The organism is Pedobacter sp. GW460-11-11-14-TSB4, from assembly GCF_059423705.1.
This window is the reverse complement of sequence record NZ_JBWKYI010000008.1, coordinates 115,343-173,013: the sequence shown is the minus strand read 5'-3', so window position 1 is coordinate 173,013 and position 57,671 is coordinate 115,343. Positions and strand designations below refer to the sequence as shown.

Below are 57,671 nucleotides of genomic sequence, written 5' to 3'. Positions count from 1 at the left end.
ATATCGGCAACAGCTGGCGCCAACGAATAACCCGTTGTACCTTCATAGGTTGATTGTGAGGGCGCATCGGCACCTAATGCAGACCAGGTATAAGCGCCTGAAAGGTTCATATTATATCCTGTTGGTGCGGTATTCTGAAGTGTTCCTTCTGCACCCTCGTCCATTTTCCAAAAACCAATTAAGCTATTGTAATTAGGGTGTTTGGTAATATCTTTAAGATTTAAATTCGCCTGAATGGTTGGTCCATCCAGTGCAGTTTGAAAATAAGCTAAATTTGCTACATAATAATCCATTGGATCACCTGATCCACAATATTTAAATCCGATTCTTAATGGATCAGTTGATGTAAGCGTTTGGCCATTCCAATTGGCTTCGGTTGCAGCCTTAACTCCATCATAATAACAAATTGCTGTTCTGGTTGTCGCATTTACCCTTTTAACCGTCATGGTAAGCGTATGCCAGGCTACATCAGTTAGCCTACCCTGATCACCTTGAAACCATGTTCCACTATAATAAGGTCTCCACTGGCTTGCCCAGGTACCGAAAGTCCAGCCTGTACCTCCATTTGGGTTTTTTGCTGCATCCTTATATCCTGTTCCTTTTGAAAGAAACCCAACGTATCCTGTACCACCTTTGGTTATTTTAACCTGTGCCTGAACAGTGAAATCTTTATCGTTCCCAGCATTGTACAACCCATTATCCTGAGCAACCTGCGCAAATACGCTTGTGCCTGTAAACAAAACCGAGTTATAGCCTATTTTCTTTAATTCCTGTGATTTCAATGCCGGATTATTAATAACGAGGAAACCACTTGTGGGGTTATCACTGCTTCCGCCGTGGTTGGATGTAATAATAACCAGCCATTCTTCATTGGTGTATGTTTTGCGTGCTTTAATGGCTTTGATAATTTCATCTACATAACCATCGGCCTTTAGTATGGCATCTTTATATGCAGCGTTAGTGGCTACATAACCACCATTTGCACCCGCAGCTTCAGCTTCTCTAAAATTCACGATGGTAGCCCCTATTCCTTCGTACTTATTTAACAGTGCAATGGTAGAATCTTTAGCGGCTTGATCGGTATTTACCAGGGGCCTGTAATCAGCTACTTTTACATAATTCCGCAGGTTGGGCCAGGGAGTGATAAATGCCGTTTTAGTGCCTATTCCACTCATAATGTAATCCAAAATATTTCTTCTGATGGGCACGGCATCATGCTCTCCGGAATTTGGATCGGTTGTGGGCTGAAAATCATCTGTAGAAACCAGGTGTTTGGTATAAGGCACGCCAGTAAGCATTGAGGTCCAGGTGGCTGCATCAGTTGCCACCGCCGATTTAAATGTTGCGTAAGAGTATTTACTGGTAGGCAACAATGCCGTAATGGCTGGCGGTGCAATGGTTTTCAGTTCTGAGCCTGTAACACCATCTATACTAATTAAGATTACCCTTCTTGATGGGGCTACAGAATTATCAAGCTCCTCGTTAAAAGTTGGTGGGTTAGGATATTTCTTACAGCCAGCAAGCGTTACGACAGCTAATGATAGTGCCAGAAAAATCTGTTTTTTATTTAAAAAATAAATCATGTTAATATATTTTTAGCGCTTATTTAAATAGTGTCAGTTCTGATAAAGACATAAATGTTGTGCTTGCACCTGTTCTTACAATTACTTTTACATAACGGGTAGTGATTGTTCCTCCGGGAAATGCATAATTGTAACGGGTTTCGTTTTGAGGTACTGTTGTCGTGCCTGCAAGCGTATAGGTGACATTATCAGGACTGGTGTAAATCTCCACATTTCTCACATATCCATTAGACTGGCCAATTCTTTGCACAAAACTGATTCCTTTTACTGGTGCCGCAGTAGCTCCTGTGCTCACAACGATACTAATTGGAAGGCTTTCTGCCGGTGTAGGCGATGAATATTTAGAATGATAAATGGTAGCGGTATTGTTATCAACCAGATTTGCTAAAGCACCATCTTGTGCAGGTGAACTGGCCGACACTGCTGTTGTTGGTATTGTTGTTGCGACAACTGGTACGGGCCCATCGCCTCCTGTTCCTGTCATAATATTATAAGTCCATATTGCTTTTGCAAGTGGCGGATAATTTGCGGCTTTTATCTTACTTTGCGAAACGTTACTCACGGTAATACCCCATGCACCGAAGAACTGGATTAAATCGGTTTTGGTGTATTCGCAGGCCCACTCATAAAAATTATCCTTTTTGTCCTGATCGTTATTGGCTAAACGTGGTGCATGTCTTGCTTTGGTATAAATATAGGTTAACAAGCCGTAATCAAATTTTTCTAAGAGTTGTACAAAAGGAACCGTGCGTGCAAACGAACCGTTCTCTCTGCCACTATTTAAATCCACGTCGAAGTTTTTAGTGGCGCTTGGCGGCGTAGCAGCATAAGCAAGGGCCACATCATTCCACTCGTTAGGTGCATGCAGAATTTTGAAATCCTGTCCGTAAGCTTTTGCTACTTTGTATGAGAAAAGATTATTGGTCGATTCTCCCAAAGCAGACCAGTTCCAGGTGGTATTTTGCTGGCAATTGTGTCCAAATTCGTGGTAAGTACCCCAGTTTGGATGCGGCTGATTGGTGGTCAGCTGATTTAAACTTACCCAGGTTTGAAACCACTCGCTGCCATTATAGTTTAATAAACCCATAAAAGGAAAACCAGAGTGTCCGGCTGCCGTAGGGAAACCGCTAATCTGAATATCAACTGTACCTCTCCACGGTCCTTGTGGACTTCTGTCGCGCAAATCAGCTGCATTAGGTGATAAACCCATCCAGGCATTATAGTGTTCATCAAAAATCTCATTCCATTTGGTCATCAATGCCGTTGGATTGGTTAGCGGATCTCTTGATGAGGTAAACTTTTCTACAATCAGGTCTCTTGGCACCAGGTAGACTACACTTCTGCAGCGAAGTTCTAACCAGGGCACTTGTGAGGCTTTAACCTGAGCCATCCAGGCGGCATCGTTTGATTTGCCCAATTCGAAATCGGGAGTTACACATGCGCCTGAAATGCTAAATTCTATCGGATTGGGATAAGAAAAGGTCGCATTGATATAAATGTACCCTCCGTAAAGGTTGCGCACGTAATTTACACCGGCAAACAATTGTTTTTTAACCACAATAATCGGGTCTCTTAACAAAGGGCTTACACCCGTTAAATTATCAGTATGTCCGCCTACCTGTACACTTAATCCATCTGCACCTGCAGGCACCACAATTTTGATCAATTCGCCAGGCGGCGCATAATAACCAGTACCAAATTGTGGTTGTGGTGCAACAGAAATCCTTAACATATCGGCGGTTTGGGCGCTAAAGTTTAAGTTTAGCGTAAACTTTGCATCTGTTACTCTTGGTTCGCCATCGCCAACCAAACCAGGAAAAACCCTGGCTTTAGCAAAGGCAGAACGATCAACAAATAACCGGTTGGTATCTACAGTAATGCTTTTGTTGTTTCCTGAGTTATCATCATAACCATCTTCTACTTCGTAGCCGTATTTTTTACAGGCTGATAAAGTCACCACGCCTATCAATATCGTTAGCTTTAATATGCTTTTCATTTGAAATTTCATTTAATACAATCAAATTAGTTCGTTACCACATCAGTAAAAGTTGGAGGCCAGGCTTTGCCCGATAAGTTCCATTCGGTTCGTGGCAGAATGCCTAACCAGTTATAAATCTGGAAAGGTAAGTCTACATTGTTGGGCACTGTACGGTAGGCTGCTCCTACTATTTCCGGATTAATATTTGGCGACAAATCGTTAAATGTTCCCCAGGTAGCATTACTGGTTAAAATAAAATCGTTGTTTTTGCCCGAGCGGTCTTTCAGTAAAAATCCGGTGCCTTCTTTACAAGGCCACCAGCCTTCTAAACTCGAAAAATAAGGATGGTTGGGTGTTACTTCCCGTTTCATATAAGTAATAACATCCGCATCAGACATGGTGGTTTTGTATATGGCCAGATCCCTGATTAAAAAGTTGGTTACTTTTCCACTAGCTGCACCAATACGAAGAAAACCTGTGTTGGTAATATCTTTACCTGTTACATCTACCGGATAGTTGGTACCAACTGGTCGCTTAACGCCATCAGTAAACATGGTTAAATATCTTTTAGTGCCTTCCATATAAACTTTTACGGCAATGGTATGCCATGCACCATCTCTGATTACAGTAACATCAGGACGCAAGAAAGCACCTGCCGCATTGGTCGCATTTCCCCAGTCAAACTGGAAATAGGTGTTAGAAAAAGCAAATGTCCACGCATTTGCAGCAATGGCAAAATTCGATGATTTAGCCAGAAATGTAGGCCAGGTGGTGTTTACGCCTGCGTCATTTCTGATTTTTAACATCATGACATAATCACCGGTACTTCCAAAATTACCAACAGTAGCATTAGACAACAGGGCTGTTACCTGAGTGGTTTCGGTAGACTGGAACCTTGGTGCACTACCTGCATAAGGTACATCAGAGGTGTTTGGTTTACCGATTAACCTGGCTGCGAATTTTGGATTATACAAGGCCACATAAGTATTGCGCGCATCGTCGCCAAAAAGACTGAAATCGGTACGGGGATTAGTTGTTGCGCCACCTTTGTTTGAAGCAATTACCACCAGCCAATTCTCATCGCGAAAAGTAGCACGCGCTTTTAAAGTGGCTACCATTTCACCAATGTAAGTATCTAAGGTGCCAATAGCGGAATTATAAGCTGCGTTAGTTTCACTGTATCCACCTGCTGCACCAGCCGTTTCTGCACTATGAAACTGTGCAACAATTAAATCAGCATTACCATCTTTTAGCTTGGTTACGGCTGATGTTTTTACCTCAGCATCTGAAGTTAAAGTTTGCTTTTCAGATGCATCTCCGGCTAAATTTTGGGTAAAAGCACTGCTTGCAGCATAAGAAACCGTTGTAAATTTTGATTTTTCTTGTTTGATCCTGGTAAATAAACCAGGATAAGTTGTTAAATCGTTTCCGGTAAAACTATCGCCTGTTACTTTGTGGAATTTTGGATCTACCCCGGTGATTAAACTTGCCCAGGCACCCGCATTGCTTACCGGTAACTGCGTGCTATCCGTTAAGCCTACAAAAGAATAAATTGCATTTTTATTGATTTCTGTAATCTTTGGCGGCTTAATTGCGGCCACAGCCGAACCTTTCACCCCATCCAGAATAATGTAAAGCACTTTTGGCTTACCCGAACTTACCCCGGCAGTATCATTTTTAGTGTTGGCCGGAATTACATTATCAAAATTTTTGTTACAGGCACTACCCAGTAACACAAGGGCAAAAAAACAAACCGATATGCAGCCAGTGCCCAGATTTGAAAGTGATATTTTTCTATGTCCCATATTTGTGAGATTATGAATGTTTAATTAGTTAAGCAGTTCTACCCTTAATATATTTTTAACCGGAATGTTATCGAATCTGAAAATGTTTCCAACTAAAATGATTGCCGGATTTCCTGCTGTAGAAGTGGTTTCGATCATTTTTTCTATCGTACCCTGAAATACACCGGTATTGTTATAACCATTTGCCAAAGTACCATCGGCATTTAAAATCATAAATCCCTGGCGCAGCACGTTGCGGTATAAATTAAAGCTTCCTCCAACGATTACTTTTCCGTTATTCAACTGAGCGGCAAAATTCACTATGCCCCCGTTAAGGCTGGGAAAAGTAAAACTTGAGGTTAGGCTGCCATCAGCATCTAACATGGCTACTCCGGTACGGGACTGCCCGTTAAAATTCTTGAAAGTTCCGCCTACCAGTAATTTGTTTGTCGTTGCATTATAGGTAATGGATGTAATTTCATCATCAGCACCTGTTCCAATATTGAATGAATTATCTACAGATCCATCTAAATTTATTCTTACCACGCGGTTTCTGCTCACCCCATTAAAGGTGGTAAAAGTACCCACAAGCACCAGTTTACCGTCGGGCATTTGTATCGCATCGTTAATATTTCCATTTCCGGCATTAGGACTTTGTTTCGTTCCTGCATTGTAATGAAAGCTCTGATCCATTGAACCATCCATATTCATGCGCACCATTTGCCTCATCAGCACCCGGTCGAAAACTTTAGAATCGTAGGTAGACCTTTCGTAAAAAGCCCTTAAATAATAATCAAAATTGCCAATAGCATAAATCTGATCGTTGAAAGTAAAAATCTTCTTAATGGTACCCTGTACTCCACCATTAAAACTCGGCACGGTATCTCTGTTTTTTGACGGGTCGTTAGGTGTGGCATTTACCACATCAATAATGGTAGAATCTAAAGTGCCGTCTACATTTAAGCGTGTAATGCCGTTTATATTGGCCCTGTTTGGTCGCTTGGTATTAAAGGATGAAAAATTACCTGCAATTAGAAATTTGCCATTATCATTACCACTCGAAATCCTGGTTACTGCATTTACCAGATAGTTTGCGCCGATGCCAAACTTTAAGGCTGTTTCTACGGCACCCGCAGCATTTATCTGTGCAACATTACCTATCGGAAGATCCTTAGTCGCCCTGTTTTCATAATCGGTAAAGGCCCCTGTTAAAAAGTAGCCCCCGGCAGGCAAACGTAAAATATCGTAAATTGGATAATTAGAGCCATTAACCACCTGAAAACCAGCATCAAAACTTACCTTACCCGCAATTTGCATGGTTGGACCGAAAAACGTCTGATTATCAAGTGTAGGATCATTAACGGTAATCCAGATGCCACCTGTACTGGCATTTACCGGCACCTTAAACTTTAAGGTACTGTCGGTAAAATTTAATACTTCAGCCTCAATTTCGTTAACATACAGTTTAAACTTACCGGTATATTTTATCAGCCCCCTGATATTTACATCTACTTCGTCGCCGGAGGAAGCAATAGCAGGGCTAAGGGCTTTTGATTTAAATTGAATGCCCAATGGTTCTTTACCATTGGCATAAGGATCCTTCAGTTCTACTTCATTTTTTTTGCAGGCAAACAAAAGCATGGCCAGCAGAAAAAATCCGATTTGAAAAACCCTGGTTGTATATTTATTATAAAGAGATATCATCTTTTAAATCGCTAATCATTAAAAAAATTATTATTGTATTGGCGTTATGCCACTGGCCAGTACATCATTGATGAAAATGTTGTTCACAAATCCAAAATTATGCTTGTTAACCAGGGTACTCCCCGACAAGGTTGCCTGCCTTAATACGTGTATGATTCCGTTGGTTGGCGCAATATCTGAGGTGGCTACCGGGATATTAACCAAACTTTGCTGTGGTTTAGTGAAGTCTTTTATATAAGAAAGAAACAACTGCCTGTAACCTGCATATTTTATACTGGTAGCGCCACTCACCGCATCATTAAATATGACACCGATATTCATGATCCTGCCATTCTCATAAGAGGAAAAAGACTGTCCGGGGAATGCGGTATAAGCAAGTGTATCCAACTGCGGATAATCTTTCAAACGGTTAGTTCCTTTAAAAATGTACTGCGAAAGTGTTTTGCGCCAAACCTCACGTTTAATCTGCGACAATTCTTTAACCGTGTCTCTTCCGTTCTGTATCAGGTATGCATTTAAAGCCCGTACCGATTTATAAATGGAAGAACTTGTTGGTGCAAAAAAAGTAACATTCTCTTTGTCCAGTACATCATCCATTCCGGCAAGTGCAATTACCCTTACTGTCGTATCGAACATGGCTGGTTTCGATTTCAGGTATTGCAATATCGTTCCGTTATACGTTGGAGTGAGCACCCCAGAATCTACATAATACTCTTTATTGCAGGCAGTTACCAAAATCAATACGATAGCTGCGAATATTAAATTAATTTTTTTATTCTTCATCTCTTTAAGTTTATCTCCAGAAATTATTTAAAGTCATATTAGGATTGTTCGCCAGGGCTGATTCGCTGATGGGCCATGTCCAGGCACCTGCATTAAAATCAGCCACACCTATCGGGTGATCGGAATATTCAGAATCCAAAATTCGTTTGGTACGTACCAGGTCGTAGAAATACTGCCCCTCACAAAACAGTTCTCTTACACGTTCGTAATAGATATCGTCTTTTAACTGATCGCCAATAGAACTGAAAGGAATAGCCTGCGCCCTTGCCCTTACTTTATTTACAAAGGTTTGTGCGGTAGTATTATCATCTAAATTTGCCGCCGCTTCTGCGGTTAACAATAATGCATCTGGCAAACGGAAAATAATGCGGCTATCGTCATGCGAAATGGTGTTGTTTGTACCACTCGGATAGGTGTTGGAAAACTTTTTCAACTGAAAAGTATTGTTGCCTATATCGGCATTTTCGAACCACAGGTTTCTTCGTACATCACCATTTCCTGCAGGAAATACTTTCTGCATAAACTTTACGCTGTAATACATTTGTGAGGTAGTGGTGGTCACCGTTCCGCGGAATGGGTATTTAGAGAAGAAGACCGATGGGTTATCATACTGAGAAAGTACCTCTCCATAATTCGCATTCGAAACAATTTCGAAAAGGCTTTCTTTGGTATTGCCTTTGAAAATCTTTTTATTGTTATCTACTGTATAATCCAGCAGACCATAATCGGCATAACTGCTGAGTTCTTGTCCACATTTAACAACTTGTTCGTAATAAGCTGTTTTAATGCCATTATCAAATCCGGCAGCCCACATGTTCATGTGCATAATTAAGGCTAGTGCCGCACCACGCATGGCCCTTGTACCTACCTGGCTGGCATCAACATAGGTTACCGGTAAATCATCTTTAACTGCTGCCATATCAGCAATACAGTTTTTCATTACGGAAATCTGATTGGTTCTGCCTAAAGGCTGATCATTATAGGCATTAGTATAATACGGAACATCACCATACATTCTCACCAATAAGAAATAGCAAAGGTTTCGTAAGAAAATACCTTCAGCCATATATCTTTTCCTGCTTTCATCAGAAATGGCCGAGTTGGGCATTTCACTTACCTCTTTTACCATCAGGTTTGCACTGCCAATTACATCATAATAAGATTTCCACTCGGTTGCCGCTTTAAAATTATAGAAGTAATAATTGCCGTTTGTTGATGCAATAGCGCCCTTTAAATCATTATTGATGAAGTTGGTAAAACCAGCAATATTAGCAGAATTGATTACCGGTGCGCACCTGAGATCGGCAAAAGTATAAAATGTGCTCCCATTATTCAGTATTCTGCTTCTTAATTTAATATAGATGCCGTTTACAAATTTTTCTACATCGGCTTCATTTTGCCAATAATTATTACCTGAAAGGTTATCTATCGGTGTAACATTTAAAAACTTTTTACAGCTCAGCGCAGCAATGCTGATGATGGCTATAAATATTATATAGATAATTTTTTTCATATCGATTTTCCGGTTAAAATTCGAGGTTTAGACCTAGTACATATTGTTTACTCAAAGGATAACCCCCAGAGCTATCGCGACCAAGTGCCGTTACGGCCTCTGGATTAGGGCCAGAATAATTGGTTAAAAAGCCAAGGTTTTGTGCGGTAACATATACGTTAGCACGGTTGATTCCGAACTTGCTTGAAAAAGTCTTGTTTAAAGTATAATAAAGCTTAATGGAGTTCAGCTTAAAATAAGTTCCATCTTCCTGGAAGAGTGTTTGCCCGTAACGGAATGGATCGATAATGGAAGCCCTGGTATAATCAAGCGGATTCGGATAAGTTCCGTTATTGCCTGCCCCGGTCCAATAGCTGTATTGCGATAAGGGCACTAAATTTCCAAGCGTTGTAGGATTATTAAAGTTTCTGAACTGTGCTGCTAATGCATTGTTCAATATGTCCCTTACCAGGGTAAATGATCCGTTTACTTCAACACTCCAGTTTTTATAGTTTAATAATGCGCCTATACCACCGGTAATTTGTGGCTGGGAGTTACCTGCAACTACCCGATCATTCGCATCTAAAATATAATCTCCGTTTAAATCCGTGTAAATCGGATCGCCAGCCCTAAAATAGTTCCTGATGCCAGTACCACCCGTTCTGTAACGTTTACCAGTCATTGGGTCGAAAGGTACATCGGCAGTACTGTTATAAACCCCTTTGGTATTGTATAGGAAATTGGAAAGCGAGTTAATTCCCAGTCGGTAGTAAATGTCTTGCGCAAAATCCGGATCCAATGCAATCAATTGCCTTGCACCATCAGGTAGTGCTGCCAAAACTTCTTTATTGATGGCTAAGTTGGCATAAACATTAAGTTTGAAAAGACTACTTGGGTTTAAGGGTCTGGAGTTTACCTGAAACTCCCAGCCATAATTCACATTACTGGTTTCTACCGTAGTTACATTTGAGAAAGAGTTGATATTAGCAATTCCTTTTTCACGGAAAATGTTATCAACCTGTTTGTAATAGGTATCGAAACTGAAGTTTAATTTGTTTTTGAAAATGCTAAAATCAAGTCCGGCATTTAAAGTCGTATTTTTAGTTGGCTCTAAGCTCAGGTTGGGTAAACGGCTCAGATCTATCACCACCGATTGGTTATTGCTGTAGGTACCGCCACCAAAATATCTTCCGTACACATCATAAATACTTCCGTTAGGCTGGATGTTACTACCATAACTTAAACGGATATCGCCATAATCCAACCAGCGGTTTCCAGCTAAAAAGTTTTCTTTATCGAAATTCCATTTTACGGAAACAGATGGATTTTTTACATAACCGGCCAATGGCCCGTTGGTAGAAGTTCCATCCACACGGTAGTTGAAATCGATTACATATTTCTGTTTATAGTTATAAGAAAACTGACCTGCAAAACCTACTGATCTGAAATCGCTGAAATTATCTAACGTTCCCCCTAAAGTTTGGTTGTAAGCCGGATTGTGGGTAATTGGCCCGCGGATAAAGCTGTTTACGGTACGATCGTTTAAAATGGCATCTGCTTTAAAATTAGAGCTGTTGATTTCGGTAAAGGCAAAAACACTAAAATTGTGTGCAGGCTCATTGGCCTTATCATTTATGGTATACACATAACTCAAACTACTTCTGTTGTACAATTTGGTAGAACGGTCATTGTAGGAATAAAAATTAGCAAAACCGCCATTAAGCGAAGCTGGCACAAAATTATCCCTGGTACCGGTAATGTTTGTATAGTTGATTACGGTACTCGCTTTAAAATTCTTTAATATTTCATAATCCAGCTGTACTACAGCAAAGGTGTTTAAGGTCTTGTTATCGTTATCGCTTTCTGTAGCCCCCTGTACCTGGTTTACCGACGAGTACAAAGATGGTGGCGGTAATAAAGAAGATGAACTCCCTCCTGTGGCCACCCCGGTATTAAAAATACCATTACCACTTCCGGTTTGCTGTCGCTGCACCGAATTATTTAACTGACCTAAAATTTTAAACTTACGGCTGGGATTGTAAGTCATGGTGGTATTTAAAATATACCTCGAATAGCCTGTATTTTGTTGTACACCATCTTCATCGTATAAACCTAAAGCAACCTTATAGTTAAAGGCCACATCTCCACCGGAAATGGATAAGTTGTGATTCTGGTTATAGGTTGGGCGGTAGAAATACGATTGCCAGTTGGTAGAGTTGTTATAATAAGCGTTTAAGCTATCAGAAAGGAAATCTACCGCATTAATGGTACCCAATGCATGGTAGTAGGTAGAATCGTATTGCATAATCTGTCTTAACCTCATGTTACGTTCTTCTACCCCGCCAATTACCGCTCTTAACTGTGGTACAGTGCTTAAAAATGCAGAACCCTGATAGCGCACTACCGGCACTTTAGAACTACCTCTTTTAGTGGTGATTAAAATTACCCCATAAGCACCACGCGAACCATATAATGCGGTTGCCGCAGCATCTTTTAGTAACTGGATCTCTTCAATATCTTCAGCCGGAATCTGTGAGGCAGGCGAAGTACCCGGGCCCGCTTGCTGGAAACCGTAAGAGAATGTGGCGTTATCATCAACCGGCACCCCATCGATTACATACAAAGGAGATGTTGGCGTTAAGTATGCACTGTTACCCGATCCGCTAACGTTGATATTGGATAAACCACGTACCTGAACTGAGCCCCTGAAACCAGGTGCACCTGTATTATTCTGAATGTTTAAACCGGCTACCTTACCTTGTAGCAGCGAAATGGCATCGCCTGCTGGCTGGCCCTGAATTTCACTGCCAGAAATTTTCACGATTGATCCGGTAGATAATGTTCTGGTTTTGGTTACATAACCTGCAGAAACCACTTCAACTGTTTTTAAGGTACTGTTTAATGGCTCTAAAGTAATGTTGATATTGCGTCTGTTGTTTACTTTAACTGTAATGGGCGCCATCCCAACATAACTGAATTTCAGTTCGGCATTTCCGGCTACCGTTACCCTAAAATTTCCATCGTTATCGGTTTGTCCGATAACCTGGTTGCTAGCAACGAGTATAATGGTTACACCCGGAATTGTTTCTTTTTTTACTGAGCTGGCATCAATTACTTTACCAGTAACCGCAATTTTTTCCTGTGCGTGGACCTGGTTAAATAAACCCATCAGCAGCACCATTACGATTGCATAAAAATATCTCATCATGAATATATTTTGCTTAGTTTTTAATCCTGTCTCCATTAGTCGTTAACAAATTTTGGTTTCTCGGTTTTAAACCAGAAGATGATCTCCCAGTCGCCCTTTTCGTAAATATTATAGTTTAACCCTATGATTGATTTTTGTAATATATTGCCAAAACCAATGCGCTCGAACCTGAATAAAGAGCTCGCCTGTGCGCCCGAACTTGTGGTGTACCGGGTTGGATAATCGTTTAAAGGGATAGGATAAGCCACCTGATAGGTCACTTTCTCGGATGTTTTGACCATGTTAAAACCATGTACAACGTTTTCCCATTGTGTGGTGGCAAATTTATTGGGATCGATGGTACGGAAAAGTGTATCGACAAATTTGAAAGAAATGGTATTTCCAGGACCTCCTGTAACTTTATTAAACAATACCTGTACATCTGAGCTACCCAAAAAACGGTTGGTGCGCTCGCCACGGATATTGCTGATTACCGATGGATTAACAGAGGTTCTTACCTCCTGTCCGGTAACTGCATCAAAATTCGACGGCTCGTAAGGTCTTTCTCTGAAAGGTCTCAACCTCATTTTCTGAAAATATCTTTTACCGCCTGAATTAGACATTTCTACATCGAATACATAACCCGAATCTGGTTGCGATTTTACAAAATCTGATTTAGCAGCATCCCACATCAAAAACTGACCTGAATGTTCTCTGATTTCGAAAAGTTTATGGTTTTCTATCCCTCTTTTAGCTTCTATTTCTGCAAGTGATTTTTCATTACCATCATAAGCTTGTTTCCAGATTTTAACCGGAAAATAATCGTTCAGTTCAGGAGCAGATTCGCCGTTGAACCTCCTCATGTTCACAATTTTAAAATTTAAGGGTAAGGATGATGTGCCCGCGTTAAAGTTTCCGCTAAACAAATTATTACGGCCTAAAACCGGCTCGTATACCGTTTTGGTAAACTGCGTATCTTTACTGAGCGAGAGTGCATCATCTGGCAGGTTTTTTCTGCAGCCTGCTATCACTATTACCAACAGCAATAACAGATAAAATAACTTTGATTTATATATAACTAATTTCATTGCGTTATTTGTTTAATTTGGTGGTAAAATCGCCAAAGCCAAAAATGTGTGTTGGGCTTAAAATATTAATGATACCGTTACTGGTTTTGATATTTACAGCATTCGTTACGCTTCTTTGCCAGTTGGTTTTTACGGTCAGATTTTTCGGATCGGAGAAAGTAACCGTTACCGGACCGCCGCCCTGATAACCAGATGCATTTTGCTTTTGATATTGAATATGCATCTGATAGTTAAATTTGATTGAACTTGCATAAGAACCATCAAGGAAAGGCTTGTAAAAATCAGTCGTGTTCCTACCGGTGATGATATACTTATCCATCATGATCTCTAATTCGGTCAGATCAGCATTCTCTAAGGTTACCGGAGTTTTATTCTGTTCGGTTCTAAGCTGGTTAAGCTCATAAAGGGCAGCTGCAAAATTATCGTTGGTCGGTGCAAAAAGCGTCACCTTGCTCTCTGTAAGTGCTGTTTTTAAAGCAGTTGTTCTGTTCAATACCACCAACAGCGAACTAAATGTAGCGGGCTGGGTTTCGAGATATTGAATCACATTGCCATTAAACTCCGTTACCTCATTCTCATAATCGCGGTATGGCGAATCTTTTTTACACGACGACCAAATCAGGCAGGTCATCGCCACTATTAACAAGTGTTTTATTTTGATATTTAATTTCATTGATATGCTAGATTATTGCCAGAAATTATTTTGTGTAATGCCTGGGTTGGCATTGATTACATCCTGCGAAACCGGCCAGTAAATGGCACCTGCGCTTTCGGCCTGTGCAAAAGTTAAAGGCTGTCCGTTCTTGGTAATGAAAGTTCCATTGGTTCGCTTAATCCTGTTGTAACGGACTAAATCGTACCATCTCCAGCCCTCTCCCATCAGCTCTCTTCTTCTTTCAGCAAAAATTTCGTTAATTAAATCTTTAGTGGAACCATCAGGAAACGGAATGTAACCTCTTAATGCTGCAGCTTTGTTTAGCGCGACAATTGCATTATCTCTCTGGCCCATTACGGCTAGTGCTTCTGCTCTTAACAGAGTGATTTCTTCTAATCTTGTAAATAATACTGCTGAAGAAAATACGGCGTAATCGCTGGTATTCGCCACCGCCTCAATGATCTTCACTTTACTGAACATCGGGCGCTGCGTACCATACTGCGTAAAATAATTTTCTCTGTATAAGCCCGTTTGTGGATCAACACTAAACCTCAGATCTAATGGGTTTGTGAAAATTTTGCGAATACTATCTTTAGGGACATAAATCTCCGGTTGTGCCTTAGGTACAAATGGTGCAGCTAAGGTTAACTGCTCAATATGCCCGTTGGCCGATGAATAGCCATAGCCATACTCAAAAGAGTAACCAACTAACTGGGTGGCACGTTTATAGGCAAATGGATTAACCTGCTGCGTTTCATTGGTACGCACATTTAGCGTAAGTTCATTAATCGTCAGGTATCTGCAATTGTAATCGGTAACCCCTGGTTCTACCAGCTGTGTGTAATTATCCAATACAAACTTGGTATAGATATCTGTTTCCAGGTAATTTTGCTGCCAGGCGGTAACATGTGCCAACAAGCAATAAACCGAAATTCGGGTCATTAATGTACCATACCAATTTGGATCGGTGCTTACCGTTAGGCCATAGTAGGCACCCGGAAGAATTACGTCAGTACCGCCATATCTAAAAGGTACAACCTGTGCAGCAGCCAGTAATTCTGATTTACAAAACGATAATACTCTTTCTTTAGAAGCTCTCGGGGCTTTAATAAAATCACCATCATGAGTAGTGGTCAGCAATGGCACATCGCCCCAGATCCGTACCATATAGAAATAAGCAAAAGCACGTAAAGCTCTTGCCTGGGCAATATCTACATTGTTATTTGCCAGAGTGTATCTGTTGTCAGATTTCACAATTTGCGATGAACGCTCTATAAATATCGTTGTGGCATTTACTACGGCGTAAAATCTTCTCCAGTTGGTTAGGCTATTAATTACAGGATAAGAAGCGTTCAATCTCCCTTCTACAATGGCCTGCAAATCTGCACGGTTGGTTGATGCGAAATCGCCATTTCTTAAATCGCCCATTAACCAGTGGCCGTTATCTGAGGCCAATGCATTCCGCATTAAGGCATACATGCCGATTAAATTGGCCTTGGCATCATCAATGGTTTTCCACGAATCTGTTTCTTTCTGCAACCTGGTAGATTGTGTGTCATCAATCTTTTTGCATGCACCACCAAGCAATACCAGGATCAGCGTAAAAGCAATCACACTTTTGTGGTAAATGCTGTTATGTTTTAAATTAAATGTCATGATTTCTTACTATCGATTATAAATCAAGTTTAAAGCCCAATACAAATGTTTTAGGGATCGTGATATTTGCACCATCGTACATCCCGTTATAGTTTACCAGCTCCGGATCTACTCCCGAAAAATTGGTAAGGGTAAGCAGGTTTGTTCCGGTGGCATATAAGTAAGCCCGTTTAATTGTAGATTTCTTTTTAAGCATACCGCTAAAATCATAGCCAATGGTTACCGATCTCAGTTTAGCATAGGAGGCATTTTCTAAGAACAGGTCCTGATCTTCACGATAAGGCACTACAGAACTGAAAGGATTATAAATCGGGTAGCTTTTAGCATTATCGAATGATTGCCATGCGGTAATTTCTCTAACTGAATTAATGTTATTTGCAGACTCACGATTAATAAAATCGTAACGGGCGGCATCATACTGGTTTATTGCTTTTTGTCCAAGCGCAAAAAACACATTGAAATTAACATCGATTTTTTTGTAACTGAAAGTGTTGTTCCAGCCACCAATAACTTTTGGCAACCGATCACCGGTAATTACTTTATCATTTATATCAATGCGGTAATCATTATTATAATCAACCCATCTCGGATCACCTGCTTTTAAAGTAATACCGTTAAAGGTCATTTTCTGACCAGTTGCCGGATTGGTAGGCACCTCCGCATCGGTATTGTAGATGCCACTGTTGGTGTACAACCAATAGGCACTGGATGATGCCCCAACTTTTAACTTATTGTTCTGATAAATCAGCTCCTCTAAACCATTAGGTAATGCGCCAATTTTGTTTTTATTGTAATTGATGTTAAAACCTGTTGACCAGCTAAGGCCATTTTTATTTTGTACAGGTGTACCATTAATTAAGAGTTCGGCGCCACGGTTATTGATGGTTAAACCTGATTTATACTCGGTAATATAACCTAACTCCTGTGGTACCGGTAAGTTAATCACCTGCCTTTTATCATCACGGTTGTATACGCTGACAGCAGCACTTAACCTCCCTTTTAACATGGTAGCAGAAAGGGTAAGGTTGGTCCTGTCAGAAATTGGTAAAGGAATATTGTAACCTACATAACCTGTTCCATATGGACGGGCAACGCCGATAAAGGTACCGTAACCTGGCAAGGTAGGTTCATCTGCCCAGCCATTAACAGTTGTATATTGCGGACCTGCGGCAAAACGGTCATCAACAAACGGACGCACGGTACGACCCCATCCGGCATTCAGATCAAGGGCATTGAAGAAAGTGTTCTTTGATAAAAACTGATTTTTAATGCTCCAGGTACCACTAAATGAGGGTGCAAATAACCAGCGGCTATCTGGCTGTCCGTTCGATGAACCATCGCGGCGCAAAATGGCATCAAAACTAAAAAGGTTTTTATATTTATATTCTCCACTTGCATAAAGCGAGAACAAACTACTGCGCTCTTTGTCTAAAAACCTGAAAACATAAAAATCCCCGTAAGCATTTAAATAATCGCCTGCGTTTGAGTTACCGTTAACCTGAATAATTTTAATAAAATCATTTGGCCCATTATAACCTCTGGCGTAATTATATTTATAGGTATCAGATTGAAATGTTTGTCCAACATCAACCTTTAACTGATGATTAGTGCTGCCTAAATCGAATTGATAAGCAGCATGGTTATCGAGTATTAACCTTTGGTTGTAACCAAAATAATTAGATACATAACTGATTCCCGCCAATAGTGTTGAAGGTAAAAAAACATCTCTGATGCCTTCAGTATAGTCGCCAAGCAAGGAGGTTGTTAAGGTTAAGCGCTTAAGTTTTGCATTTAAAATAAGGTTACCATTTATCCCGGTGGTTCTATTCAGATCGGTACTGCCATCTACGATGTTCAGGTAAGCACCGTAGCTATCAGAATTAGGTGATAGCGGATTAGATAAATCGGGAATATACTGTGTTTCGGCAAAACGGTCGCGTAAACTGCGATTGCGGTTACGGTCTAACCTGATTGCGTTTATGGCACTCGATACCGTTAACCATTTAAATGGCGCCATATTGATCCCAACTGATAAATTATAACGGCCAAGTTTAGTATTATCGGCATTCCCGGCATCTTGAGTTGCCGCACCGTAAAACCTAAAATTAGCGCGTTCAGAACCACCGGTAATCCCCAGGTTAGCATTATAAGTGGGTGATGTTTGATAATATTGTTTGTCCCAGTTTGATGGCCCGAAATAATCCAGATTAGTAGAATCCCTTAAATAGCTGGCATAGGTATTGTAATTTGCTGTGCTCGCATATTTCTGATAGAAGGGCCTTCTGAAGTTATTATCATAAACACCATTGGTGGGTGCTATGGCCGGAGGGGTTACATAACCGTAATACGAATTAAAACTAATATCGCGGTTACCACTCCTTGCTCCTTTTGTGGTAATATAAATGGCACCATTTGCAGCATTCGGACCAAGTTTAGCCAATTCATATGGATCTTTAATCACCACAATCGACGTAATATTATCGATGTTAATCTGAGATAAAAGGTTATTCGCCGGGCCGATACGGGTATAATCATATTTTTGCACATCGTATGCAAAGGGATGATCCTGTGCAAGCGGCACACCATTTAAATAAACAGCTGGCTGTAATGCATACCTATCTTTTTTACTGAATAATAATGATGATGGTCCCTGAACGATCATACTTTGTTCGGTTCCGGGCTCACCAGATGTTTCCTGTACATAAACACCAGCCAAATTGCCCTTTACCATTTGTTGCAAGGAAAGGTTTGGAACATTTTTCGACCTCGCTACATCAAGGGTATCCTTTAGTTTATTGAACCTGAGGAGGGATTTCATCATCTCTCCTATGGTATCCAGTTGTTTGGTTTTCTTTGTGGTATCCTGCTGTTGAATCAGGTAACGATTACCCATAACAGTCTCCCTGGCTGGGCTGGCAAAAGCCATAGAAATTCCAAAAACAGATAAAAACAAGACACCTATAGTGCTTGTAGAAATTTTAACCATTTTAAATAAAATTTAGTATTAAAAATTTTGATTGTGTAGATTAAGACCGGCGGTTAATTGCCGGGATTTTGTAATGCCATAATCTCCCGTCTGTTTAATGTTTCACTAAGAAAGGCGCTCGTTTATCATTAATATCCGGCCTACAACTTTTGCATTGCTTAACTGAACATTTGTGAATGACATTTTGGAAAAGTAAATTTTAATCATAGTTTTTTTGTTATGGGTTTGTTTTGGTTGTTTGTTGGGATGTGTTGTCGGTTACAGCTGTGGCTCAAAAAAAAGAGGTGGTTCGGTTCTTACCGGCACTCTTAAATAGCAAATAAATACTAAACAAAGTTAATTTATACTAAACATAAAACCACTTAGTTATTAACTGATATTAACAGTATTTTAGCTGATCTAACTTTTGCTAATTGAGCAGCTTAATTTTTATTAGTTATTGTTGTTTAGCGTATTAGCGTTTTTAACATATGCCAAAAAGCGAATTTCTTTTTTGATAAAGTTATATGCAGTGAATCCCGAAAAACACAAATCAACAATACAAAGTGATTTCAAAAAGATGGACAGGTAAATATTTAAAAATCAGATTATTACAATTTTTAAAAATCTAAAATGAACAGATTTATTCCTTCAAAATTCTCCGGTATTAATTTTTTGTTAATGAAATAGCATTTTTTAAGAGCAGTTTATAAAGCAGAAAATCTTCAATCGAGTTGACTTTTACATTTTGAGTGCGTTTGTAATAAGGCTACTACAACATTTACGTGCTAATTTTTATTGTTCTGGGTGCTAGTCGGCTACAGCTGATGCAAAAGAGCTGAAAATTTTAGAGGTGTTATGGCCTTCAAATTATTAAATTGCCGTGAATATGGTTTTAATAATAGGTATCGCAGGAATAGATCGCTAGCCTAACAAGATCGTTAAGCATAGCTATTGAGCTTTTCAAGAGCAGATTTAGTTCTTTACAAATCATATGCTTGTATCATCTCAATGCTATTAAATTAAGCCATAGTTTAGAGATATTTTTTTCCGCTCTATGCCGCGGGGGCATGGTACTTTGGAGCGCCAAAGTACCCAAAGCGCTTTGTCAATCCAGCAATGTGGCTCCTCACCATCCACGCTCATCAAAAAAACAGCAGCACTTTGTTTTGTGTTCAATTCCCCTGAAAGCTTTAAATCAGCGATATGAACACAAAACCACTGCGTTTAAGGTTTGGTAGTACCATTTGTTCTAATCTGCAACTGTTTTTTTGATTTTTCTGCCACTTGGGATTGACGGCGTTCTTCGGTAACACCCTTACTTTATCAAAGTTGCTTAGCAAAATGCATAAAAACCCAAATTAAAACATGTGGCCAAATGATAGGACTCTTAGCAATAAAGCACACACTAATAGCGATCGTTGTAAGATGTTTAGTTGGTCTGAAAAAGCCTGTCATCTGATAATTATCGGATGATACCACTCAACCTATCGCTGCACCAAAAATTCGCTGTCATCTATCCTAACGCTCCATTTCATCTTCTCTGGCTAAGTATTCGCTGGGCATACACCCGTAATACTGTTTAAATGCAGTCGAAAAATAAGAAGGAGAATTAAATCCACACATATAGGTAATTTGCGCGATGGTGTATCGTTTGCTCTGCATCAGTTCAACTGCTTTACTAAATCTGATTCTTTTAATAAAATCGGTTGCCGATTCGCCGGTTATTGCTTTAAATTTAAGGTATAAATTGGAACGGCTCATACCAATTTCCCGGCTAAATTTATCTACTGAAAAATCAGAATCGGCCAGGTACTTTTCTACAATCGCTATGGCTTCTTTCAAAAACTCTTCATCTAATGTATTAAATGCTAAATTTTGAGGAACGACCTCTTTACTTCCGCCATAATATTCTTTTAACCGTTTGCGCGATTTTAACAGACTGGCAATTTTAGCGCCAAGCATCTCCACAGAAAATGGTTTGGTAATATAATCATCCGCACCCATTTCTAAACCCTTAATTTGCTGGTTTACTTCTGTTTTAGCGGTTAGCAGGATCACCGGAATATGGGAAGTATTAATATTTTGTTTCAGCCTTTTACAAAAATGCAGTCCATCCAGCTCGGGCATCATCACATCACTGACAATCAAATCAAACTGCTCGTTCTCTAAAATATCCAATGCCATTTTACCATCAAAAGCTATTGTAATTTCATAACTTTCTTTAAAATAATCTTGCAGGTAGTCTAAAATTTCTTTGTTATCATCAACCAAAAGCAGTTTACTTCTTTGTCCGTCGTTTTCATTAAGACCTATTGTTAAAGATTGATCGGCGTACATCAGGTTATTTTCGGCTATAGCCTCTTCTTCGGGTACGATCGAAAGCTCGTAACGCATATTTTCGGTTTTTACATCCTCCTGGTAAACGGCATCTGCCATCGGGATGGAAACTGTAAATTTACTGCCCCTGCCAAGTTCGCTTTCTGCTTTAATCGATCCGTGATGAAGTTCTATCAGTCTTTTGGTAAAGGCTAAACCCACGCCCGAACCTAAATTCATTTCCTGGTTATTCACCTGATAAAAGCGATCGAAAACCTTTGCAATATCATCTTCTGAAATACCCACGCCCGTATCGGTAACGGTGATAATGGCAAAATTATCCTGCGTAGATAGTTCAACACTGATTTTATTATGTGCACCGGTATATTTAAATGCGTTTGATAAGAGGTTGAACAATATTTTCTCCATTGCATCATTATCAAAATAGAAAGATAATTTTGCTTCGCTTGAATGGTAGGTATATTGTACCTGATTTTTATCCGATAGTGGTTTAAATGATTCGTAAACCTCATGGATAAAACTTACGATATCACTTTTGCTAACCTTTAGCTTTCTGGTACCGGTTTCTGTTTTTCTAAATTCGAATAACTGGTCAACAAGGTTGTACAAACGTTTAGCATTGATCAACATCATTTCATGCCGTTTCGTAATCACTTTATCCGTTGAAGGCTTTTTAATCAACTCTTCTAACGGCGCCAGGATAAGCGTAAGCGGCGTTCTTAACTCGTGCGATACATTGGTAAAAAAGTCCATTTTCACCTGGTTGATATAACGTACCTTTTCTTTATCAATCCGTTCTAGTTTAAGCTGGTGTAAGGCCTTAATTCTTTGATCAATAATCCTGTATGCAATATAACTGGCGCCTACGAGGTCGATAAAAACAAACAGATAAAACCAGGTAGCATTATACCATGGTGGTGATATGATGATTTTCAAGGTCCTTACTGCACTGGCTTCACCATTTGGCCCTACTGCTTTAATTAAAAAGTTATAGCTGCCTGCCCTCAGGTTGTTGTAGGTTATTTTTAAATCTTCGGTATGTTGCCAGTCTTTATCAAAACCATCTAATTTATACAGGTATTTGGTCCTGTTGGCCGAGATATAATTGAAGGTATTGAAATGGATGGTAAATTGTTTATACTCTGCCGCAAATTCGAGTTGAGTGCTTTGATCGATATGGTTCTCGAGTATTTTGGTTTCATCGCCACTGGTTACACTGTTATTAAACACCTCGAGGCCTGTAAAAGTTAATTTTAAAGGTAAGGGTTGTTGTTTAATACTCGATGGGTAGAAATAAGAAAGCCCTTTAATCCCGCCAAATAATAACATGCCATCACTGGCTTTACAAAAAGCATAATCGTTAAACTGGTTGTTCTGTAAGCCATCAGTTTCATCAAAGGCTTGCGAAGTTTTCGCTTCAGGGTTGTAACGGATGAGCCCCCTGTTGGTAGAAACCCAGATATTGCCTTCATTATCGGGCTGCAAACCATAAATGGTGCCTTTTATAAAGTCTTTCCGGTTTTTATAGGTCACAAACGATTGCTGGTTCTCATCATATAAAATCAGTCCTTCTCTCGATCCAATCCATATCCTCCCCTTCTTATCTTCTGTAATACAACTAATTACATCATCGCGAAGCTGATTATTGAGATCATTACCAAATAACATATTATCCGGATAAAATAGCGTAACGCCATTGGTGGTACCAATCCATATCCGATGTTTACTATCTTCAAAAAGGTAGGTAATATCATCTGAACTGGGCCTTTTCCCTGCCTTGTCTAAATGAATATGTGTAAAAGTCTGACTTTGGGGATTAAACTGATCTAAGCCCGAGCGTGTTCCGATCCAGATCCGGTTTTTATAATCTTTCAATATGCCATAAACCAGATCGCCTGCTATACTATTCGGATCATTTTCGCTATGGCGGTACCGCTTTACATTACCGGTATTCGGATTTAAGATATTTAATCCACCGTTGTGCATGCCCACCAAAAGGTTCTGATCATTATCAAAAGCGATGGCTTTGATGTTATTTGCACTTAAACTGTTGGCATTGTTCTCGTTATTGGAAAAATAACTAATGTTATTGGTGGCCCTGTTCCAATAATTCAGGCCCTTATCATTCGTCCCGATCCAGAAATTACCTTTCGAATCTTCTTTAATAGCACTTACTACTTCATCATTTAACGATAACCTACCTGTATTCTGGCTGAGCAGGTTAAATTTGATATCGTTTTTATGATAATAGTTAATCCCGCCGTAAAAAGTACCCAGCCAGATCCCGTTTTGTTTATCTTTAAAAAAACAGCGCACCGAATTCTGACTGATGGTATAAGGTTGAGAAATCTGGTGGTAATAATTCTCTAAAGTGTTGGTATTGAGGTCGAAAATAGTCAGTCCCTTAAAAGTACCCAGCCAGATATTTCCATCGGTATCTTTCCCAACACAGCGGATATTGTTATCGGCAATGCTCTTACCCCCCGGCGAGTGCATGAAAACTTTCTTTTCTCCGGTTTCGAAATGGTATTGAATCAGGCCATCCCCTTCGGTGGCTACCCAAAAAACATCTCCATCAATATATACATCGTTAATGGCGGGTTTATCGGTTCCCAGATCAATTTTTACCAGTTTATTTTTCGGACCGGTCATTTTAAAAAGGCCAACTTCGGTACCGATTAAAATGTTTTGTTTCCAGCTTCCAACATATACCACCCTTTTAATGCCTGTGTTAAAAGAGTCGTAATTAACCTGCTTAAACTGCGATTCGCCCGCAGTCAGCTTAAAAACACCCCCAACGACAGAGGTAGCCCAGATATTATGTTGTGGATCTTCAGTAATAGAGGAAACATACCATTCGCCTAAACTACGGGGCAGTTTGTAATTGGTAAAACTATCAGTAGCATAATTGTAACGGCTTACACCCTGATTGCCACCTACCCACAAACTTCCGGTATGATCGATAAAAAGGGTACGCGTATAATAAGACTGTACACTTTTCGGATCTGACTTAACGGGGCGGTAAACTTTAAAGCCTTTACTATCGTAGCGGTTAAGCCCGTCTTGTGTTCCTATCCATATGAAACCTAAAGTATCTTGTTTAATGGCAAATACCGTGCTTTGTGATAAACCTTTTTCGACAGAAATATTTCTAAAATGCCGGCCGTTTATTTGTGCATGAAGTTTAGAAAAAACACATAAAACAAGTATTGCGGTTAACAGATACCGGCCGAAACCCGGTAACCGTTTAGCTAACTTCCTACGATCTAAAATATCTCTCTGCAACATTGTACCTGGCCTTTTATTTGGATTTGGAGCCTCAAGTTAACAATTTCTTAATAAAACTTGAGTAGCGATAAAGCTAAATTGGTTAAAAAACAGACATTAATGCAAGTGATGCTGCCAGAGGCACCATACAACAACCTTAATTAATGCCAAATCAGCAATACATCCATAGGTATGATGTTGTTTAACTGGTTTTTACAAAAAAATAATACTACATAAAGTTTAGCTTAAGTAAACAGCTGCATCGGGTCATATTTTAGTGCATGTAGCTGTATTTTATTTTCATATTGAACTGTTATTTTGATTCGGGATCGAACTTAACCACATCCGGCAGTTCATCCACTACTTCTTGTTTGTTCATTTGAGCACCCTTCATTTCCAATAATAAACTGCTGTTCTTAATTTGAGTACGATAGGCTTTATTGCGATACACAACAGGCAGGTTTCCGTAATTAAACAAGGACGCTAATTGTTTATCAAAAACCTGCAGGGCAGCGGTTTTATTTCCATCCAGTTGTGCCTGTATATCCCAGTTGCCAACTTTTAAATGAGTCAGGCCATTCACAGCTGTAATGGTTTTAATTACCTCCGGTTTTCCGTCTTTAATTTGTATAATGGTTAAGTACCTGAATTTTTGGGCCGGTAAAGAGGTGATACCGGCATGCCATTGGTTCGTGTATTCAATCAATTTTCCATCAGCGTCAGTAAGTTTGTTCCAGTTTAAAGGCTGTTCGTAAAACTGATCGTGTACATTCATTTTTAAGGCGCTGTTGGCAAATATACTGGCCGTTACGTTGCCCACATCGTTTGTTACGGTAAAATTTTGCTGGTTGGCTTTGCCGCTTTGATCCGCCTTGATGGTATAATACGGGGTATGGAACTGTGTTGTCCATTTTACAGGCTTATCAGCTTCCAGCTCATCATAGAGCACAATATAACCGCCATCTAACTGCAACATATGCCTGCGGTATAAGGTTACACCACTTTCGCCGTAACCATTGGCTTTGCCTGGTTTGAGGTTGATTTGCTCAAACCGGTTTAACCAAAATTCGCTTTTAATATCGCCATAGGCATTGCTGGCATCGCCCAAAGCGTACTGAATGTGATGGCCGGAAATGGCACGGGGTATCCAGCCATAACCTTCTTCGCCCAGTTTTTGGTTCAGGCTATCGGCCAGAATGGTATTATAAGATTTTGTTGAACGGTAGTTAAGCAAATTATGCTTGTCGCTGAAATTGCTGTAATATCCGGCGCCGCCGAAAATAATTTTGCCCTTATAATTAATGGTAAAGGCATTTTGCGAGGCATGGCCGTGGCCTGAAGAACCAAAGGGATTGCTCAACAAAAAGCTGCTTAAACTTTTATCGGGATTTGCCAAATCCTGGTACATCGCGACCACGCCTACATCAGCAAATTTGCGGGTTTTGGGTAAATTTGCTGGCGAGGTTACCTGCAATTTCCGATCAGGCTTATAATTCAGCAATCGGTATAAAAGATATTCGTCAGTACCGGTAAAATATTTGGGATTGCGTTTCTTAGCTTCGTCAACATACCAGTTTAAATAAGGATTATCAATCTTGAAAGTTAGTGCATCGGTAAACCAGGCCTGCCCCCTGCCACCAGTTGGGTATTTCTCCCACATATCGCCGGTGGCCGTATTACCAGCCCCCACCGGATTGGTGTATAACATATAATAGGGCAGGTTTTGCATCCATGGCAGGTTAAAATAATTTACACCACTAAAATCGCCAAACATTTGCGACAGATAAATAATAGACCTGAAGTTTACCATAAAATAGCCATTAGCCTCATGCCAGCCCCCATCGGTAGTGCCTAAAACCGGAAATCTTGCTGTCCAAACTTCGTACAGGTAAGTTAACCATTCTTTGGCTTCGGGTACATCGTTTATTACGGCTACGGTAGCAATGGCGAGGTTGGCCATCGTAATTTGCCATACGTGGTTGTCACTTACATGAAGTTCGAAACGATTGGGCAAATGATCGTACACCAGTTTTGCACGTATGGTAATGGCCTTCTTAAACATTTCTTTTTCCTGTGGGCTTAAGAAATCATAACCCGCGTCGTAAAACCAGCCCAAAGCTTCCAGCACCACACCATTGTTAAAATCGCTACCCGTGGCCGGGGCATTGGGATCCATATTGATGATGTTCAAAGCCCTGCGTTTGGCATCCAGAATAAAACGTTTGTCTTTACTTAACTGATAAGCAATACACAGATTGCTGATCGGTTTACCTACAAAATCGCCAAAACCATGATACATGCGGGTTTCGAGTATTTTTTTCTCTATTGTACTTTTATCTGCAGTATCGATTACCCGCATTGGTTTTTCGGCAGGCAGCGGTGCATCCATCAGCCTTGTGGCAAAAACGATAAACTTTTTGGCCTCGGGATTCTGGAGGTTATTTTTATAAAAATCTTCACCTATGCGATGCATGCCCCACAGTAAGGGATGCTGGCCTTCATTGCGTTTTAAGACCTCAGTGATTGGCGGCGCCACCTTTTGATTGGCATATTTGGCATCAACCACAAAATGATAAACCGGCGACCAGATCCATTTATCACTTCCTTTTAAAGCATAGCTGTATTTCCAGAACCATTGACCAGGTTTTAAGGCCTGATGTAAAGGATAAACTGCCCAACGCTGCTCGGCACCGGTAATTACATTGTTTTTAAAATCTTTATCAGTGGCCAGCACAACTTTATAGCGCACATTGCCAATGGCTGGATCTTCGGGTACTTCACTCCCGCTCTCCATGGGGGTAACTATATTTTTGCCATTGGTGGCCGGCCACATCAAGGCAGGCGCATTGGTAGGAACGGTAATTCCGTTTACCGGATAAGGCCATTCTCGGACACGGGCGTGCAGTTTTTCTGCTGTTAATTTAATAACTGCAGGCCTCTGCTGAGCAAAAGAGCTTAGTGAAAATAGGGATAAGATGAGGATGATTATTTTTTTCATCAGTTCTGCTGCTGCGTTTAATGTTTTATTCTTTTTTATTTGGCGTGCCCCTGCGGGTCGGGCTATTCGCTGCAAGTCCTCGCTACGCTGTGGGCTTTCCGCTGCTATCCCTGCCCGACAACCTCCTTTACGTCCCATGCGTCAGGCGGCCTCACGCAAATCATTTACGGCAAAGTGCTGGTCATCAAAACGGAGAAAACCTATAAACCTGCCGTAAACTTATCACCGTTTGTTTTGCACCATTGTTTTAAATAGGCACGCATAGCCATTAATTTCTTTTTGTAAGCTGTATTTTTTACCAGGTTGCTCATTTCTCCGGGATCTTTGCTCAAATCAAACAACTGTTCTTTGATTTCGCCTTGATTATAAACGATGTACTTAAAATCTTTGGTGATTACCGCTCTGCCATTAATTCCCAAAAGCTGATCATTATCGGCAAAATCAGTTTCTATGACCAAAGTATCACGTAAATTCTTCTCAGGATTTGTTAATCGTTTACTGATATCTACACCTTTTAAATCAGCTGGTTTTTGCACACCGGTTAGGCCACAAATGGTCGGAATGATATCTGTACCGTTACACACCAACATATCGTCGGTACGGCTCTTTATAGAACCATCCATTTTGGCAATGATAAAAGGTATTTTAGCTGCTTCTTCGTATAAAATCTGTTTTTGGTTCCAGCTGTGGCCAGCATAACCATCGCCGTGGTCGGCGGTAAAAATGATGATCGTGTTTTTCTCTACGCCATATTTTTTAAGCGAAGCCATCACCATTTCAATGTATTTATCTACTTTTTCGACCAAACGGTTGTAGGCCCAGCGATACTGGCGCCATTTTTCCGGCGAATAATTTACCGAAGGATAGGTCCGCAGGCCGACCGTTTTTTGTAGTTCGCGGAGTACTTTCGGCTCATCATCCGGAATTTTCCAGTTGGCAGGTAGTTGCGGGCACTGATCAGGCGATGGAGCGTTTTCCAATACATCCATTTTCAATTCTTCATCCCTTGCCCATTCACAGATATCGTGTGGATTTAAAAACGAGGCTACCAGCAGAAATGGATTGTTTTTGTTTTCTTTGATAAAACTGGCGCAAAAGGAAGGCGTTGCAGCATCGTTGTAATCTAAAAAATTAGTATTCTGGATGTATTCGAAACCATGTTGTTTTATCTTTTTGGTAGGAATTGGCAGGTGCCACTTCCCTACGTAACCTGTTTTATAACCTCCGTTCTGAAAAATCTTACCCATGGTCAACAGGCTATCGGCCCATAAGCCGTCTTTTTCAGGCGAATTACCCACAAAACCTGTTTCGAAAGGCATTTTACCACTAAAAATAGCCGTGCGCGAAGGTGTACACAATGGCTGTGCGCAATAGGCTTTGGTAAAACGAACCCCGTTTTTTGCCAGTTTATCCATGGCTGGGGTATGCAGATCTTTATTACCGGCAATACTCATCGCATCAGCAGTTTGCTGATCGGTCATGATGATGAGGATATTGGGTTTACTGGTGCTTTGGGCGTTGGCTACTGCAGCTAAAAAAAACAACAGGCTAAGGATGTTATATTTCATTTCTCGAATCGTTTCTGATAACGAATTTAGCTATACCTGTGCAAAATGGGTTTAGAATATGGTTAAAATAAATGCAGTTTTGATGAAAAAGGCCAGTTGCCGATTGAAAAACAGGTTTAAAACCTTTAACAACCGGCCCCTTTCATATTTGTTACAAAGCTTTATAACACGATTAATTATCCCGGATACTGACCAAACAATTTAATCAGGTGTGCTTGCTGCACTTTGTAGGCTGGTTTATCAAATAGGTTTACCCTTTCTGCCGGATCTTCTGAAAGGTTATACAATTCATTCAGTTTCTTGCCGTCTTTTTCAGTTACCCTTAATTTCCATTCGCCATCTTTAACGCCCTCTAAAACACGGTTTACATAATAAATAGGTTGATGTGGCTTATTGTAATTTTTAATGCTTAATAAGTTTTTTACCGATTCGCCATCTAAAGTATAATTCGGCAATTTTGCACCTGTCCAATCGGCAATGGTTGGCAGCATATCAATATTAGATAATGGTGTTCTGATCACAGCGTTTGTCAAGGTATGGCCTTTATAATAAACGATAAAAGGTACACGATGTCCGGCTTCGTAAGAAATGCCTTTCGAACCTCTGAAGATACCTGCAGTGCCGATATGATAGGGCTGAGTAATTCCATCTTCGAACATTCTTTCCGGTGCATTTAGCCATGGTCCGTTATCGCTGGTAAAAATGAAAATGGTATGATTAGCCTGTCCGTTTTTTTCAAGCGTTTGCCAAAGTTTGGCCATCGACTCATCCATATCTTCTATTACGTTACCTAATGCCCCGCCGGCAGAATGCAAACCATTCTTTTTTGCTGCCAAACCCACCGGCAAATGCGGCATATTGTACGTAAGGTATAGAAAAAACGGTTTTTTTTGAGCGGCTGATTCGTTAACAAACCTGATGCTTTCTTTGGTGTATAATCCTGTTAACGTGGTATCTTCAGGTTTATAAATTTCTGGTCGTGTGTTTCTGAAAATTTTGATTACGGTATCTGTTTTTACATAGGGCGCACGGTAATCATGACTGTATAACATGCCGTAAAATAAATCAAAACCTTGTTGGTTAGGTAAATATTCACCATGATCGCCCATATGCCATTTCCCGATTACTGCCGTTTTATAACCTGCAGGTTTCAGCATTTCAGCAATAGTTACTTCTCCTGCCTTTAGTCCGGGCGCTTCACCTGGTCCTACCGGCCAAACCAAATTGGTACGGGTACAATATCTTCCGGTAATTAACGAAGCACGCGATGGTGAACAAGTAGGTGATGTGGTGACAAAATTGGTGGCTAAAACCCCTTTTTTTGCCATACCGTCCAAAAACGGTGTATTGATTAACGGGCTGCCATAACATGAAATGTCGCTATAGCCCATATCATCGGTCAGGACTATTATTACATTGGGTTTCTGCTGCGAATATGCAGATGAGCATACCAACAGAATACCTGCTACAAATGTTTTTCTAAGTATTTTAATTATTATCATTATTTAGTTTTATCTTTTCTTATTCGTTTTTTATTCAAATACCACTACTACTGCTGTGCGTGCGGGTACGTTAACTACAGTGGTATTAGCGCCTACGGCATACTGTTCTCCGGCACCAGCTGAAAAAGTACCACTGGCACTAACGGTAGCGCCTCCAAAAGTAATTCCTGTTTTTGCAGCAATTGAAGCTGCTGTAAGCCGATAGAGTGTCATTTGTGTTGCAGCGTTGCTAAGGTTTACTGTGTACGATAAATCAGATTGATCTCTGTTCACCATCGTAACATAAGTTTTTCCGTTTTTGGTACAGGCATATGCAGTACACAACTTGCCGTTAGCAGTTAGCGTAGCTGGCAATATTTGGCTTCCACTACCTCCGCCATATTTAAAGGCGAGCATGGCATAATAAGTTGGACGCGGTACTATGGCTCCATTTGTTCTTGCTATAGGTGTATAGTTTGATGTGGCGCTGCCGTGAAAATCAACTCCGCGTCCATTATTGACAGCAACCTGCCACATAAAATCCAAAGCCCATAATGCCGAACCAAAAGCATCGCTAATGCCTGCTACGCCACCTTTAGACACGCTGCCACATTCCGTAATACGGTAAGGAAGGCTGTATGAGGTGGCAAGTGTATTGATTTTACCCAATTGTACGGGCGTGGTTTTATAGGTTTTTATAGAAGTAATGGAATCAAAAACTGATTCGGGATCGGTTGCTACAATAGGTGAATAACCGTTGCCATAGTAATGGCCTGAAAGTAATTTGATATCTGCATGGAGATTATCGGCAAATGGCTTTGAAAAAACAGAGATACTATTGGTCATCTTGCTTACGTCAGGCCCTGCCAGCGGGGCAAGGGGTAAACGGTTGCGTACCGAATCGCGGTAAACGCTCCAGTCGGCCATATAACCATTTACATCATAACCTGGGGGGCGAAGACCGCTTTCACTGAGACTTGCCGGTTCATTGCCAAATTGTAATGCATATAAGTTTGTACCTAATGCGTTCGATACATATACTGCTTCTTTTGCATTAAGCGAAGGATTGTAATGCCCCATATTTAAGCCAAATATGAGCTTCCATCCACCGGTAGCACTGACAAATGCGGCCAATTGATTTATATCGGTTGTAGTGAGCGAATCGATACCTGTATTGCTATAGCGAGGGCCACTTGTCCATATGGTTTCGTCACTTGAGCCTCCGCCTATACGTATTACTCCGTTTGCCCCTAAGTTCTGAATCATCTGTAAAAGCACGGCATTATCTGCTCTTAAAAACGAGGGATCGCGGGCAATATAATTGGTTTCGTAACTCAGTCCGGCAAAATTATCAGCTATTGTAAAACCCGGCTGTGTCTGGTTAATGGATACTGATACCGCCTGACCATTGGCTACAGGAGGTGGTGGCAGCGTAGAAAGTATAGACTGCTGTACTCCAGCTAATTTTTCTGGTGCTAATTCAGGGCTTTTTTGACAAGCGGATAATGCAATTAGAACGATACCCAAATACAAAAAGATACCATTTGAAGGTTTAATCATGCTGTTCATAACTGATCATTTCAGGGATTAAAGATTTTCTACAGGATTGTCATTACTTTTTTTAGCGAAATACGACCGGTAATTTTACTGGAACTGGTAAGCCATCACCCTGTTGTGGTTAAACGTTGGAATATATAACATACCTGTTTGTTTATCATAACCTAAATCGGCAGTATTCATCTGACCTTGTACATCCAGCATTTTTTTTATCTCACCATTGGCTTTTACGTGGTAGATTAGTCCGGCCCAACAGGTAACCAAAAAATCGCCGTTTTTCAACTGTTCTAAACCATCACCTGCCTTTTCAAAACCTTTGGCTACAACAACTATTTTCTTTTGTTTATCAATTTTCCATAGCTCGGTATTGGCCAATACAAAAAGGTTTGAATTCACCCATTTTAAGCCATTGGCATTTGGTACATTTTGGAGATAAAGTTCAGCTCGCCCATTTTTTACACAATAGATTTTATTGGTGCGGGTATCTGAAACATATACCGTACCTTTTTCATCTACGGTTACATCATTAAGGAAAACGGCACTGTCGATTTCTAACTTATTAATGATTTTACCGCTGGTTATATCTATACTTACCAATGCCGTTAAATCGGCCACAAAAAGTGTGTTTCGATACCGGGCCAGGCCTTTGGGGGCGTTTAAATTTTCTACCCATTTCGCATTGATGATGGTGCCGTCGGTATGGAGCATAGCTACCCCGCCTTTACCATCCTTAACATTTCCTGCCCCATCAATCAGACTTACATAGAGCTTTTTCTCTTTTGCACTATAGAGTACAGATTCTGGCACGGCCAGTGGCTTACTTTCCCAAAGAGGTTTTGAAAGCTCCTGGGCTTTGACAGTTGTAATGCTAAGGGAAATCAGCACTAATGAGCGAAGCATATTTTTACGGGTCATATTCTGATAAAGTTTGATATCTGTTACTTATCTGCAACCATCATAGGGTAACGATCTATTGATTCCTGTAAACCATTTTTGTTTACCAATATGGTGCTCAACGAAAATTTACGACCCTGTGCTTTTGTCGCACCATTTGATCGGCCATACAATAAATATTCGCCGGTTGACTTGTTTTCGATCTCTAACCTGGCTTCCTGCTCCGGGTTTAGTTGCCCATTGATTACATAATCGCCAATTACAATATTTCCATTCGCATCTGGCTGTACTTTTTTGAACGATAAAGTATTACTTTCATCTATTTGTATCACGGCTAAAAAACGCATCTGCTTTGCTTTACCGGTGTTTTCTACCTTGTACTGAAATTGCTGTTTCTCAAATTTCTTAGCCGGCCGGCCTCTTTGGGGATTCAACCAATCGAAAGGTTTAACAAAAGAGCTATCTATCAAACTTTTTGCCATGGGCAGACTGCCAAAAACATTTACTGATGCATCGCCGTTATCAGTATGGGCAATTAAAGATTGGTCTTTAGGATTTAACGACATATTGGCCCGTTGCAAACCATTGAGCTGGAAAGCCCAGGTTACTGGTTTTTGTGCTGCTAAGTCGTCATAAACCACTACAATATTGGGACGTAAAAGCACCAGGTGCCTACGGAATTTGCTTACTTTAGGATCGTCATCATCGTTCATAATGAAGCCGTTTTCAGCCGTATAAGCATTGGCATTTTTAAGTACAGTAATCCAGTTCAGGGCTGTCGAATCCATCTTTTTATAGGCGTTAGTCGCATCGCCCATTACGTAACTTATGCTTTCACCATCTAAATATCGTGGTAACCAGCCATAATCGCTTTGCGCATAACCCTGTGTTTTGCCATCAACGGTAATGGTGTTGCGAGCGCGGCTATGTTTTTGTGCCAGCAGGTAATGTTTATCCTGCGTGGTAATGCGGTAACCCGTTGGATAAAACAGCGGTTTGCCTTTGTAAACGATATTAAAGCTATTTTGCTCGGCCATACCATGCGAGCCCACGCCAAAAGGTGAACTATAAAACGACAGGAACAAATTCTTTTTGGCGTTGAGCACATCGGTATTCATAACGGCGATACCACTTTGCGGAAAAATTGCCGACTGTGGAATATCTTTCCAGTTTAAGGGCGCTATTTTTTTAGGCTGATGTTGCAGGCGATATTCTGAGAAATCGGTATTCTTAAACTGATAAACACTATCTAACGACTGGTTGGAAATTTTATAGGCATAATTAATGGCAAAGGCATTGTTTTGCTCCTGCCCGAGGATGTAGGCAAATCCGGTTCGTAACCTGTTCAGCTGAGCCCATTCTTCACTTCCATCTGCAAAACCATCTCCGGCAGATTTAATGGGAACAGTATAAGCCAAAGCGTTGGCACAATTTACATAATAAGGATGGCTGAAAGTATTTACCTTGAACAAATCTTTGTATAATAAAAAACTGCCCACCATCGATTCCATATTCACATGCATATAGCCCATATTGCCGTTAGCCCAAACACCATCGGCCAGAAATCCGCCACCAGGTGATCGCGAAAGGCCAATATTGTACAACATATTGAACCAAACATCTGCTTCGGACAGATGATTTTTCATCACCATAGCCGTAATAAACACATCGTGAAAGATGTGCTGAAAAAAATGTTCAGCCACCAGGCCATCGGCAGCGCCGATATTTTCCCTTAAAGCCTCACCTATTATTAATTTGGCCACAGGGGTGATAAAATTTTCATATTGTTTTTTATCACCTGCCGGAATTTTGTCATTGGCGATATCATAGGCCATTGCCAGCGTAGCCATCGACATTGAAGCAGAGAAATCGGCCATTTCATACATTTCTACACCATTTAAAGAAACAATATGTTTTGCAAATAACAGTGCATGATTTAAATATTTATCACTGTGCGTAACCTCATAAGCCATCAACAAATTTTGGATATCGGCACATATGCCTTCCACTTCATAACGTAAACGGAATCTTAAAATCTGTTCTTTTTCTTCAGGTTTAGCTGTGGCCGGAATTTCCTCTCCCTTTACCTTATATGAGGCTATGTTTTTAGCCAAAGTCGCGTCAGCTTTGCTGATGTATTGTGCCATCAGCTGGCCTTGATCAGCAGTTGGGTTTTTGAGGTTTAAAGGCTTAAAAATACGTGGGTGTTGTGCAGGAATCATTTGCATGGCTACATCTTCTTTCGGCGATTCGAATTTTGGTACGCCGGGCAAAATATCAATTTCATAAACCGGCGACCATTGTTTACCCGCTACACGATAACGCCAATACCAGGTTCCGGGTGCCAGCGCTTTGTGGTTATTGTAAAATGGCATCCGCAAGCCATTTGCCGTAATGGTTTCTTTGCCAGATAAATTTTTGCTTTGCCCCAATTGAAAATCGTAGCGCAGATATTCATCTAATTTTTTGTCGCTTGGCGGAGGGGGGAAAACCTTGTACTGCTCATAATCGCCCATTGGCCAGGTAAATACCGGCGGATTGGCAATTAAGGTATGTCCTTTTGTAGGATAAGGAAATTCCCTGTTGCCTTGTTGCCGAATGGCATTCAGGCCTAATGTTTTAATACCAGTGCCAGTACCGGTTTCATTCTTTTTTACTTTGTAGGCATCGGCAAATTGGTAGAAACCTTTAAAAAGTTGTGCTACGCCATTTTGTGCAAAAGCAGTTTGCACCGATAAAAATAACGCCATTAATAAGGCAAATTTCATTGTTACTTTCTGTGCAGAACGATGATATGATTTAAACATTGCTTGTGGGATATGGTTAATTGTAATGCAATTTAGGCAGATGGATTTCGGGAATGTTTAGGATATGTTTAAACTAGTTTTAAGTTTGATGAAATATGGCAGTAGCAGACCTGTTGGAAGATGTTTGGTCATTTCACTTTGATAAGCCGACAAATTTCACGAGATTTTGGGTGTTTCAGTCTTCAATAACAGGTAGTTTGCTAATCAATTGCATAAATTTTCAAATTCCTGATTTCCTGTCTGGATTGCAAACTCCTGAAACCAAAATATCCTGATGTGAGTGGCGCCGGGTCCGTATAATTAAAAAATAACTCGCCATTTACCCAAAAGCTCGAAGTGCCGTTTTTTACAATCGTTTTAATGTGATACACTTTTTCGGCCTCCAGCAAGTGTCCCAGATCAGTATATTCTTTTATAACCGGTTTTGAGCCAGCCAGGTATTTCCTGAAACGGGTTGTGGTATTGTTCCATCCACCCATCCCCACATAATATAAAGAGAGGTTGTCATATTCGTCAAATTTGCCACGGCGGGTAAATAGGGTATCATTTTTAGGATCAGTAGCCATCCAAAACTGGTTCAGATCGCTCACGCGGTCGTTACAGCCCTTTTCCATACGCAGCACCCGATCATACTCTATTTGCAGGTTACCACTTAGTTTTTTGTTGAGCCAAACCGTTACGCCTCCCCAGGTATCTAAAACCATCGCATTTTTGTAAGTGTAAACCGTAGAGGTATGGCCCGGAATATTATCTATTTCAGCAATCCAGGTGTTACAATCTAATGGTTTGGAAAAATCAGACTGGAAGATGAGTTTCTTTTTCACCTGGGCATTAACAGTAGTTGAAGCAGCCAATAACAAGGACAGTATGATGAGGTGTATTTTTTTTATCATTTGCATTTCTAAAATCGATATTATCTGTATTCAAAATGTTTCAGGCATTAAGCAAGCAAACGATCATTCATTATGGAAGATCGTAAACCTTTATATTATCGTATTCGGCAATGGCGCAAGGCATTAACCTGAATCCCCAGGCTCCACCTCCCAATGGTTCATGATCTGTGTAGGTAAAAACAATTTTTCCATCAACGATATAGCTGATTTCTCCACCTGTTTTTTTTATTTCGCAGTGATAAGTTTTATCTGGATTTTTAGAAATTACATCTTCTCCCTCGTACAATAGTTTGCGGCCCGGAGCCTTGCGGAGGTTCGCCGTTTTGCGGTTAGGCTCGAAGAAAGACAAACGATAATTATTCATTTGTCCGGCCATCATTTCGGTAGACAATCCGTATCGCCGGGGAAATGTTTTATCGAAAATGCTTTTCCCGTTTGTACCTAAAGTAGAAAAAACAACCATATGTAATGGTACCGGGTACAAAGCTTTAAAATCGAATTCAATTGAAAAGTTTTTACCGGTTGGAAATTTTTTATTCCAGAAATTAAAACTTCCTCCTAAAAACTGTGGCTGGTTGCCGGCAGTACCTTCTTTCTCATTAACGGTAGCATAATAGCGTGAAATTTCATCACCATACTGCTGCTTCATGGCATTTTCTACAACCTGCTGGTATTCCTTTGCATCATTCTTTTTTGAGATTTTACCTTCATCCATTAATTTTTTAAGCAAAGGGAAATAAGTGGGTTCAAGGATTAGTTTTCCGTCCCTGATGTATCCCTTGCCTTCGCCTTCTGTAACCCAGTCTTTTAATTCTGCTTTGTTGCTAAAATTGTAACTGCAGCGCAAAGTTTTTTCTTTCGGACTTTGCGCAAAAGAAAGTGATGGAATAATAAAGCTGGCAATAAGCAGTATGTTTTTCATTTAAATTATATTTTGTTTCGGCGGATGGAGATACCACCGATGGAACAATGCTGTTTTTTTTGGTATTTTGCTTGCGTGAGGGATAGTAGTGGAAATCCTTTTGGTGAGGTACGAACAAAAAGATTGCAGCGAATAGCCCGACCCTTGCGTAGCTTGGGGCACGCCCAAATCTTTTTGATTACCAATATCCCTCCACCGCTATCCGGTTTATTTCTTAATTATTTCTGTAAAACCACAATGCTCTACGGTAAAACCACCTTTAAAGGGTTTGTAAATTCCGTATTTAAAGTACGGCCCCAACTCATCATTTTTGCCAATGTTCACGTTTTTGATATCGCAAAGCACTTTATCGTCCATCCACATTTTGATGTATCCTTTTTCTAAAATCTGATCTGCTGTTTTACTGTATTTACTATATTTTATTTCCATTTTAAAATGAACCCATTGATTAATGGGCACCGAACTGGTCGGTTCAGAAAAGGCCAAAAACCCGGTTTTACCCTTCTCGCCAATTTCCTTTCCCACCGCTACCTTGCCAGGATATGGCCTTGTTCTGGTTTCGCTGTCTGATACACGCTCCGCGCTACCTCTGGCCATTAAATATAAATATGGCGGACGATAGCTCATTTCGGCAATCGGACCTCCTGCAGCGGCATCAACCCGCCATCCGTTTGGCTTTTTTGTGGCTTTACTTTTACCGATGTGCAAATCGAAATACATGGTATCTAACATCGCCCTCATTTCTTTGATACTCACCTTAATTTGCTCACCTTTCGGGTTTACCAATAGTGTTCTGTCCGGACGACCATGGATTTGGGCGATAATTCCCCCCTTATCCTTCGCTTCTGCTTCAGGAAATCTGGTATACCAATCGTATACGACAACATCGCCGTAATTGCCATGAAACGAATTGATATAGGCTTCACCAATTTCCGACAATTCTTTGATGTCATCATCTGAATAATCCTTTAGGTTTTCCTTAGTGCCAAAGGTGGAAGATAGTTCGATCCTATTGGCCTCGCCGGTACAACTAAATTTATAAACGACATTGCCTTTGTACAGGTTTTTACGATCTTCTGTAATACTGCCATTGGGTTCTTTATCACCAATGGGGATGAATTTATGGTCCAAAATCTGATTTGGGGTAGGAATACTTTTTTGTTCGCTTAATCTCCAATCTATTTTCCGAATACCATCCGTATTATTGGTTTGTGCATAGCCACTTATTACACAAAGTGTACTGCACAAGGTTAGTGAAAAATTTTTTATCAGGTTCATATGTTCTGGTTATGTTGATTTTAATTTCTGCAGGTCTACTTCTATTTATTTTCAAATTTTTTCTTTAGCTGCTGATACTTCAAAAGGGCTTCTAAAAAATAGTAATCGGCATAAATAAGTCCTGCATCTAATTCAGAGTTTTTTAAATAATTTCCGGTAGCATGGTTTAATAGAAAAATGCCTTTTTTGCTTTCATTTAAATAAGCCGCACTGGCCAAACTGGTTAAGATCTTTTCTCCCGCTTTAAAATATTTTTCTGCGTTTTCTGGTGATACGTCTGCTAATTTCATCAAACCCGATGCCAGTAAAGCACCTGCCGAAGCATCGCGCATGGCTGGATATTTTGGCGCACGATAATCCCAGTAAGGCACCATATCTTTTGGCATATTTTTGTTATTCAAAATGTAAGACGCAATACCATCGGCTTGGTTTAAATACTCTTTTTTACCGGTTAACTGGTACATAAAGCTAAAGCCATACAATCCCCAGCTTTGTCCACGGCTCCACGATGCAGTGGCAGGATCGTTATTGCCATTGTTCCAGTCGCGTTTACGCATTTTTCCGGTTTGAGGATCGTAATCTACCACATGTGAGCAACTAAAATCTGCCCGGTACTGGTTCTTCATCGTCGTGTTAGCGTGGTTGATGGCCACCTGATAATAAACACTGTCGCCTGTAAACTCGGTGCCTTTTAACAGCAGTTCGAGGTTCATCATGTTATCAATAATTACCGGGAATTTCCAATCTTTGGCTGGATCCGGATTCCATGACATTAGCGATTTTACTGTTGAGTTGTACCGTTTAATTGCTGTTTTGGATGCTTCGATAATTACCGCCTTGTATTTCGGATTTTTAGTTAAGCGATAACCGTTGCCATAACTGCAATAAATCATAAAACCGATGTCGTGATCGCCATCAAAATATTTATTGTTTTCAACCAGTGCAGTAGCATATTCAGCTTTTTTAAGGATATCTTGATCCTTTGTAAACGCATAGGTTAACCACAAATTACCAGGATAAAAACCACTTGTCCAATCGCCAATGGGCTGAAAACCTTTTTGGGTAGAGCGTGGCAATTTTCCGGTTTGCTGTACCGTTTTAAAAGCATTGTTCAAATACACTTTTTCAAGTGCAAATATCGACGCAATTTTTTTGTCGCTTAACTGGGCACTAACATTTAGTGCCGCGAACATGGCAACTGCGCCAATTGTTATTTTTTTTAAATATGTTTTAGTATTCATTTTTACTATTTGCTGCATTAAATCAAACTTCTCCGTAAGATGTTATTTATCAATTTCTATACTTATCGGTGCTCCGTTATATAATTCGGCCTGATAATTATAAAAAGCTTCATCTCTTTTATCAGCAAGTTCAGCTACAATTTTACTTCCGTTTCCTTCGTTGGTAACCGTTACAAACTCCCCTTTGCGTGGATAAATACCGCCGTAAGAAAAATCGTATTTACCTGCTTTTAGCTGTTGTGAAGTATGAAATATCAACTGCTGTTTATCAATAGTCGGAGCCGGATTGCTCACCGTCAGTTTCCATTTGGCGCCTTGATCTTTCAGGATCATTAAAGCAGGCGACTCGGCTTTTACGGTTAAAGTACCAAGGGTAATGCTTGCGGGTTTAAAAAAGGCCAGCTCCCAGGTTTTTTCACTTGCCACGTATACGCCATGCGCATCGTTATCTTTTTTATAAACAATGTCTTTGGTGTACTTTTCTAATACAGCGCTCATTTCATCGGCAGTAACATTGGGCACTAAACAATAGAAATAGCCTTTGCTAGCATCTGGATTTAAGCCATGGTTAATGGATATGATAAAATTGGGTACTTTACTGGCTATGCTTGGGTCGGTAATATTGATGGCTGTACCTGTTTTAATGTTTAACTGTTCTTTTCCTTCAGGGAAAATGATATAGCCCTTATCTCCGCTGTGCAGCCACATTGGACCGTTGATATCATATTTCAGATTAACCACTTCGCCAGGCTGGATGACCTCTTTATTCCCATCACGAAAAATGGTTAAGGGATTGATTAATGAAGATTGATCTACTGTGGTTACAATATCTTTTTGCTGACCCGGGCGCAATCTTTTAATGTTATTGCCTAAGGCAATGATTTTATCGCCCACAAAATAATAGCTTTTAAAAGCAGTAGCCGAACTGTACTTTTCGCCGGTTAAATGATGATAGATCCCAACACCTTCTTTTCCATCTGCTGTAACTCCTGCCACCTCATTAATGCCGGGCAAAGAAGCCTGGGCATGTCCACCCGGAATGGCATCAGTGCGCCATTCTTCGGTTAAACCTGGTAAGGCGTGCCAATCCATATTGGCCAAAACTTTTTCTGAATATTCGTCACCCTTTATTTTTAAAGGTAAAATCCCATAACCTGCATACCAGGCCTTACGCACTTTTCCAAAATCTTCGGCACCTACGGTGCGTTTCGATTTCAATTTTAGCGACACATAAAAAGGCTTTTCGGCCTCGCCACGGCGATGTATTAAAAACTCATTTACCCAATAAGCATCGGTTCCAGAATATTCGTGTGTATTGCTTTTAATTTTATTGTAAATATCATCCAGTGCAGGTTGGTTACTGATTTTTGTATTTTCACTTTCAGCTGTTTTCAAATCTTCAATGGCTTCGAGGTAAGTTTGGGTAACGAATTTTTTCAAATCTTCTCCGTAAGATCTTCCGCTAATTAAAAAATCGAACCTGTTTTTATAAATTATTTTAGGGTATACCCTTTCCAATCGATCTGCCGGAAACTGATAAGCGCTATTAGGTAATTTAAAATCGGTGTTTTTAAACTGGTTAAAACCTACAAAAGCATCGGTTAACCATTCGAAACCATAGGCAACCATCGCTGCATCAGTCGCATTGGCAATATGATGTGATACCGTACCATCGGGCTGAAAACCTGATTGAATATATTGGTGGGCCGGCACCTTATACTTTGTCATCCAATGGGCTACATCAGCGACCACACCATTCGGACTCCACCCCGGCGAGAAGCTCATTCCCTTAAAAGGTTGATCTTTATAATAATCGCTATACCAGTATTGCACGTAGGTCATTGGGCGGTTATAATCTGCCCACATAATGGGCAATGCCAGCATCATCCGGCTACGGTGGCCCAGGTTGGCATCGGCCCAGGCGCCTGATGACCGTAAAGTATCGGTAATTTTCCCCCAACGCTCCGTTGGGTCGTTTACCGCCCTTCTGTTTGCTACTTCTGCCATGGCAGTTTGGTAAAAACGTACCAAATCGTAATATACACGCTCAGCTTGCTTATCGCCCTGCTTCATTTCGGCCATTATTTTAGGCATTAAATGCACTACCGGGGCAATCAGGGCATCAGAAATTACCCATTGGTGGGTTACTACCTGTTCTTCAAGAAGGTTGTGCAGTTTTAAGTTCGAAAATCCATCACCCGTGCAATTTCCTATTGGTTTTCCATCAATAATTACATCTTTTCCTTCTACCGGCACCGCTTCGGTATAGGCCATCAGGGCAAGATAAATTGCTTTTTTTAACTTTTCCCGATCAGCAGGATTTCCTTCAGGACCATATTTCTTTGAGGTAGCGTAGGCATAGCCCAAACCTCCAATATTGTTGGAAACCGCTTCCCAATCGTATTCTATGCTTTTGCCTACAGGTTTATAAACTGCAGGATTTTTATGGTAAAAGCCATATTGGGTAAATTCGCCCTTAGTGGCTTCTAAATTTTCAATTGTTTTTTCTACCTCGGCATCTGTTGGTTTTTTTCGCCCGAACATTCTTCCGTTTGCCGTAGTTATCGTTTTATCTTTATAACGGTTAAACAAGGTTTGCCATAAGGTTTCTTTAACCACTTTTACCGTCACCGGAAAAGAATTAAGCTGTTTAGCACCGTCTTTTAAAACCACAGTCAGCTGCTGGTTGCCCAAAAACTTTCCATCGAGGTTTTGTTTGGTGCTAAGTATGCCCATAATTCTTCCGGCTGGATCGAAGCGCGTGCTGATAGCGAACAGATTATCTTTTTGGCTGCTAATGGCGAACTGATAACTTTTTGGAATGGGATTGCTGAGCACATCTTTGTTTCGCTCTAAATGGATGCGTCCGATGACTTCTGTATTTTTCGGACTGTTTACCTCAATATCGAAATAATTGGCAAATACTTTTTCCTGTGCAAAAGCCTGATTAATGAACAATATTGCCAAAACTGCAAGTGTGGTTATCTTTTTCATCTAATGTTTTTAATTTTTCTTTTAATTTTTTGAGTGCCCCCCAGGCGTTGCAAGGGATTGAGTTGTACACTTATTTCCTTGTTTCGTAGCACTTAGCCAAACGGATACTGTCTGGTCATGGTTTTAACAGGCTACCTGCCTCACAAATGAACTATTGAACCAATGAACTAACTCAATCTATCGAACCTGTTTTCATTTTACCGGCCGGCGTAAATTTCTTCTGAGCAAATCCATCTAGTTTTACCGCAATAACACTGGCTATTTTATCGGGTGCATTTTTAGGCAAACCATTAATCTCCAGGCTGCCGTCTTCGCTTTGCGTTAATGTTAATTTAGCAAAATCGCCTAAAAGCTGCACCGTTAAAGCCTTTTTGGTTAATCCAGCCAGTTTAAGTTTGCCATTATCTGGCCAGTTAAATACCGATAAGTAAAGTGTAGTACCTTTTTTATCGTCTTTAGCGGTAATGCGGCCCCAATCTACATCGGCTACCGGGTTAGCATGGCTACCATAAACAGCAACACCATATTTTTTAGTCCATTCGCCCATTTCTTTTAAACGGTCTACACTCTCTTGCGGAAAAGTACCATCGGGCTTTGGACCAATGTTTAATAAAAAGTTACCACCTTTTGAGGCAATATCTATCAACTGATGCAACAATACCGCTGTGCTCTTCCATTTATGGTCGTCGGTTCTGTATCCCCAGGTATCATTCATCGTCATATTAGTTTCCCAATCTTTTCCGTCAAGTTCTGCAAGGGATGGAATTTTCTTTTCAGGAGTTTTATAATCGCCATATTGGGGCTTTCTGATCAACCTGTCATTGGTTATCACATCTGGATTATATTGTTTAACCATTTTCATCATCTGTTCGGCCTGTTCTGGTTTCATTAAATTTGGTGTATCCCAAAAAATTACTGATATCGTACCATAATTCGTCATCAGCTCCTTCATCTGTGGGAAAGAAACTTCGTTAAAATATTCGTCGAAGGTTTTGGTTTGTTGCGCTGGATCCCAGCTACCTCTATGTGCTTTAACATAGGCGTCAATTCTGGCGCTATCAGGATTTGCCCAGCCTTGTTTCATAGGCCGAGGTCCGGTTGCCCCGCCAGGATTAACCCAATCCTGATCCTGTGAATAATAAATACCAAAACGCAAACCTTGCTTTTTACAGGCATCGGCCAGTGGTTTAATCATATCTTTACCATAGGCCGAGTGTTCTACAATATTCCATTTGCTGGCTTTTGTTTTGAACAATGCAAAACCATCATGGTGTTTGGCTGTTATCACGATGTATTTCATTCCGGCATTTTTGGCCATCCGTACCCATTCATTCGCATCGAATTTTTTAGGATTGAAATATTTAGCGGTATCCTTATATTCTTGTACCGGCACTTTCATGCGATTCATCAGCCATTCACCATTATTTACTTTTTGTGGGTGTCCCTGATAGAAACCACCAAACTGGGCGTATACGCCGAAGTGGATGAACATTCCGAAACGGGCATCACGCCACCACTCCATTTTGGTATCTTGTGGGATGGCTTTGGTGTCGCTTTGTGCAAAAATGGTTTGGGTAGCGATGAATAAGATAAAGAGGATCAGGGATGATTTTTTCATTACAATTTGTTTATTGCTATTGGTTAGTTTGATAAACGAATATAGCTGCTTATTGCCGGGAGCAGTTTTAATGATGTTTTAAATGCTTTTAATTTTGATGAAATACCCCGTTATATAACCAATTGAGGGCAATTTTGGAAGTAATGGGATGTTTTTTTTCATCACAGATAAGCAAAATGTTTAGTTACAGGCTCAGGATATTATTTTTGACACGGAAACACAGAAACACGTCAGGCAAACTTAATTAATGCCTGGCCTGATTTTATAATTCGGTTTTTCTGTGAGTGAAATTCATGATTTTTCCCATTAACTGATTAAACAAAAAATGCAGGAAAAATAAAATCCCTGCATTAAATACAATTAACTTATCGTAGCTTATTAATTCTAAATATGTTATTGTGGGTTGTCTCGGTGTTAAAATTTTATTGCTTTGCAGCCGCTTTTTTAGCTTCAGCTTCAGCTTTTTCCTTTGCTTTTGCTTCTTTGTAAGTTTTAAATTGTTCTGGCGTAAGAATAGCCGCAACCTTAGCTTCGTAATCCTTATACCATTGTTTCATGCTTGCTTTTTGTTCATCCGTTGCATTTTCGCCCAATGCTTTCATTTCGCCTCTGCGTGTCTGGCGATCGAGCTCCAGTGCTGCTAATTTAGGCTTTTGGTCTTCTGTTATTTTAACTATTGCATCTAATTTAGCCACTTCAGCTGCTACAACTTTATCATATTTACCGGGTGCAGTTTGTGCATAGCTTGCCGTAAATCCAATTACCACAAAAATTAATGTGTAAAATAGTTTCTTCATTTTTTAGTTTTTTATTCTGTTTATTAATCAATTAATTATAGCAAAAGCTAAAGCCTGTGTTTTTTTACCTGATAAATCTTTAGGCAGCGATACCACAACTTCTTCGCCCTCCATTTTCCAGTCTACATTTTTACTGCTTGAAAGCAATCTGATTTGTCCACCTTTTGCGGGCGCATTGCCTTTCCATTTTAGCGTGGCCGGAATTGTCTCTCCTTCTTTAATGCAGCAGATTGCATATTTCGTTTTGTTATCTTTTGAGCGGGTAAACCAGGTTAGTCCATCATGATAGTTACCGGTAATTCGGGTCGCGTAAATGGCTTCGCCATTGGCTTTCATCCAGGCGCCCACTTCTTTCAAGGGCGCCTCCACTTCTTTCGGAAATTCGCCTTCGGGCGTTGGGCCCCAGCTTAACAGCAAGTTGCCCCCTTTGGCTACAATTTCGGCCAAGGTATGGATGACCCAGGCAGAAGATTTTACTTGTTCTTCAGCAGATTTACGGTAACTCCAGCTTTTGGTTAAAGTTACGCAGGTTTCCCAGGGCGTATTCATCTGTTCTTTGGGGATCTGTTGTTCCGGGGTGCGGTAATTTTCGTAAGGACCATGTACCGTTCTGTCTACCACTAATATGCCGGGTTGTTTTTCTCTAGCCATTTTGGCAATGCGCGGCATATCCACCTCCTGGTTAAAGTTAGGATAGTTTGACCTGCCTCTTTCGTTCAGGCCCCATTCTTTACGTTCCAGTTCACTTTTTAATGCCGGACGGATCCAGCCGCCATCGAGCCACAAAACATCTACCTTGCCATAATTGCCTAAAATCTCGCCAATCTGGTTATAGGTAAAATCCTTAAATCTTTTCCACCTATCGGGATATTTGGTTAAATCATAATTGATATTACGTGTTGGCGTAGGAAAACGATCCCACCAGAAATCCTGTGAGTGCCAGTCTGGCTTAGAAAAATAGGCACCAATCATCATCCCCTCTTTGCGGTAAGCATCAAAAATATATTTCAGTACATCTGCTTTCGGATTGCCTTTGAAAGGACCATTAGTGATTTTATAATCGCTTTGTTTGGTATCGAACATGCTGAAACCATCGTGATGTTTAGTTGTAAAAACCACATATTTTATTCCGGCATTTTTAGAGCTCTCGGCCCATTTCTCAGGATTAAATTTGGTCGGATTAAAATCCTTAGCCAGGCCCCAGTACCATTTTTTATAATCTTCGTAGTTTAAAGTGGTATCGCGTTTAGGCCATGGTTCACCACATATTACCCAGGATTCGGGTATACCGGCCTGCGTATATACCCCCCAGTGTAACATCACTCCAAATTTCTGATCCTGCCATTTCTCCAGCTTGGCTTTCACCAATGGATCGCTCGGGTATTCATATTCTTTAGAAGGATCGTAAATGTCTTCTTGCTGGGCAATGGCTAAAGCAGGTGTTAGGGCAAGTAATAATAATACAAGTTTTTTAAACATTTTTTTTCTATAATTAACTAGTAACCAGGATTTTGCTTGATATTTTTATTCACATCAATTTCACTTAATGGAATAGGAAATAACTCATGTTTTCCGGTTATAAAATTTGCAGGGGCAGGATAATTGTAATTAGACCTGATGGCTTTTACTTTTGTATTGGTATCATCAATGGATTGTTTTAAAGCATTCCAACGGATTAAATCAGCTCTTCTTAAACCTTCGTAACTTAACTCCCAGGCACGTTCCTGCTGCACAGCTTTAAAAAAGGCATCTTTGCTTAAACCCGACTGCAGATCGGCATTGGTGCTTGTAGGTTTAGGCAATAATGTAGCTACAGCGGTGGCTCCACTGCCTTTTCCATCGGTAGGTACGATGCTCACCGTAGGTACAGAGGTATAGCCTGTTCCGGCATTCATCATGGCAATGGTTGCTACGCCTTTTGTTGCATTAACGCTAACAGCTCCAACGGCAGCATCGCTCCCGCCACCACCGGTAATTTGAAATTTTATAGATGAGAAAGTTGTGTAGCCAGTGCCCGGTGCGGTTAGGCTTACTGAAATTCCACTTCCAGGTACGTCAATCCCATAAGCACGTCTTCTTACCTGGTTAATGGCTTCATAAGCAAGTGTATTTGGACCGTTGTTTAATTCATTTTCTACTTCTGCACGCATTAATAATAAATCAGCATAACGCATCACTACGTAATTAATCCGTGTTCCCCCTCTTTCAATTAATTCTTGCTTTTGGTATTCCCTGCTCCATTTAGCAGCCCTCCATGATTCATCTGCTCTTGCTAAAGTCTGTGGTTGTTTATTTCCCAAGGCATCGATGGTGTAGTTGGCGATAGAAAAATCCCTTCTGGCATCGCCGGTAGCAAAGCTATCGTAAAAAGGCCTAACCGCCAGGGTCCTGCCATTTGTGGAAAAATAAACACCCAAAGCAGTAACCGGAGTTCCGTATATTACACCTAAGGCATTACCTGAGGTGGTGTTATTGTCTGAATTAAAAAAAGCGATCTGAAAAATATTTTCTGTCGGTTCTAAAACACCCTGACACTGGTTTTTGAAAACCTGCGAGTAGCTGGGATTTAGCTTGTATTGGTTTTGTGCAATCACATCATCAATCTGCTGCTTGGCTAGAGTATAATATTCCCTGTAATTTGCCGGGCGCTCCATTTGTTTGCTGGTACGGCTTAGCGAATAACCACCGGCATAGAGGGCTACCCTGGCTAACATTGCTTTTGCAGCCCATTTGTTAATGCGCTCATCGGTCGGTAATGCAGTGGGTAAAGCATCTGCCGCCTCCTGCATTTCTTTAAGGATGAATTTATAAATTTCGTAACGATCGGTAACTGGCAGTTTAAAATCATCACCTGTTTGTGAAGGTGTGGTTTTAAAAGGCACGTCGCCCCAATAGTGTACCAGTTCTGAATAGTAGAATGCCCTCAAAAATTTGGCTTCAGCCATATTTCTATTTAAAGCATCTTTTTGGGCCTGTGTACCACTACTGTAAATCCCCATTTGTGGGATGCGGGCTAATACCACATTTGCCCGGTCAATACCTTTGTAAAAGGCCGTCCATGTATCCAGAAAGGCTGCGCGTTCCGGTGTACCGTTATAGTGTGGAATTACCCGATAATCATCGGCTAAATTAGATCCTTCGGTTTGGCCTATATCGGTATCGTTATCATAAACCAAAGGGATGTTGAAGCCATAGGTACTGCGATCAGACATGATATCGTACACACCCAAAGTTGCTGAATAGGCCTCTGTTTCGTTTGAAAAGAAATTATCAGAAGTAAAGAATGAATAAGGTTCTGTTTCTACCGCCTTTTTACACGAAACAATTGCGGTGGCCCCAAAAATTAAGCCTGCCAATAATATTTTATTGTTAAATTTCATATTGCTTTTCATCTCTCTTGATTTAAAATGATAGATTAAGACCTGCCAGGAATGATTTTGCTCTTGGATAAGCACTGGCATCGATGCCTGGAGTTAAAGGATTGTTTACGACACTCACTTCAGGATCATAACCTTTATATTTTGTAAATACATATAAGTTATAAGCAGTAAAATAAACACGCGCATTGGCAATTTTTACTGCACTTAACCATTTTTTAGGAAAAGTATAACCCAGGCTAACATTATTGATCCGCAGGAAAGAACCATCTTCAATAATTTCATCATACAAACGGGAGCTACCTCCACCATTGTAAGATGGTATTGTTTTACCCTGGTTTAGCGCAGCGAGTTCTACCGGACTGGTAACCCTTGCTCCCGAAGTGTTGATGGTGGTCCAGCGATCGGCAAATGAGGCAAAAGTGTTTACGTAATCTAAAGTCAGATCAGAATTGGTTAATCTATTGGCATTATATACTTTATTGCCTAGAGAGAAGTTTACGAATACACTCAAATCGAAGCCTTTATAGCTAAAGTTGTTTCCCAAACCACCTGAAAATTTAGGCTTGGCGTTTCCTAAGGGCACCCTGTCGAAGTTGTTGATGATACCATCAGGCACACCATCGGGTCCGCTAATATCTTTAAACTTAATAAAGCCAGGCTGCACGGTAACAGCATCTCTAACCACGCCTGGTTTTAAAGTATAAGCATTGGTTGTTGGATTATAGTTAAAATCGCTTACCTGATATAAACCTTCTTTTACATAACCATACATTACACCCACCGGGCTACCTACCTGCAAAATATAATCGCTGGCAATATTACCATCGGCCAACCTGCTCGTTTCACCATCGCTTAAGCTTAATACTTTTGTGTTGGTAAAAGCTACGTTTAAGTTGGTTGTCCAGTTAAAATTGGTTGTTCTGATGTTTGTGCTGTTCAAGGTCATTTCAAGTCCTCGGCTCGATGTGGTACCTATGTTCTGAAACTGGGTATTAAAACCTGAACTGGCTGGTATACGCGTATTAAACAACAAATCTTTAGAGCGGTTATCATAATATTCGGTGGTTAAGGTGATGCGTTGTTTTAATAAACCAATATCCAAACCAATGTTTAATGCTTTTAACGATTCCCATTTTAATGAAGGATTAGCCAGGTTTTCCTGAAAAGATGCAGATATCAACTGATCGTTTAACGGGTAAACCCCGGCATTATAAATACCTAATGCGGCATAGTTTGCAATACGGTTATTACCTGCAACACCATAACTTAAACGCAGCTTTAAATCAGAGAATATATGCTGTTGTTTCATAAATTTCTCTTCTATAGCACGCCAGCTTACGGCAGCCGATGGGAAGTATCCCCAGGTATTGTTGGCACCAAATTTCGAAGAACCATCAGCACGCAGGGTTGCGGTTAATAAATACTTTCCTTTGTAAGAATAGTTGGCCCTGCTGAAGAACGACAATAGTTTGCTATCTTCTGCTGCTGTAACCGGGAAGGACGTTACCGTACCCAGTTGAAGTTTATCCCAACCTAAATTAATTGAAGGAAAGTTTGTTGAAGCGGTCAGTAAACTTTGATTGTAATTGTAGATATATTCCTGACCCACAGAAACATCGAGTTTATGGTCTTTGTTAAATACGTTGGCGTATGTTAATGTGTTATTGTAATTAAACTGCTGCGCAGTAGAATAACCCACCCCACCAGTAGCTCCGCCCGAACGTTGTGCAAATAATGATCTGGCATCGTTAAAAATCCTGGCTGAGTTATTATTATCGGTAAAGTTTACCAAACCGCGATAAGTAAAGTGTTTATCAAAAAAGTATGACGCTGTTGCATTCATGTTCAACGATTTTAACCTTGATTCACGGTGCTGAGTCTCCAGCGTAACGATCGGGCTTTGATAAAGCACAGAACTAGGATTCGGATCTAAAGGATCTATATCCAAATCGATTAGCGAAAAATCATCATTACCAATACCCACAACCGGTCTGTAGCGCAAAATGGTATTCAGCAGACTTAATCTCCCCTCGCCCGTACCTAAGCCGGTTATTTTCTGGTTGGCATAATTGACAATAGCACTTAAATTAAATTTTTGACTTACGTTGTGTGAAAGACTCACTTTAGCGATATCTTTTGCCGATGCGGTGTTGAGCAAAATCCCATTGTCATCATTGCGCGAGTAAAATACATTAAAGCGGGTTTCTCTGCCCCCACCGTTAATACTGATCTTATGCGCCTGGTTAACAACGGCATCGCCAAACGATTCTTTTTGCCAATCTACCCCTGGCCTGTTGCCATAGCGGATCTGCAGCGAATCGAAGCTGCCATAGTTTTTCAGAAATGAGGCTAAACGTGCCGGATCGGTTGCGCTCACTTCATAACGCAGCAAAGTATATTGCAAAGGATTCATCATCGGTAAAAAGGTAGTCACCTTTTTTACACCTACGTAACCATCATAGTTGATGGATACTTTACCTTCCTTTATTTTTTTGGTGGTAACCAATACGACGCCGTTAGCACCACGGGCTCCGTAAATAGAGGTTGCCGATACATCTTTCAGTACGTCTACAGATTCGATATCCATCGGATCTAAAAAAGACAATCCATCTGTTTGCGGCACACCGTCTACTACATATAAAGGCTCGTTGCTTTGAGTAATCGAAGTTCCACCCCTGATTACAATTGATGGTGCTGCTCCCGGTGTACCATCAGCCATTGATACCTGAACACCTGCTAAACGGCCTTGTAGTGCCTGTCCAACATTCTGTACCGGAACCTTGGCCAGTTCTTCACCTTTTATAGATGATATTGCACCCGTTAAATCTTTACGGGCTACGGTTTGTCCATAACCGGTAACCACAACTTCGTTCAGGTTATTGGCATCATCGATCAGTTTTGCGTTGATGGTTGTTCTTCCGTTAACCCCCTGCTCTGAAGTTTTTGTACCTAAATAAGAGAATACCAAACGGGCGTTTGATTTTACCTTAATGGTGTATCCGCCATCGTTACCGGTTATGGTGGTATTGGTGGTACCTTTTTCGTTTACAGTTGCACCAGGTAAAGGCTGGTTTGTCTCATCTTTCACTATCCCTTTTACGGTAATAACCTCTTGTGCAAAAAGAAAGTTATAACTGGTAAGCAATAGGAATAAAATTATAATTCGTTTCATGTGATTTCCCTTGTCGGTGAATTAATGGTTTAATTAGATTAGCTGAAACCCGGTTTTAATAAACAGGTTAGCGGCCGTTTTAACTGTTGCAGTTAACAGGTATTCATCAAAAGCTTCTGAAGCAGATCCTGCCGTTAAATCTACATTTCCGGCGATACCCAGCAGCTCTATTCCTGCCTGAGCGGTTTTGGTTTCCCTGTTGAGCAATCCGGCATCAATATCATATACCGGATTTAGTGCACCAATCATCGAATCGTTTCCGGTAATCGGGAGTAAATCGCTTCCATCGGCATCGTTTCTTCTGATACTTACCCATGGACGTAAATATTTGAGTGTGGCAATCTGTAGTTTATTGACCATCTGGCGCAATTGGGCTGAATGACGAGCTTCTACGGTTTGTATCCGGGCGGCAGTGGCCAAAGCTGGTGTTCCCATTAATGTAATCAGTTGTCCTTTATAAGCACGTTCACTTAAATCTTCCAGCACCACAGCGGTTCTTAAAAATGTACCATAATTGGTAGCCACATTCGCATTCACTTTGGTATAATCGAAACTGGTATAAGGCATTAAGGGCCTTGGCGTACCACCCAGATCGGTAACGGCTTTGGTGATTACATTAATATGTGCCTGCTCCTGGTCGCGTAAGGTGGTAATAATGGGCTTATCGGCCACCAGTATTAAAGTTGGTGTAGCGGTTAATGCATTATTATAAAACTGAAACTGCATATAACCTAAAACCAAAACCAGGTTTAGCGAATCTATTGTAGCCGCATTTGTAGTCGTTTGGCTATACGCTTTTTGAAACATGCTGCCAAATGTTAAAGGTAAAGCGGCTAAGGAAACTTTCTTGCCCACGTTTAAAAGGTGCTGCAATGCCTTACGCCTTGGACTCAATTCATTATAAACCTCGCCCTCTACTTTTTCTATTTCCTCAATGATATTTAAAATATTCATACTGTTTTGGTTTATAGATTGATTACATTCAATTTTGTTTTGATATATTTTGATGCTTGTTCCAGCACTTTACCTGGCGCGAGGGTAACATCGAGTGCGTTAGCGGCATCGGCACCTAAAGGAGCCAGTTCGGTAAGATCGGCAAAGCTTAGGGCACTTACCTGGCTACGTACATAGGCTGCATGGCGTGCTTCTACGGTTGCGATCTGACTTAAAATAATCAGGTTATAATCGTTTTTACATTTCACTACCGCATCGTTATAAGCGGCAACCCCCAAATCTTCGAATGTTTTGGCTGCATTGAATACGGCTGTAGCATCGGCAAAATCGATAGATGAAAAATCAAATTCAAGTACACCCAAGCCAGCTGCACCTAAAAATTTCTTAAAAAATTCGCGGTGGGCAATTTCATGGAGCCTGATATCATTGAACAACATTTTTTGCGGAGCGGTAAAAGTTGCCGGAAAACTTGCTGCAGCCTTGATGTAAAACGCAGCCTCTAATTGTTCTAAAGCATAAATATAATTAAGCAAACCTGCATCATCTTTAAAATCGATTGTATTATCGGTATTGTTATAAGGAGTAGATGCAGGTGTTTCTTCCTTTTTACAACCGATTAATCCCATTGTTAAAGCCGCTGATGCCCCTGCAAATTGCAAAAACTGCCTTCGCTGCATGTTGCTGATCGAAAAAGAATCTTTTTCAGCTATCGCTTCAGAATTATTTTTAGTCATTTTGTTAGTTGGTTTATAAAGTTCAGTATTGCAATCGGTATCCGGTTCGGTTATTAACTGTATACCTTATCTGTATTATTTGGTTAAATGTTTTAAACCTTTTCAGGTTTGCTTAGTCTGTAAGCCTGTTAGGAAAATGATATGTGGAGATTATTTTCCACAGGTCGGTTGCCATTCATCTTACTGTAACGAATTTAGCATTAGGGATAGAAAAAGAGTTTCAAATTTGTTTAAAATACTATCAAATTTGGCTAAACATGCCTTAAATGACTTATTTCGGCCTTCCCTGGGGTTATTTGGAGCAGAAATGTTGACAAAACAGCTGAGATAAATGGTAAAAAATTTAACCGATTTATATTTTCCTGTAAGCGATATCCTACATTATTCGACAGAAAAAAAAGGATATTCTAAATTTTAGAATATCCTCTCTGTTTAAATTCAATAATTTTTATTCTGACCGATTCCCAGAAAAGGATACAGATTTAGCTGAACTCCTGTTATTTTTCTGAAGAATTATTTTACGACATAATCAAATGCCTTAAATTTTTGAAAAACATTTGCTGCACAACCAAGCAACCCTGCCTTGTTGCCCAACCTGGCCGCAACCACCAGCTCATTACCAGGTGCAATAGGTACCGCTAAAGTTTTTATTCTTCTTTCTATCTCCCGAACATAAAAAGCGCCCGACTCGCTTATGCCTCCACCAATTACAATTTTTTGTGGACTAAACACATTTACAAAACTAATAATGCCCGTAGCCAGATAATCGAAATGTGATTCCATCGCTTCAACGGCATATTCTTCTCTGGCGAGGTATTTTTCTACCATATATTTACCATCAATCTCTTCTGGTGGATTAGGATGAATAGACTGGTAATGGTTAAGCAGGGCCGTTACCGATGCATAAGCCTCTAAACAACCACGACCTCCGCAAGCGCAGGCAAGTCCGTTATGTTGTACAACAATATGTCCCAGTTCTGTACCTCTATTTCTAAATCCGCCGTAAAGTTTATTATCAATCATCACTGCGCCACCTATCCCTGTGCCCACGGTAAGAAAAACCACATCACTACAATCTTTGGCTGCGCCGTAAGTCATTTCTCCAAGGCCCATTAAATTGGCATCATTATCCATTACAATATTATAACGGGTTACTTCCTGCAGGATTTCGCCTAAAGCCAATTGTTTAAACCCAGGTAAATTATCGGCACCGGCAATAATCTTGTTGTTGTAAATAATTCCCGGAAAACCTATACCTACCCCAAGAATGGGGTTTTTAAATTTTTTAGCACAGGTATGGATCGCCTCTACAATCAGCGCAATAATGGCACCTTGTGTTTTCGCATTTTTTAGCGATACAATAATGGAATATAAAATTTCGCCATTTTGGTTTACTACCCCACATTTGAGTGAAGACCCACCAACATCAATTCCGATAGCATACGATTGTTCCATGTTGAAATTATTTAAAGTAATCATATACCGAACCTAGTTTAAATCTTTTTTGCATTGCTTTAATGGATATGTTTTTGTCGTTTCAATTTAGCATTTAAATATAGGCTAAAAATAGAATTCATGATAAGCCTATACATTAAATTTCAGATCAAAATCTTTAAAAATTGATTAATCCATTAAGAAATAGGTTAACAAACAGCCTTAATTACAAATACAAGGTGTATAGCCCTAAAAAATTTGTGCCTTAACCAATTTCAAAATATTTATGATAATAATCAAAAGTGATTCTGTTTGCGCTGTCTTAATTTCACTTCACAAAACAATTATAATTAAGACCAAATTTCTACACTATGAAAAAAGCTTTTTGCTTGGTAGTGGTAGCCGCCACACTGGTATTAAACTGCTGTGCTGCTCCTGTACAAAATGATCCTCCCTTAAATTGGTTAAAGAAAACCACTGACGTGATTGCATTTCAGTTAAATAAAGCTGCACAAACCTATAAACCTGGCAAAAACCCACGCTCCGTTAATCCGAACGGAACCATCAGGATTGCTGGCATTACCGATTGGACCACAGGCTTTTTTCCGGGAAGCCTATGGTATGGTTATGAGCTTACAGGCGATAAAAACCTGGCCCAGGAAGCCAAAAAATTTACGCTCGCACTAGATTCTATACGCCACATCACCAATACCCACGATGTGGGTTTTATGCTTTACTGCTCTTATGGTAATGCTTTCCGCATCACCGGAGATAAAACCTATTTACCCGCACTACAGGACGGTGCCAAACATCTTGCGGCACGTTTTAACCCAAAAGTAGGTGTAATCCGATCATGGGATTTTTCGTGGTGGCATTATCCGGTCATTATCGACAATATGATGAACCTCGAATATTTATACTGGGCGGCAACCGAATTTAAAAATCCGGCTTACGCCAATATTGCCAGTACCCATGCGACCACTACGATGAAAAATCATTTCAGAAAAGATTTCAGTTCATACCATGTGGTAGATTATGATGCTGCAACCGGAAAGGTCCTGGCCAAAAGAACGCATCAGGGGGTAACTGACGAATCGGCCTGGGCCCGTGGCCAGGGATGGGGACTTTATGGTTATACCATGTGTTATAAGAACACTAAAAATCCTGCTTTTTTAGCGCAGGCAGAAAATATTGCCAAATTCATCATGAACCACCCACGTATGCCAAAAGATAAAATACCGGTGTGGGATTTTGACGTGCATAACGCAACCGGTGTCGAAGAGCCTGCGCCGAGAGATGCCTCAGCAGCGGCTGTTATTGCCTCAGGCTTACTGGATCTGAGCACTCAGGTAAAAGATGGTAAGAAATATTTTGATTATGCTGAAGAAATTTTAAAATCACTTTCTTCTGATGAATACCTGGCCAAACCGGGCGAAAACGGTCTGTTTATCCTCAAACACAGTGTAGGTGCCTTTTTATACAATTCAGAGATTGATACACCTTTAGATTATGCTGATTACTATTATCTGGAAGCATTAAAAAGATATACCGAAATAGCGGCAAAGGCTAAATACTGAATGTAAAATCCTCCAAGTTTTAAAAACTAAAAATTCAACCAAATATTTTAAAAAACCAAACTTAAAACTATGCGTAAACAATTTACATTAACCACGCTTGCTGCGGCAACACTTATGCTGCTGGCGGCCTCCTGCAAAAAAGGCAAAGTCAACACACCTGACGAAAACCTTGATGCAAAAATTTCGTTTACATCCGCTATTCTAGGGCAAGCAAACACCAAAGCTTCTGGCAATACCTGGGATGCAAATGATAACATTGGTGTATTTTCCAAAAAAAGCAGTGATGGAACCTTAGTTGATGTCAACAAAAAGTACACGACTACCGGCAATGGTAATTTTACGGCTACAGGAAGCGAGATTATCAATTATCCTAACGATGGTTCATCGCTGAAATTTGCAGCTTATTACCCATACAACGCAACCAATACCAACAACATCTACAAAGTAAACGTAGCATCGCAAACCAGCCTGCCAGCGATCGATTTAATGTATGCCAGTAACGCTACGGGATTTAGCCAAACCAGTACCACTACACCGAACCTCACTTTTACACACCAGTTATCGAAAGTAGAAATTACCGTAAAAGCAGGTGCAGGCGTGAGCAGTGTAAGTGGTGTTACCGCAGCATTTCAAAGTTTTAATACCTTAGCCGATTTTGATTTAATCGCCGGAGCACTGACTAGTGGCCTGGCCCCTGCCAATATTAATGCCAATATAACAGCATCTGGCGCAGATCAACTGGCCTCGGCCATTATGCTGCCATTAGCCGACGCCAGCAACAAAACAATTGTATTTACACTTCCATCAGGCGACAACTTTACCTGGACTCTACCGGCAGGTTCTAAATTTGAAGCGGGCAAGAAAAATACTTATACTATTGTTTTACAAAA

General features: G+C 40.4%; 33 protein-coding genes (2 of these 33 running past the window's edge). 2 read left to right on the top strand and 31 right to left on the bottom strand.

Annotation, left to right across the window (positions count from 1 at the left end):
* The 31 genes from AC07YT_RS10660 to AC07YT_RS10510 all read right to left on the bottom strand — a co-directional run.
* Positions 1 to 1,583: the 5' portion of a LamG-like jellyroll fold domain-containing protein gene (locus tag AC07YT_RS10660; RefSeq protein ID WP_086546736.1), read on the bottom strand. It extends 115 nt beyond the left edge of the window; only the first 1,583 of its 1,698 coding nucleotides appear in the window; its start codon is at positions 1,581 to 1,583; the stop codon falls past the left edge of the window.
* Between the two features lie 19 nt (positions 1,584 to 1,602).
* Entirely contained in the window at positions 1,603 to 3,579 is a 1,977-nt protein-coding gene (locus tag AC07YT_RS10655) for a M60 family metallopeptidase (protein WP_494945310.1), read from the bottom strand.
* Between the two features lie 26 nt (positions 3,580 to 3,605).
* Positions 3,606 to 5,366 carry a DUF4983 domain-containing protein gene (locus AC07YT_RS10650; RefSeq protein ID WP_086546738.1) on the bottom strand — a complete coding sequence of 587 codons (1,761 nt, stop codon included), beginning with the start codon at positions 5,364 to 5,366 and terminating at the stop codon, positions 3,606 to 3,608.
* 24 nt (positions 5,367 to 5,390) lie between these two features.
* Positions 5,391 to 7,049, bottom strand: a complete 1,659-nt coding sequence (locus tag AC07YT_RS10645) for a DUF5008 domain-containing protein (protein WP_086546739.1) — start codon at positions 7,047 to 7,049, stop codon at positions 5,391 to 5,393.
* A 30-nt stretch (positions 7,050 to 7,079) separates the two neighbouring features.
* Entirely contained in the window at positions 7,080 to 7,832 is a 753-nt protein-coding gene (locus AC07YT_RS10640) for a fasciclin domain-containing protein (RefSeq protein ID WP_086546740.1), read from the bottom strand.
* A gap of 10 nt (positions 7,833 to 7,842) precedes the next feature.
* On the bottom strand, positions 7,843 to 9,345 hold the full coding sequence (locus AC07YT_RS10635) for a RagB/SusD family nutrient uptake outer membrane protein (protein ID WP_086546741.1): 1,503 nt from the start codon (positions 9,343 to 9,345) through the stop codon (positions 7,843 to 7,845).
* 13 nt (positions 9,346 to 9,358) lie between these two features.
* Complete coding sequence (locus AC07YT_RS10630; protein ID WP_478356901.1) at positions 9,359 to 12,532, bottom strand: SusC/RagA family TonB-linked outer membrane protein; 3,174 nt, start codon at positions 12,530 to 12,532, stop codon at positions 9,359 to 9,361.
* Positions 12,533 to 12,567: 35 nt separating this feature from the next.
* Positions 12,568 to 13,599, bottom strand: a complete 1,032-nt coding sequence (locus tag AC07YT_RS10625; RefSeq protein ID WP_086546743.1) for a DUF5007 domain-containing protein — start codon at positions 13,597 to 13,599, stop codon at positions 12,568 to 12,570.
* Positions 13,600 to 13,603: 4 nt separating this feature from the next.
* Positions 13,604 to 14,272 carry a fasciclin domain-containing protein gene (locus AC07YT_RS10620; protein WP_086546744.1) on the bottom strand — a complete coding sequence of 223 codons (669 nt, stop codon included), beginning with the start codon at positions 14,270 to 14,272 and terminating at the stop codon, positions 13,604 to 13,606.
* A gap of 12 nt (positions 14,273 to 14,284) precedes the next feature.
* Complete coding sequence (locus AC07YT_RS10615; protein WP_086546745.1) at positions 14,285 to 15,910, bottom strand: RagB/SusD family nutrient uptake outer membrane protein; 1,626 nt, start codon at positions 15,908 to 15,910, stop codon at positions 14,285 to 14,287.
* A gap of 16 nt (positions 15,911 to 15,926) precedes the next feature.
* On the bottom strand, positions 15,927 to 18,896 hold the full coding sequence (locus tag AC07YT_RS10610; RefSeq protein WP_086546746.1) for a SusC/RagA family TonB-linked outer membrane protein: 2,970 nt from the start codon (positions 18,894 to 18,896) through the stop codon (positions 15,927 to 15,929).
* A 1,500-nt stretch (positions 18,897 to 20,396) separates the two neighbouring features.
* On the bottom strand, positions 20,397 to 24,503 hold the full coding sequence (locus AC07YT_RS10605) for a hybrid sensor histidine kinase/response regulator transcription factor (protein ID WP_086546747.1): 4,107 nt from the start codon (positions 24,501 to 24,503) through the stop codon (positions 20,397 to 20,399).
* A 292-nt stretch (positions 24,504 to 24,795) separates the two neighbouring features.
* A complete protein-coding gene (locus tag AC07YT_RS10600; protein ID WP_086549350.1) occupies positions 24,796 to 27,480 on the bottom strand; it encodes a DUF4962 domain-containing protein in 2,685 nt (894 codons plus the stop codon).
* Positions 27,481 to 27,680: 200 nt separating this feature from the next.
* A complete protein-coding gene (locus tag AC07YT_RS10595; RefSeq protein ID WP_086546748.1) occupies positions 27,681 to 29,048 on the bottom strand; it encodes a sulfatase family protein in 1,368 nt (455 codons plus the stop codon).
* A 176-nt stretch (positions 29,049 to 29,224) separates the two neighbouring features.
* Positions 29,225 to 30,550 carry a sulfatase-like hydrolase/transferase gene (locus AC07YT_RS10590; RefSeq protein ID WP_086546749.1) on the bottom strand — a complete coding sequence of 442 codons (1,326 nt, stop codon included), beginning with the start codon at positions 30,548 to 30,550 and terminating at the stop codon, positions 29,225 to 29,227.
* A gap of 30 nt (positions 30,551 to 30,580) precedes the next feature.
* On the bottom strand, positions 30,581 to 32,098 hold the full coding sequence (locus tag AC07YT_RS10585; protein WP_086546750.1) for a glycosyl hydrolase family 79 C-terminal domain-containing protein: 1,518 nt from the start codon (positions 32,096 to 32,098) through the stop codon (positions 30,581 to 30,583).
* Between the two features lie 75 nt (positions 32,099 to 32,173).
* Positions 32,174 to 32,986 (bottom strand): SMP-30/gluconolactonase/LRE family protein, encoded by an 813-nt coding sequence (locus AC07YT_RS10580; protein ID WP_494945309.1) that lies wholly within the window; start codon positions 32,984 to 32,986, stop codon positions 32,174 to 32,176.
* A gap of 38 nt (positions 32,987 to 33,024) precedes the next feature.
* Entirely contained in the window at positions 33,025 to 35,787 is a 2,763-nt protein-coding gene (locus tag AC07YT_RS10575) for a DUF4962 domain-containing protein (protein WP_494945308.1), read from the bottom strand.
* Positions 35,788 to 35,987: 200 nt separating this feature from the next.
* The gene (locus tag AC07YT_RS10570; RefSeq protein ID WP_494945307.1) at positions 35,988 to 36,680 is read right to left on the bottom strand and encodes a DUF6250 domain-containing protein; all 693 of its coding nucleotides are present in this window, start codon (positions 36,678 to 36,680) and stop codon (positions 35,988 to 35,990) included.
* Between the two features lie 70 nt (positions 36,681 to 36,750).
* On the bottom strand, positions 36,751 to 37,602 hold the full coding sequence (locus AC07YT_RS10565; protein WP_086546753.1) for a DUF1961 family protein: 852 nt from the start codon (positions 37,600 to 37,602) through the stop codon (positions 36,751 to 36,753).
* Positions 37,603 to 37,809: 207 nt separating this feature from the next.
* A complete protein-coding gene (locus AC07YT_RS10560; protein WP_086546754.1) occupies positions 37,810 to 38,880 on the bottom strand; it encodes a polysaccharide lyase family 20 protein in 1,071 nt (356 codons plus the stop codon).
* Between the two features lie 41 nt (positions 38,881 to 38,921).
* On the bottom strand, positions 38,922 to 40,121 hold the full coding sequence (locus AC07YT_RS10555; RefSeq protein WP_086546755.1) for a glycoside hydrolase family 88 protein: 1,200 nt from the start codon (positions 40,119 to 40,121) through the stop codon (positions 38,922 to 38,924).
* A 42-nt stretch (positions 40,122 to 40,163) separates the two neighbouring features.
* Positions 40,164 to 43,115, bottom strand: a complete 2,952-nt coding sequence (locus tag AC07YT_RS10550) for a polysaccharide lyase family 8 super-sandwich domain-containing protein (protein ID WP_086546756.1) — start codon at positions 43,113 to 43,115, stop codon at positions 40,164 to 40,166.
* Between the two features lie 172 nt (positions 43,116 to 43,287).
* Positions 43,288 to 44,733, bottom strand: coding sequence for an alpha-L-fucosidase (locus AC07YT_RS10545; RefSeq protein ID WP_086546757.1), 1,446 nt, complete (start codon positions 44,731 to 44,733; stop codon positions 43,288 to 43,290).
* A gap of 422 nt (positions 44,734 to 45,155) precedes the next feature.
* Positions 45,156 to 45,530: a hypothetical protein gene (locus AC07YT_RS10540; protein ID WP_086546758.1), complete on the bottom strand. Its 375-nt coding sequence runs from the start codon at positions 45,528 to 45,530 to the stop codon at positions 45,156 to 45,158.
* A gap of 27 nt (positions 45,531 to 45,557) precedes the next feature.
* The gene (locus tag AC07YT_RS10535; protein WP_086546759.1) at positions 45,558 to 47,009 is read right to left on the bottom strand and encodes an alpha-L-fucosidase; all 1,452 of its coding nucleotides are present in this window, start codon (positions 47,007 to 47,009) and stop codon (positions 45,558 to 45,560) included.
* 17 nt (positions 47,010 to 47,026) lie between these two features.
* Positions 47,027 to 48,922, bottom strand: coding sequence for a RagB/SusD family nutrient uptake outer membrane protein (locus AC07YT_RS10530; RefSeq protein WP_086546760.1), 1,896 nt, complete (start codon positions 48,920 to 48,922; stop codon positions 47,027 to 47,029).
* A gap of 10 nt (positions 48,923 to 48,932) precedes the next feature.
* Positions 48,933 to 52,082: a SusC/RagA family TonB-linked outer membrane protein gene (locus AC07YT_RS10525; RefSeq protein ID WP_086546761.1), complete on the bottom strand. Its 3,150-nt coding sequence runs from the start codon at positions 52,080 to 52,082 to the stop codon at positions 48,933 to 48,935.
* 33 nt (positions 52,083 to 52,115) lie between these two features.
* Complete coding sequence (locus AC07YT_RS10520) at positions 52,116 to 53,036, bottom strand: ferritin-like domain-containing protein (RefSeq protein WP_086546762.1); 921 nt, start codon at positions 53,034 to 53,036, stop codon at positions 52,116 to 52,118.
* Between the two features lie 11 nt (positions 53,037 to 53,047).
* Positions 53,048 to 53,770 carry a ferritin-like domain-containing protein gene (locus AC07YT_RS10515; RefSeq protein ID WP_086546763.1) on the bottom strand — a complete coding sequence of 241 codons (723 nt, stop codon included), beginning with the start codon at positions 53,768 to 53,770 and terminating at the stop codon, positions 53,048 to 53,050.
* Positions 53,771 to 54,283: 513 nt separating this feature from the next.
* Entirely contained in the window at positions 54,284 to 55,225 is a 942-nt protein-coding gene (locus tag AC07YT_RS10510) for an ROK family protein (protein ID WP_086549352.1), read from the bottom strand.
* Positions 55,226 to 55,575: 350 nt separating this feature from the next.
* Between AC07YT_RS10510 and AC07YT_RS10505 the strand changes: the two genes are divergently transcribed.
* Together AC07YT_RS10505 and AC07YT_RS10500 are read left to right on the top strand one after the other, a co-directional pair.
* Complete coding sequence (locus AC07YT_RS10505; RefSeq protein ID WP_086546764.1) at positions 55,576 to 56,781, top strand: glycoside hydrolase family 88 protein; 1,206 nt, start codon at positions 55,576 to 55,578, stop codon at positions 56,779 to 56,781.
* 69 nt (positions 56,782 to 56,850) lie between these two features.
* A protein-coding gene (locus tag AC07YT_RS10500) for a fimbrillin family protein (protein WP_086546765.1) crosses the window boundary here: on the top strand, positions 56,851 to 57,671 show its 5' portion. The gene runs 622 nt beyond the window's last position; only the first 821 of its 1,443 coding nucleotides appear in the window; its start codon is at positions 56,851 to 56,853; its stop codon lies off the right edge, out of view.

What these genes read in the sequence shown, in the direction of transcription:
- AC07YT_RS10565 (WP_086546753.1), bottom strand. Translation starts at nt 37,602, where the DNA reads ATGAAAAACATACTGCTTATTGCCAGCTTTATTATTCCATCACTTTCT.
- AC07YT_RS10620 (WP_086546744.1), bottom strand. Translation starts at nt 14,272, where the DNA reads ATGAAATTAAATATCAAAATAAAACACTTGTTAATAGTGGCGATGACC.
- AC07YT_RS10520 (WP_086546762.1), bottom strand. Translation starts at nt 53,036, where the DNA reads ATGAATATTTTAAATATCATTGAGGAAATAGAAAAAGTAGAGGGCGAG.
- AC07YT_RS10605 (WP_086546747.1), bottom strand. Translation starts at nt 24,503, where the DNA reads ATGTTGCAGAGAGATATTTTAGATCGTAGGAAGTTAGCTAAACGGTTA.
- AC07YT_RS10585 (WP_086546750.1), bottom strand. Translation starts at nt 32,098, where the DNA reads ATGAACAGCATGATTAAACCTTCAAATGGTATCTTTTTGTATTTGGGT.
- AC07YT_RS10575 (WP_494945308.1), bottom strand. Translation starts at nt 35,787, where the DNA reads ATGTTTAAATCATATCATCGTTCTGCACAGAAAGTAACAATGAAATTT.
- AC07YT_RS10530 (WP_086546760.1), bottom strand. Translation starts at nt 48,922, where the DNA reads ATGAAAAGCAATATGAAATTTAACAATAAAATATTATTGGCAGGCTTA.
- AC07YT_RS10525 (WP_086546761.1), bottom strand. Translation starts at nt 52,082, where the DNA reads ATGAAACGAATTATAATTTTATTCCTATTGCTTACCAGTTATAACTTT.
- AC07YT_RS10545 (WP_086546757.1), bottom strand. Translation starts at nt 44,733, where the DNA reads ATGAAAAAATCATCCCTGATCCTCTTTATCTTATTCATCGCTACCCAA.
- AC07YT_RS10510 (WP_086549352.1), bottom strand. Translation starts at nt 55,225, where the DNA reads ATGGAACAATCGTATGCTATCGGAATTGATGTTGGTGGGTCTTCACTC.
- AC07YT_RS10505 (WP_086546764.1), top strand. Translation starts at nt 55,576, where the DNA reads ATGAAAAAAGCTTTTTGCTTGGTAGTGGTAGCCGCCACACTGGTATTA.
- AC07YT_RS10515 (WP_086546763.1), bottom strand. Translation starts at nt 53,770, where the DNA reads ATGACTAAAAATAATTCTGAAGCGATAGCTGAAAAAGATTCTTTTTCG.
- AC07YT_RS10610 (WP_086546746.1), bottom strand. Translation starts at nt 18,896, where the DNA reads ATGGTTAAAATTTCTACAAGCACTATAGGTGTCTTGTTTTTATCTGTT.
- AC07YT_RS10535 (WP_086546759.1), bottom strand. Translation starts at nt 47,009, where the DNA reads ATGTTTAAAAAACTTGTATTATTATTACTTGCCCTAACACCTGCTTTA.
- AC07YT_RS10600 (WP_086549350.1), bottom strand. Translation starts at nt 27,480, where the DNA reads ATGAAAAAAATAATCATCCTCATCTTATCCCTATTTTCACTAAGCTCT.
- AC07YT_RS10655 (WP_494945310.1), bottom strand. Translation starts at nt 3,579, where the DNA reads ATGAAAAGCATATTAAAGCTAACGATATTGATAGGCGTGGTGACTTTA.
- AC07YT_RS10640 (WP_086546740.1), bottom strand. Translation starts at nt 7,832, where the DNA reads ATGAAGAATAAAAAAATTAATTTAATATTCGCAGCTATCGTATTGATT.
- AC07YT_RS10555 (WP_086546755.1), bottom strand. Translation starts at nt 40,121, where the DNA reads ATGAATACTAAAACATATTTAAAAAAAATAACAATTGGCGCAGTTGCC.
- AC07YT_RS10560 (WP_086546754.1), bottom strand. Translation starts at nt 38,880, where the DNA reads ATGAACCTGATAAAAAATTTTTCACTAACCTTGTGCAGTACACTTTGT.
- AC07YT_RS10650 (WP_086546738.1), bottom strand. Translation starts at nt 5,366, where the DNA reads ATGGGACATAGAAAAATATCACTTTCAAATCTGGGCACTGGCTGCATA.
- AC07YT_RS10580 (WP_494945309.1), bottom strand. Translation starts at nt 32,986, where the DNA reads ATGCTTCGCTCATTAGTGCTGATTTCCCTTAGCATTACAACTGTCAAA.
- AC07YT_RS10570 (WP_494945307.1), bottom strand. Translation starts at nt 36,680, where the DNA reads ATGATAAAAAAAATACACCTCATCATACTGTCCTTGTTATTGGCTGCT.
- AC07YT_RS10630 (WP_478356901.1), bottom strand. Translation starts at nt 12,532, where the DNA reads ATGATGAGATATTTTTATGCAATCGTAATGGTGCTGCTGATGGGTTTA.
- AC07YT_RS10540 (WP_086546758.1), bottom strand. Translation starts at nt 45,530, where the DNA reads ATGAAGAAACTATTTTACACATTAATTTTTGTGGTAATTGGATTTACG.
- AC07YT_RS10595 (WP_086546748.1), bottom strand. Translation starts at nt 29,048, where the DNA reads ATGAAATATAACATCCTTAGCCTGTTGTTTTTTTTAGCTGCAGTAGCC.
- AC07YT_RS10625 (WP_086546743.1), bottom strand. Translation starts at nt 13,599, where the DNA reads ATGAAATTAGTTATATATAAATCAAAGTTATTTTATCTGTTATTGCTG.
- AC07YT_RS10590 (WP_086546749.1), bottom strand. Translation starts at nt 30,550, where the DNA reads ATGATAATAATTAAAATACTTAGAAAAACATTTGTAGCAGGTATTCTG.
- AC07YT_RS10550 (WP_086546756.1), bottom strand. Translation starts at nt 43,115, where the DNA reads ATGAAAAAGATAACCACACTTGCAGTTTTGGCAATATTGTTCATTAAT.
- AC07YT_RS10635 (WP_086546741.1), bottom strand. Translation starts at nt 9,345, where the DNA reads ATGAAAAAAATTATCTATATAATATTTATAGCCATCATCAGCATTGCT.
- AC07YT_RS10615 (WP_086546745.1), bottom strand. Translation starts at nt 15,910, where the DNA reads ATGACATTTAATTTAAAACATAACAGCATTTACCACAAAAGTGTGATT.
- AC07YT_RS10645 (WP_086546739.1), bottom strand. Translation starts at nt 7,049, where the DNA reads ATGATATCTCTTTATAATAAATATACAACCAGGGTTTTTCAAATCGGA.